Source organism: Polyangium fumosum, assembly GCF_005144585.1.
GTDB lineage: Bacteria > Myxococcota_A > Polyangia > Polyangiales > Polyangiaceae > Polyangium > Polyangium fumosum.
The window spans coordinates 1-57671 of sequence record NZ_SSMQ01000053.1 but is presented as its reverse complement, the minus strand read 5'-3'; the positions used below and the strand labels follow the sequence as shown (position 1 = coordinate 57671).

At 69.1% G+C, this 57671-nt stretch carries 40 protein-coding genes and 1 pseudogene (1 of these 41 running past the window's edge); 22 read left to right on the top strand and 19 right to left on the bottom strand.

Annotated elements, in window-relative coordinates; translation table 11 throughout:
• The 3 genes in view from E8A74_RS36725 to E8A74_RS36715 are tightly spaced (at most 12 nt apart) and all read left to right on the top strand, a layout consistent with a single transcriptional unit that may run on beyond the window.
• Nucleotides 1-1100, top strand: the 3' portion of a protein-coding gene (locus E8A74_RS36725) for a hypothetical protein (RefSeq protein WP_136933753.1). Its footprint begins 154 nt before the window's first position; 1100 of the gene's 1254 nt are visible here — the last part of the coding sequence; its start codon lies off the left edge, out of view; it ends in the stop codon at nucleotides 1098-1100.
• Between the two features lie 12 nt (nucleotides 1101-1112).
• Entirely contained in the window at nucleotides 1113-1502 is a 390-nt protein-coding gene (locus E8A74_RS36720; RefSeq protein ID WP_136933752.1) for a hypothetical protein, read from the top strand.
• Nucleotides 1499-1993: a hypothetical protein gene (locus tag E8A74_RS36715; RefSeq protein WP_136933751.1), complete on the top strand. Its 495-nt coding sequence runs from the start codon at nucleotides 1499-1501 to the stop codon at nucleotides 1991-1993. The genes E8A74_RS36720 and E8A74_RS36715 overlap by 4 nt, the downstream gene beginning before the upstream one ends.
• Before the next feature lie 9 nt (nucleotides 1994-2002).
• Here the strand turns inward: E8A74_RS36715 and E8A74_RS36710 are convergent, their stop codons facing one another.
• The 6 genes from E8A74_RS36710 to E8A74_RS36685 all read right to left on the bottom strand — a co-directional run bounded on the left by E8A74_RS36710 (nucleotide 2003) and on the right by E8A74_RS36685 (nucleotide 11424).
• Entirely contained in the window at nucleotides 2003-3547 is a 1545-nt protein-coding gene (locus tag E8A74_RS36710) for a hypothetical protein (RefSeq protein ID WP_136933750.1), read from the bottom strand.
• 80 nt (nucleotides 3548-3627) lie between these two features.
• Nucleotides 3628-4434, bottom strand: a complete 807-nt coding sequence (locus tag E8A74_RS36705) for a lysophospholipid acyltransferase family protein (RefSeq protein WP_136933749.1) — start codon at nucleotides 4432-4434, stop codon at nucleotides 3628-3630.
• 77 nt (nucleotides 4435-4511) lie between these two features.
• Nucleotides 4512-5474, bottom strand: coding sequence for a hypothetical protein (locus E8A74_RS36700; protein ID WP_136933748.1), 963 nt, complete (start codon nucleotides 5472-5474; stop codon nucleotides 4512-4514).
• A gap of 104 nt (nucleotides 5475-5578) precedes the next feature.
• Nucleotides 5579-8845, bottom strand: a complete 3267-nt coding sequence (locus tag E8A74_RS36695; protein ID WP_136933747.1) for an error-prone DNA polymerase — start codon at nucleotides 8843-8845, stop codon at nucleotides 5579-5581.
• Nucleotides 8842-10671 (bottom strand): DNA polymerase Y family protein, encoded by a 1830-nt coding sequence (locus tag E8A74_RS36690; protein ID WP_232379916.1) that lies wholly within the window; start codon nucleotides 10669-10671, stop codon nucleotides 8842-8844. Before E8A74_RS36690 ends, E8A74_RS36695 begins: the two co-directional genes overlap by 4 nt.
• Before the next feature lie 21 nt (nucleotides 10672-10692).
• Nucleotides 10693-11424, bottom strand: coding sequence for an ImuA family protein (locus E8A74_RS36685; RefSeq protein ID WP_136933745.1), 732 nt, complete (start codon nucleotides 11422-11424; stop codon nucleotides 10693-10695).
• A gap of 185 nt (nucleotides 11425-11609) precedes the next feature.
• On the opposite strand from E8A74_RS36685, the gene E8A74_RS54250 reads away from it, so the two are divergent.
• Nucleotides 11610-13760, top strand: a complete 2151-nt coding sequence (locus E8A74_RS54250) for an eCIS core domain-containing protein (protein ID WP_338089555.1) — start codon at nucleotides 11610-11612, stop codon at nucleotides 13758-13760.
• Nucleotides 13757-14326 (top strand): hypothetical protein, encoded by a 570-nt coding sequence (locus E8A74_RS36675; RefSeq protein ID WP_136933744.1) that lies wholly within the window; start codon nucleotides 13757-13759, stop codon nucleotides 14324-14326. The genes E8A74_RS54250 and E8A74_RS36675 overlap by 4 nt, the downstream gene beginning before the upstream one ends.
• Before the next feature lie 22 nt (nucleotides 14327-14348).
• Here E8A74_RS36675 and E8A74_RS36670 read toward each other — a convergent pair whose 3' ends face one another.
• Complete coding sequence (locus E8A74_RS36670) at nucleotides 14349-17180, bottom strand: winged helix-turn-helix domain-containing protein (protein WP_136933743.1); 2832 nt, start codon at nucleotides 17178-17180, stop codon at nucleotides 14349-14351.
• A 117-nt stretch (nucleotides 17181-17297) separates the two neighbouring features.
• On the opposite strand from E8A74_RS36670, the gene E8A74_RS36665 reads away from it, so the two are divergent.
• On the top strand, nucleotides 17298-18773 hold the full coding sequence (locus tag E8A74_RS36665; RefSeq protein WP_170229645.1) for a VCBS repeat-containing protein: 1476 nt from the start codon (nucleotides 17298-17300) through the stop codon (nucleotides 18771-18773).
• Between the two features lie 47 nt (nucleotides 18774-18820).
• Here E8A74_RS36665 and E8A74_RS36660 read toward each other — a convergent pair whose 3' ends face one another.
• The 5 genes from E8A74_RS36660 to E8A74_RS36640 form a co-directional block, all read right to left on the bottom strand.
• Entirely contained in the window at nucleotides 18821-22711 is a 3891-nt protein-coding gene (locus E8A74_RS36660) for a hybrid sensor histidine kinase/response regulator (protein WP_170229644.1), read from the bottom strand.
• Between the two features lie 36 nt (nucleotides 22712-22747).
• A complete protein-coding gene (locus E8A74_RS36655; RefSeq protein WP_136933740.1) occupies nucleotides 22748-23545 on the bottom strand; it encodes a hypothetical protein in 798 nt (265 codons plus the stop codon).
• Nucleotides 23546-23611: 66 nt separating this feature from the next.
• Nucleotides 23612-23818, bottom strand: coding sequence for a hypothetical protein (locus E8A74_RS36650; RefSeq protein WP_136933739.1), 207 nt, complete (start codon nucleotides 23816-23818; stop codon nucleotides 23612-23614).
• Nucleotides 23796-24164, bottom strand: coding sequence for a hypothetical protein (locus E8A74_RS36645; RefSeq protein ID WP_136933738.1), 369 nt, complete (start codon nucleotides 24162-24164; stop codon nucleotides 23796-23798). Before E8A74_RS36645 ends, E8A74_RS36650 begins: the two co-directional genes overlap by 23 nt.
• Nucleotides 24165-24351: 187 nt before the next feature.
• On the bottom strand, nucleotides 24352-25221 hold the full coding sequence (locus tag E8A74_RS36640) for a hypothetical protein (RefSeq protein WP_136933737.1): 870 nt from the start codon (nucleotides 25219-25221) through the stop codon (nucleotides 24352-24354).
• Nucleotides 25222-25491: 270 nt separating this feature from the next.
• Between E8A74_RS36640 and E8A74_RS36635 the strand changes: the two genes are divergently transcribed.
• The 7 genes from E8A74_RS36635 (at nucleotide 25492) to E8A74_RS36605 (ending at nucleotide 36939) form a co-directional block, all read left to right on the top strand.
• Nucleotides 25492-25983: a hypothetical protein gene (locus tag E8A74_RS36635; RefSeq protein WP_136933736.1), complete on the top strand. Its 492-nt coding sequence runs from the start codon at nucleotides 25492-25494 to the stop codon at nucleotides 25981-25983.
• Nucleotides 25984-26594: 611 nt separating this feature from the next.
• Nucleotides 26595-28874 carry an eCIS core domain-containing protein gene (locus E8A74_RS36630; RefSeq protein WP_136933735.1) on the top strand — a complete coding sequence of 760 codons (2280 nt, stop codon included), beginning with the start codon at nucleotides 26595-26597 and terminating at the stop codon, nucleotides 28872-28874.
• Between the two features lie 811 nt (nucleotides 28875-29685).
• A complete protein-coding gene (locus E8A74_RS36625) occupies nucleotides 29686-30027 on the top strand; it encodes a DUF2934 domain-containing protein (RefSeq protein ID WP_136933734.1) in 342 nt (113 codons plus the stop codon).
• 62 nt (nucleotides 30028-30089) lie between these two features.
• Nucleotides 30090-31235: a chromate efflux transporter gene (gene chrA, locus E8A74_RS36620; protein WP_232379915.1), complete on the top strand. Its 1146-nt coding sequence runs from the start codon at nucleotides 30090-30092 to the stop codon at nucleotides 31233-31235.
• Nucleotides 31236-31348: 113 nt separating this feature from the next.
• Nucleotides 31349-32677, top strand: a complete 1329-nt coding sequence (locus E8A74_RS36615; protein WP_136933732.1) for an aspartate kinase — start codon at nucleotides 31349-31351, stop codon at nucleotides 32675-32677.
• A gap of 33 nt (nucleotides 32678-32710) precedes the next feature.
• Nucleotides 32711-34231, top strand: a complete 1521-nt coding sequence (locus E8A74_RS36610; RefSeq protein ID WP_136933731.1) for a fucose isomerase — start codon at nucleotides 32711-32713, stop codon at nucleotides 34229-34231.
• Nucleotides 34232-34410: 179 nt separating this feature from the next.
• Nucleotides 34411-36939, top strand: coding sequence for a hybrid sensor histidine kinase/response regulator (locus E8A74_RS36605; protein WP_136933730.1), 2529 nt, complete (start codon nucleotides 34411-34413; stop codon nucleotides 36937-36939).
• Between the two features lie 154 nt (nucleotides 36940-37093).
• Here E8A74_RS36605 and E8A74_RS36600 read toward each other — a convergent pair whose 3' ends face one another.
• The 3 genes from E8A74_RS36600 to E8A74_RS36590 are packed head-to-tail and all read right to left on the bottom strand — an operon-like array spanning nucleotide 37094 to nucleotide 40538.
• The gene (locus tag E8A74_RS36600; protein WP_136933729.1) at nucleotides 37094-38053 is read right to left on the bottom strand and encodes an ABC transporter permease; all 960 of its coding nucleotides are present in this window, start codon (nucleotides 38051-38053) and stop codon (nucleotides 37094-37096) included.
• Complete coding sequence (locus E8A74_RS36595) at nucleotides 38050-39564, bottom strand: sugar ABC transporter ATP-binding protein (RefSeq protein WP_211365530.1); 1515 nt, start codon at nucleotides 39562-39564, stop codon at nucleotides 38050-38052. Before E8A74_RS36595 ends, E8A74_RS36600 begins: the two co-directional genes overlap by 4 nt.
• Entirely contained in the window at nucleotides 39549-40538 is a 990-nt protein-coding gene (locus E8A74_RS36590) for an ABC transporter substrate-binding protein (RefSeq protein WP_136933727.1), read from the bottom strand. The genes E8A74_RS36595 and E8A74_RS36590 overlap by 16 nt, the downstream gene beginning before the upstream one ends.
• Nucleotides 40539-40562: 24 nt before the next feature.
• Here E8A74_RS36590 and E8A74_RS36585 point away from each other — a divergent pair, with 24 nt between their 5' ends.
• From E8A74_RS36585 to E8A74_RS36570, 4 genes are all read left to right on the top strand, one after another.
• Nucleotides 40563-42227, top strand: a complete 1665-nt coding sequence (locus E8A74_RS36585) for an FGGY-family carbohydrate kinase (RefSeq protein WP_136933726.1) — start codon at nucleotides 40563-40565, stop codon at nucleotides 42225-42227.
• 19 nt (nucleotides 42228-42246) lie between these two features.
• Nucleotides 42247-43557: an acetyl-CoA hydrolase/transferase family protein gene (locus E8A74_RS36580; RefSeq protein WP_136933725.1), complete on the top strand. Its 1311-nt coding sequence runs from the start codon at nucleotides 42247-42249 to the stop codon at nucleotides 43555-43557.
• 95 nt (nucleotides 43558-43652) lie between these two features.
• Nucleotides 43653-44114 (top strand): thrombospondin type 3 repeat-containing protein, encoded by a 462-nt coding sequence (locus tag E8A74_RS36575; protein WP_136933724.1) that lies wholly within the window; start codon nucleotides 43653-43655, stop codon nucleotides 44112-44114.
• A gap of 202 nt (nucleotides 44115-44316) precedes the next feature.
• The gene (locus E8A74_RS36570; RefSeq protein WP_136933723.1) at nucleotides 44317-45072 is read left to right on the top strand and encodes a hypothetical protein; all 756 of its coding nucleotides are present in this window, start codon (nucleotides 44317-44319) and stop codon (nucleotides 45070-45072) included.
• A 142-nt stretch (nucleotides 45073-45214) separates the two neighbouring features.
• On the opposite strand, the gene E8A74_RS36565 is transcribed toward E8A74_RS36570, so the two are convergent.
• The 4 genes from E8A74_RS36565 to E8A74_RS36550 form a co-directional block, all read right to left on the bottom strand.
• Nucleotides 45215-48412 (bottom strand): efflux RND transporter permease subunit, encoded by a 3198-nt coding sequence (locus E8A74_RS36565; RefSeq protein WP_136933722.1) that lies wholly within the window; start codon nucleotides 48410-48412, stop codon nucleotides 45215-45217.
• Nucleotides 48413-48415: 3 nt separating this feature from the next.
• A complete protein-coding gene (locus E8A74_RS36560; protein WP_232379914.1) occupies nucleotides 48416-49645 on the bottom strand; it encodes an efflux RND transporter periplasmic adaptor subunit in 1230 nt (409 codons plus the stop codon).
• Nucleotides 49642-50331, bottom strand: a complete 690-nt coding sequence (locus E8A74_RS36555) for a TetR/AcrR family transcriptional regulator (RefSeq protein WP_136933721.1) — start codon at nucleotides 50329-50331, stop codon at nucleotides 49642-49644. Before E8A74_RS36555 ends, E8A74_RS36560 begins: the two co-directional genes overlap by 4 nt.
• 88 nt (nucleotides 50332-50419) lie before the next feature.
• Nucleotides 50420-51472, bottom strand: a complete 1053-nt coding sequence (locus tag E8A74_RS36550) for a hypothetical protein (RefSeq protein ID WP_136933720.1) — start codon at nucleotides 51470-51472, stop codon at nucleotides 50420-50422.
• A gap of 112 nt (nucleotides 51473-51584) precedes the next feature.
• Here E8A74_RS36550 and E8A74_RS36545 point away from each other — a divergent pair, with 112 nt between their 5' ends.
• From E8A74_RS36545 to E8A74_RS54245, 5 genes and pseudogenes are all read left to right on the top strand, one after another.
• A complete protein-coding gene (locus E8A74_RS36545; RefSeq protein WP_136933719.1) occupies nucleotides 51585-52280 on the top strand; it encodes a TetR/AcrR family transcriptional regulator in 696 nt (231 codons plus the stop codon).
• 5 nt (nucleotides 52281-52285) lie between these two features.
• Nucleotides 52286-53473, top strand: a complete 1188-nt coding sequence (locus E8A74_RS36540; protein ID WP_170229643.1) for an efflux RND transporter periplasmic adaptor subunit — start codon at nucleotides 52286-52288, stop codon at nucleotides 53471-53473.
• A gap of 33 nt (nucleotides 53474-53506) precedes the next feature.
• Entirely contained in the window at nucleotides 53507-56605 is a 3099-nt protein-coding gene (locus E8A74_RS36535; RefSeq protein ID WP_136933717.1) for an efflux RND transporter permease subunit, read from the top strand.
• Nucleotides 56606-56698: 93 nt separating this feature from the next.
• A complete protein-coding gene (locus E8A74_RS36530) occupies nucleotides 56699-57172 on the top strand; it encodes a pyridoxamine 5'-phosphate oxidase family protein (protein WP_136933716.1) in 474 nt (157 codons plus the stop codon).
• A 169-nt stretch (nucleotides 57173-57341) separates the two neighbouring features.
• Nucleotides 57342-57671, top strand: a pseudogene (locus E8A74_RS54245) (hypothetical protein); the annotation flags it as partial.

Below are 57671 nucleotides of genomic sequence, written 5' to 3'. Positions count from 1 at the left end.
TCTTGCGCGCCGTTCCCATTGCGATCGATCTCCCGATCGACATCGCGCTCCGCGCCCGCCGCGTGCTCGTGCATTACCGGCTCTGGGGGGATCCGGACTGGACCGCGCTCGAACTGCGGCGGAGCGGCGCCAGGTACGAGGGCGCGATCCCTTGCCTGGAGATCAGCACCGTCACCGGGGATCTCCGCTACTACCTTCGTGTCCACGACGCCGAGGGCCGCGTGATCGCGACGGGCGCGTCCCGCGCGCGGCCCTACCTCGTGACCATCAAGCACGACACCGTGCTCGAGCCCGGCGAGGGGAAGGGCGCGAAATGCCCCGATCCGGCCGATTGTCCCGCGGGTCTGCTCGGTTGCCCGAGCGAACGTGTCGTGGAGATCGCCTGCCAGTCGGACGCCGATTGCGAGGGCGGCACGACGTGTAGCTGGCGCGGGTTCTGCGAGCGGGTCGATCGGCGCAAGAACTGGTTCTCCCTCGGCGTGCAGCAAGACGTGGGCGCCTTTGCCACGGCGGGCGTGTGCAGCCTGTATTCGCAGGAAAACGAGGGGTACGCCTGTTTCCGCGCGGACGACGCGCAATACACGGGCACGGCGGTGCAGACGAACACGCCTCCGTCCGGGGGCCTCGGGCCGACGCGGGTCGTCGTCGGATTCGAGCGGCTCATCCATTACGACACGACGCTCGGCCTGCGGCTCGGCTGGGCCTTCTTCGGCGAAGGTCCCACGCCGCGCGAGGGCACGGCGTTCGTGCCGTTCTCCTTCGCCGCCCGCGCGACCCATTGGTTCGGCGACGACCTCTTCGCCCGCTCGGGGCCCCGGCCTTATACGTTCGTCACCGGCGGCTACGCGATGGTCGACCTGAAAGGACGCACGGTCGTGCGGGAAAACCCGCTCGCCCCGCCCTACCAGGGCGGCAATGACCTGGAGCAGGAGGTCACGGTCTGGAAACGCGCGGGCGACGGCTTCGTGGGCGCCGGGGCGGGCCTCGCGTTCGCGTGGGAGAGCCGCCGGGCGGCCTTCGTGGAGATCGCGGCGCATGCCGTGTTCCCGTTCGGCGCGCTCGTGCTCGCGCCGAGCGCGGGTATCACCCTCGGCTTCTGAAGGGAGGCGACCTTGTTGCGAGCAAAGCTCCAGAACCTCTGTCTCGGGTGGGCGAGCGCCGCCCTCGTGGCCGGTTGCGCGTCGGACGGTTTGACCCCGCCCGAAGCCCGCATCGATACGCCCGGCGCCTTCGTGGCCGTGGAGGGGTATGACGAGCCGGGCGAGCTCACGCTCGTCCGGATCCTCGATCGCCTGCAATTCGAGGACGCGCGGCTCCTGTTCATGACGGTCCACGACGCCCGCCCCGCGACCTACGAGGAGGCGCGCGAGCTTTCCAAGGACCCCGATCTCCCGATCCGCGAGCTCATCCGGATCGAGCCGGACACGGTGGTCACGTTGTCGCCCCATCGAATCGTCTGGTTCCGGACGCTCACGAAAAAAGAGCAGGAGCGCGTGCCGTGAAATTCCCCCAGCTCGCCCCCGTCGTGCTCGCCGCCGCGGCCCTCGGCGCCACGGCCGCGCCGCTCGCCTGCACGAGGCACGCCGACCTCCGCGACGAACCCGACGGATCGGGCATCGACCGTCCCCCCGAATTCGACGCCGGCGGCATCCCCGAGCTCGACAGCGGCCTCGGCAGCGACGCCCATCCGCTCTGCGCCGAGCGGCCCACGGGCGAATGCGTCGGCTCGAACGATTTTCCCTGCGCATTCGAGGACTGGGTCGCCGCGACGGCGAAAGAATGCCAGACGGCCTCGGGCTGCAAGACGAACGGCTGGCTGGAGGTGCGGATGGGCCCCGGCGGGTGCGTCGAGGTGATCGGGATGGAGGAGCCCAACGACGAGGTGGTCGCGTGTCTCGTCGCGGAGATGGGCGCGGTGAAGTGCCCGTGCGGCGAGGGGATCAGCCAGTATTATTTCGGTTCGGGGAACGTGGGGCCGTGCGGCTCGAAGTGAGGCGGACCGTCACTTCGGAATGGCGGCCTCGCCTGGTTCGAGGTTGTCCTTGATGGCCTCGACGTCGCACGCCTGGAGGAACATCGAGAGGACCTCCGCGCGCCGCGGCAAGAACACGTCCGTGAGCGCTTGCGAGAGCGTGCCGTTCTCGTCGATGTGCACCTCGCCGAGCGTCGACGGGAACGAGAGCCCGCACCCGAGCGACCGATCCGGGCCGAGGAAGCGCTGCGGCGCATGGCAACCGGCGCAGGTGAGCGACGTCGCGCGGTGCAGGACCGATTCGGCCGTGAGCGGATCCCCCGGGGGGCAATCCAGGTTCAGGCCCAAGGCGTCGATCGAGGTCTGGATCTCCGACGCGAAATCGGCGCCCGCGACGCCGATGGCGCGGGACGCATAATCGACGGAGGCGTCCCCGGAGACGACGCTCTCGCCCATGTTGAATTGCTTGCCGGTCTGCATGCGGACCTTGGGGAGCTCCTTCTGCCCGAGATCCCACAGGCTCATATTGACGAACTCGCTCCGGAAGCTCACCGCGGTCTCCGTGTCGTTCGCGCCATCGAAGAGATCCGGCAGGGGGTTGTTCTTGACCGTGACGGGCTGGAACCTGAGCGCAAGCTTCATCGCCCCCGGCAGCAACCGCTTCAGGTGATATTCGCGCATCTCCCAGGGCACCTGCATCTGCTGGCTCACGCGCACCTGGCCGTGCGAGCCGCTGTAGGGATCACTCTCGGAGGAGACGGCGCCGTAATGGTCGGGGTGGACGACCGGGGGGAAGCCCGGCAGGCCCGTGAAGAAGAGCTGTTCGAGCTTGTCCGCGACAATCTCCAGATCCGCCTCGGCCCCGAGGCTCGCCCACGCCTCGGCCACGGGGCGGCAGCTCGAGAGGACCTCGAAGCCCGACGGGTTCGGCAACGCCGCCTCGAAGATCAAAAAGACGCGGTTCGCCGGGTCCGTGCGGCCCGAGGTCTTCGCATACACGATGCGGTGCTCGCCGCAGGTCGAGCCGAACTGCGGGGTGAGGTCGAAGCGATTGACGATCGCCACGGGCACGAACGAGTCGGGGTGGCCCGCCTCGAAGAGGCCCGCGCTCGACGCGAGCGCCCCCTCGGCCCGCGGGCAGAAGAGGGCCGCGCCGTTCTTGAACGCGGCGTTGTCGAGATCGTCGCAATGCGGGTTGTCCGCGAAGACCCCCTCGGCCGCGGCGTTCTGCGCGTCGAAGAGGCGCCGCAGGAGCTCCTCGGGCGTGATGTCCTCCCCCGCGAGCGAGACGATCTGCGACAGGACCCGCTCGAGGCTGAATCGCGCGAGCACAGACGGATCCCGCACGACGAGCGCGCGGCTGTCCGCCGCGACGGTGATGTCCGGATTGCACGTGAGCGCGTCCGGGTCGGGGAGCGGCGGATGATCCGGCGTGTCGGGAATCGGACCGTCGGGCGTCTCGCCCATGTTGCTCGGGATGATCCCCTCTTCGGGCTGCATCCCACACCCCGCGAGGACGAGGACCGCTGCCGCCGCCAATGGCCGAGAAACGAAGCGCGAAAGCCCGTAAGCCATGAACCCCCCTAACCCAGCAAAGGAACGAGGAAGGCTCTCAGGGTATCGGGACCCACGTCGGGGTCAAGAGCGAGCGAGCGTCAGGAGTCGGCCGAGGAGGCTGCGTTCGCGCTCCCGTTCTCTTTGGACGGAGCGTCGGCGACGCGGCCGCCGAGCCCGAGGAGGAGCTCGGCGACGGCCGCATGCGTGCGGTCGCGCAGGTCGACGACGCGCGCGGATTCCTTGCCCGTGGTGCTCGGCTGAATCGGCTTGCCCACACGCACGCGGACGAGGCGCATGCTGCCGTCGCCCGAGTCGATGGCGCCCTTTTGCATGAGGTGCCCCGCGCCCTCCAGCGCGACGGGCACGACGGGGACGCCGGCGCGTACGGCCGCGTAAAAACCCCCCATCTTGAAGTCCTTGAGGACGCCGTCCTCGCTGCGCGTGCCCTCGGGGAAGATGAGCAGGGGCTTGCCGCGCTGGAGGACCTCGGTGAACCGCTTGATGACCTCGGCCGCGACGCGGGGCCCGCCGCCACGCTCGACCGGGACGTGCCCCGCGAGCTTGAGGTGCCAGCCGAGGAAAGGAATGTTCATGAGCTCGCGCTTCGCGGCCCACTTGAAATCCCCCGGGAGGACCGCGCCGAGGACAAGGATGTCGAGCAGGCTCTGGTGATTCGAGGCATAAACGTACGCGCCGTCGGTGGGCACGTTCTCGAGCCCCGTGGCGTCGACGTCGATGTGCAGCCCCCGCGCGCTCGACTTGCACCAGCGCTTCATTGCCCACAGGCTCGCGCGGTGATCCTGCGTGAGCGGGCCGAGCGTGAGCGAGATCGTCCCATACCCGACGGTGCGAGCGGTGAAAGGAACCCACTGACGCGCGGCGCGAATGGCTTCTCGGAGCTGCATGGATTTGCCTTCCTAACACCACGGAGGAAGCAATTCCAGACCTGCAACGTGCGCAAAATGCTTCGCGGTATGGGACCTCAGAGAGGATCCATGATCAAGCCATACCCCACGACCTCTGGCTTGCCCGCTCGCTCGAACTTCACCGTGAAGATCCCCGGCTCGGTCTCGCTCTGCATCACGGCCCGGCGCATCGTGCCCGCCCACTCGGCCCATACGACCGCGCCCGGCTTGCCTTTCCATTTGATGGGGATCGGCTGCAAATCCGCTTCGTCGGCGATGAGCGCCGCGCCGCCGAATCCCAGGCAAAACCAGCGCTTCATCCCGCCGGCAGTCGACGCTCGGGGCTTCGGATCGCCTCCGGCGTCCTGCGCCCCGAACCCCCCCTCGAACGGCGAGACGAGCAGCACGTGCCGGACCTCGCCCTCCTGCCGGTGCGCCGCATAGTTGCCAGGTTCGAGCCCGTTCACCTGCTTGACCCAGCGCACCCCCTTCAAGAGCCCCTCGGGCGCGCGCGCCTCCATGTCCGTGTATCGGACCGCGATCCGATCCTTCACGTACCGCCGCACGACGGCGTGCTTCATCACGCCGTTCCACTCCGTCAGCACGGCGTCGTTGAGCTTCGGCTTCACGTTGTCCGGCACCGGGATCACGTAGCCCGGGTGGACCTTGTACGACGGGCCGCCGGATTGGCCCTCGATGACCAGGTCGTCGCCGTCGAAGCCGATCGCCGTGGCCGCGTAGAGCACGAGCGTCGAGCCGATGCGCGCGTTCGTCAGCATGGGCTCGGAGAAGGTGAAGACGCGGCGCCCCGGGTCGAGCTTGATCTTGCGCGGCGGCAGGCCGAGCGGGTTCGGCTGGGGCGACTTCGGCTGCGGGGGCTGCGTGGGGCTCGGCGCGATGAACGAGCCGAGCGGCGGAGGCCCCGGCGATCCGCTCGCAGAAGGCGCCGCCTCGGTGGTCGTAGACGACCCGCTGCTGCACGCGGCGAGCAGGGCCGCGGCGAAGAGGCCGCGGACGAGGGGTCGGTACGGACCGAGCATCGGCCAGGATCTTTGCCGCGTCGCGGCCGGTCTGGCGAGCAAAAAGCGACCGGGGAGGCGCAGGTTCCGGTCGGTATGTGCACAAACGATTCCCCTCGCGCGCCTCAGTGAAAGTCGCGTGATCGCGTGGGAACGCCGCGTTTTCCGGGTGCGTCGAGGCGCTCGAGGGCCTCGGCGAGGATGTGAACGACCTCGTAGCTCGACGCCCCGGGCTCCGGGGCCCCGGCCCCCTGCCGCTCGACCCGGCCCCGCACGGCCATGATCTTCGCGTACCGCGCGGCCGCGTAGCTCGCCTCGAAGAGGTCCTTGCGCACGATGACGTTGACCACGCCGGTCTCGTCTTCGAGCGTGACGAACGTGACGCCGCTCGCCGTGGCCGGGCGCTGCCGGCCCACGACGAGGCCCGCGACGCGCACCGTTTCGCCCGCGCGCCGCTCCTTGATCGAGGCCGCCGTCACCGTGCCCTCCTGCTCCAGCCGCGCGCGCAGGTGCCGCAAGGGGTGGTCGTGAAGGGACAAACCCACCCGCCCGTAGTCGAGCACGAGCTGCTCGGCGGCGCGCATCTTCGGCAGGCCGACGTCCTTCTCTTCTTCGAGCGGGACCTTCGCGAAGAGGCCGTCGGGCAGGCGTGGCGCCCGCGCCCTCCAGAGCGCCTCGCGCCGGCTCGGGACGAGCGCTTCGAGCGCGCCCGCCTCCGCGAGGGCCTCGACCTCGTTCTTCTGCAGGCCCGCGCGCCGCACGAGGTCCGCGACGCCCGTGAACGGCGCCTCCGCGCGCGCCCGGAGCACGCCCTCGGCCCCACCCCAGCCAAACCCCTTCACGAGCCGCATCCCGAGCCGGATCACGCCGTCATTCGACGTTCGGGGCTTCGGATCGCCTTCGGCGTCCTGCGCCCCGAGCCCCCCTTCGAGGAAATGATCCCAGCCGCTCGACACGACACACACGGGCCGCACGATCACGCCGTGCCGCTGCGCGTCCTGGACGAGGGAGGATGGGCTGTAAAACCCCATCGGCTGGGAGTTCAGGAGCGCGCAGGTGAACGCGGCCGCGTGGTGGACCTTGAGCCACGCGGAGGCGTAGACGAGGAGAGCAAAACTCGCCGCGTGGGACTCGGGGAAGCCGTACTCGCCGAAGCCGTGGATCTGCAGGTAGAGCTGCTCGGCGAAGCGAGCCGAGATGCCCTTCTCGGAGAAGCCGCGCAGGAGCCGCTCGCGGTGCCGCGAGAGCCTTCCGTGTTTTTTCCACGCGGCCATGTCGCGCCTTAGCTGATCGGCCTCGCCGGGCGTGTAGCCCGCGCCGACCATCGCGATCTGCATGACCTGCTCCTGGAAGAGCGGGACGCCGAGCGTGCGCGCGAGGATCCCGTCGAGGCAAGGGTGCGGCGAGATCGGCGCCTCCTGCCCCGTGCGGCGCCGCAGGTACGGGTGCACCATGCCGCCCTGGATCGGGCCCGGACGCACGATCGCGACCTCGATCACGAGGTCGTAGAACGTCTTCGGCTTGAGGCGCGGCAGCATCGACATCTGCGCGCGGCTCTCGATCTGGAAGACGCCCACCGTGTCCGCGCGCTGGATCGCCTGGTAGACGGCCGGATCCTCGGCCGGGATGCGGGCGAGCGCGTCGATCGGGTCGAAGGGTTCGTCGGGGCGCGTTCGCTCGTGGACCATCGCGAGCGTCTTGCGGATCGCGGTGAGCATGCCGAGGGCGAGGATGTCGACCTTGAAGAAGCCGAGCTCGTCGAGGTCGTCCTTGTCCCAGGGGATGACGGATCGGCCGGGCATCCGCGCGGGCTCGATCGGGGCGACGTGGTGCAGCGGCGCGGCCGAGAGCACGAAGCCCCCCACGTGGATCGACAGGTGCCGCGGCATGCCTTCGAGCGCGTTCGCCAGGAAAATCACCTGCCGCAGGCGCGCGTCGTTCGGGTCGAAGCCAAGCTCGGCGAGCTTCTTCTCGCTCGTGTCGGCCTCGTGGTACAGGGCCAGCCCGCTCAGCCGATCGAGCTGATCCGTGGTCAACCCGAAGACCTTGCCGACCTCGCGGAGCGAGCTCTTGCCGCGGTAGCAGATGACCTCGGAGACCATGGCGGAGCGGTCACGGCCGTACATCTCGTAGATGGCCTGGATGACCTCCTCGCGGCGCTCGTGCTCGAAGTCGACGTCGATGTCCGGCGGCTCGCGCCGCTCGGGCGAGAGGAAACGCTCGAAGAGCAGGCTCGATCGCGCCGGATCAACGGCCGTGACGCCGAGGACGAAGCAGACCGCGCTGTTCGCCGCGCTGCCACGCCCCTGGCACAAGATGCGTTTTTCCCGGGCGATCGAGACGATCTGGTGGACGCTCAGGAAGTACGCGGCGACGTCGAGCAGCTTGATGAGATCGAGCTCCTTCTCGATCTGCGCTCCGACGCGGGGCGGCGTGCCCTCGGGGTAACGGTCACGCGCGCCCTCGTACGTGAGGCGGCGGAGCGCGTCGTCCGGCGTTTCGCCGGGCAAACAGAGGCCCTCGCTCGGGAAGTGGTAGCGGATCTCGGCGAGGGAGAAGCGGCAGGCCTCGGCGATCTCGACGGTGCGCCCGACCCAGGCGGGCTCGTCGCGGAAGAGGTTCCGCATCGAGGCGGCGCCGCGCAGGGTGGCCTCGGCGTTCGGGGCGAGGAGGGCGCCGGCCTGGTCGAGCGTGGTCTTGTGGCGGATGCAGGTGAGGACGTCGGCGAGGGGCTTGCGGCCGCCGTGGTGGAAGAGGGGGCGCGCGGTGGCGAGGACGTCGAGGCCGTACCGGGCGGAGGCCTTCGTGGTGGCTTCGAGGCGCGGGGCGTCGCCGCGGTCGAGGTGGCGCCAGGTGGCGAGGAAGGCGCGCTCGGCGAAGGCGTCGCGGAGCGGCCCGAGGAGGGCGTCCGTCGCGAGCGCGGGGCTCCCGAGGGGGACGAGGGCGAAGAGGCCGCGGTGCGCCTGCGCGACGTCCTCGACCGTGAGGCCCGCCGTGCCCTTCTCGTGTGTCGCATGGGCGAGCGTGAGCAGGCGGCAGAGGTTCGAGTAGCCCTCGTGATCCTGGGCGAGGAGGACGACACTGCCGCTCCTTTCGCCCTCCCTCTCCAGCGTCAGCTCCGCCCCGACGATGTACGGTTGTTCGAGCTTCTTCGCCTCGGCGTGCGCCCGCGCCGAGCCGTAGAGGCCGTCCCGATCGGCAATGGCTATCGAGGACAACCCCAGCTCGTGCGCCCGCCGCACCATCTCCTCTGGCTGCGAGGCGCCTTCGAGGAACGAGAAGGCCGAGCGCGCGCAAAGCTCGGCGAACGCGGGCTTTTCCGCGGGCCCTTCGGGCGAAGGCTCGGAGGCACCACCGGAGACGACGGAGAGGGCCGGCCTTCGTCGGTTCATTCGCACCAGCCCTGGAGGTACCCTTCCCCGGTCGTCCGGTCCACGAAGACCCACGCGAGGCCGGCCGCCCGCGATGCCCCCTCGGCCTTGGATCCCGCCGAGCCCTTCGCGCTCGTGGCGCCCGGGACGAGCCAGGCCACCCCGTAATCCCGCGAGGCCGCCGAGCTCGTCCACCACTCGACCCCGTCGAGCCGCATCACGAACCGCAAGGACTCGATGGCGTAGAGGCGGTTGTCGATCGCGACGACCGCGCCCTTCGTGATGCGGCCGATCGCGACGGGCGTCGCGAAGAGCCGCGTGGGCAGGGGGACGTCGCGATCCTCGGCGGCTTCGAGGTCGCCTGCTTGGGCGGGGACGCGCTTCTGGTCGAGATCCCGGACGGGGACGAGCTTCGAGCGCGCCTCGGGCTTGTGGGCGTGTGTCGCTTCGAGCAGGCCCACGCGGTCCTGGCCGATCTCGGCCGAGAGCTCGGCGAGCAGGGCGGGCAGCGCGTCCGGACGAACGGCCTTGTCGCGCGAGAGGTCGATCTGGACACGCCGCGCCTCGACGATCTGCGAGACCTCGAGGTGAACGCCGACGGCCGGCGCGAAGAGCTCGGCGCGCTCGAGCTTGGCCCGGAGCGCGCGGTGGAGGTCGCCCGCGTCGGAGAGCGGCGAGGGCAGGTCGATCGAGAGCGAAAGGACGGGCTCGCGGGCGGGATCCCGCAGGCTCGCGATGGATCGGTCGAGCGGGATCGTGATCACGAGCGAGAGGCAAGCCTCGCCGCGGGCGCCGAGGCGGGCGGCGAAGCGCGAGGTCATGCCGCGGAGCACGAAGAGGATCGGCTCGACCGTAGCGATCGGGTCCTCAAAACTCGTCTCCTCGACGATCGTGCGCGGGGGCGCGTAGGGGACGAGCGGGAGTTCGTCGCGGCCGGCGGCGAGATCGAGCACCTCGGCGGCGCGCAGGCCGAGCCGCGGCGTGAGCTCGCTGCGCGGGAGCTTCGTCAGGGCCTCGACCGTGAAGATGCCGAGCCGCCCGAAAAAGGCGGCCGTGTCGGGATCGAGCGGCAGCGCCGTGAGCGGCAGCGGGCCGAGGACCCGCGCGCCGGGCTTGGCGACGACCGTGGGGTGGGGAGCTTTGCGGACGAGGAGCGGGGGTTCGGGGGCGTAGCTCGGCTTGTCCGAGCGTAGCCCCTGACCGTTGACCGAACCATTCGCGAGCACGGGGCTCGCGGCGAACCGGGCGAGGGCGCGGGCGATGCGCGGGCCGTCGGCGATCGCGGCAAGGACCTTGTGGCCGAGCGCGTGGATGCGCTCGCAAAGCTCGTCGAGCAGGGCTTCCTCGCCGCCCACGAGGTGCGCCGCGCCCGTGACGTCGAGAAAGACCGTGTCGAAGGGCGCGTCGCCTGCGGGGCCGCGGCGTTTGTCTTCGTCGGGATGTGGGGGGGCCAGCCGAATGGCCGCGGTCGTCCCGAGGCTCAAACAAACCTCGGCCACGCGGCCGAGCGCCGCGTCGACCTCCGTGAACGACACGTTCTGGATCGTGAGCTCGGCGAGCGTGGCTTGCGCCTCGGCCACGCGCTGGCCGGGGCGGATCCCGTACCGCCACGCGACCTCGTCGACGAGGTCGAGCGTGGCCGTGGCCCGATCCTGCGCCTCCCCTCCCCCGTCCGGTTTGCCCCTCGCGAACAAGACGGCGAGCGGGCCGCTTTCGTGGCTCTCCTCTGGGGTTTGGGGCGAAGGGCGCTGAAGGCGATCCGAAGCCCCAAGCGTTGGAATGGCGCGTTGCCGCACGAGCTCGCAGCCGAGCTGCGGCAAGACCACCGCCACGATTCGCCGGCCCATCACCCGAACCTCATGCGCCCATCATGCGCTCTTTCCAAGCTCGATCGACTGCGCCCCCGTCACGCGGCCGCGCCGGTCCTTGGCGACCCGCAGGCCGAGCCGATCCTCGCCGAGCCGCTCGAGCTCGATGCGCATCGCGGCGGGCAGCGGCATCGCGCGGGAGGCGGCCGCGTCCGTGAGCAAAAGGACGGTCGTGTCGCTGCCTTCGACGGCGAGGGCGAGGCGGCGGACAATCGTGACCCATCGGTCGAGCCGGGTCTCGCCGCGGCAGCCGGGCACGCCGGCCGTGTCGACCACGACCACGGAGAAGGCGTGGCAGCCGGCGACGCGGACGGCGACGCGGGCGAGGTCGTCGAGGTCCGGCCGGACGACGAGCAGCCGGTCGGGATCCACCCCGGCGCGGGCGAGAGCGGGCGCGAAGAGCGTTTGTGTAGGATCAAGCCAGGCGCACCACGCGCCGCGCGTGTCGCTCTCGCCGCGGAGGCGGGCCTCGGCTTGCGCGGAGGCGCAGAGGGACAAGGCGAGCGTCGTCGAGCGGGCGAGGCCCTGGGGCGCCGCCAGCTCGACCACGGCGCCTCGGGGCAGGCCTCCTTCGGGCAAGGACGCGTCGACGGTGTGCAGGCCGAGCGGCAAGGCCTTGGCGCGGCTGGAGAGGCCCTCGATCGCGGGACGGACGAGGGCGCTCTGGAAGAGCTCCTTGTGGCGGGCGTCGGCGTCCGTGGCGAGGACCGTGGCAGCGGCGGCGCGGTGCATACTGAACACCTTACCAGGTACCTGAACGCCGGCCAAGAAAGATGACACGAACCGGGCGCCTGTGACGGACGTACTCTGTCCGATCACCGGTGAACTTGTCCGGGGAAGACCGAAACGGGCTCGCGGGATCCTGGTTCGTGTCCTGGACGACGGATCAGCGGGGGACCACTGAACAGACCGGGTCGATGAGGGAGGGAGACGGGCAGACGTTGGCTTCCTCTCGATATTTTTCCTGCACGCCGCGCGGAACGCGCCTGCCACATCCAGCAAAGCTTCATTGTCGCAGCCCAGGCAAAGGCACGAGAGGGCGATGCTCGTTGCTTCGAGAGGACATGCGATTGATTTCCATGTACATTGACGTCGCTCGACTCAATCGAGGAGGCTTCCTTATGGCCATGTTCGCCCGTCAGCAACGTGCTTCCGAGCCGCTTCATCCGACCTCGAAGCCCGCACCCCCGAAGCATGCGCCCCCGATGTCCGCCCGCGACTCGACCGACAGGGAGCCGGTTCAGCCATTGCCGGCCCCGTGGCGTCGGTCCCTCCTCGATATACCGCTCCACCCACAGAGCGCGCATGCGCCACGTTCCCCCCGCGCCACGCACGTGCCGCCCGCTGCGAAGGTGATCAACGACGCGATGCGCGAAGGTGGAAGCCCCCTCGAGCCGGGGACACGTTCGCGCATGGAGTCACGCTTCGGCGTCGATCTCGGCGCCGTGCGAATCCACGAGGGCGCGCGTGCAGCCGAAGCGGCCGATCGGCTCGACGCGCGCGCCTTCACCCTCGGGCGCAACATCGTTTTGGGTGACGGCGAGCCGGCGCTGGGCAGTCCGGCCGGTGAAGGCCTGCTCGCGCACGAGCTCGCGCACACGATCCAGCAGGGCTTCGCCGCGTCCATCCCGGCGGCGCCCCGCATCTCCCGCGCCTCGTCGTCCGAAGAGCGGGCCGCGGACGCCGCCGCCCGCTCGACCACGAGGGGCGCTCGCCCGGCGCTCGCAACCACGCCGGTGCAGATCGCGCGAGAGGCGAAAGGCGACAAGCCCGCCGAAAGGGTCGAGATCGGTCCGCCCGTCGCCGATCCATGGAAAGGCGTCCTCGTTTCGTCGGTCATCATCTCGCTCGCGCGCGGCAAGTGCGGCTTCGTGACCGACCACGGCGTGTTGATCGGCGAAGTCTCCACGGACCTCCCCGTCGGCGTTTACGAGCTCACGCCGGTTCCGGAAACGGGCACCTGGAACATCTCGGGCAAGGACGTCAAGGAGGGCAGCCGCTTCGATATCGATTTCTCCAAGTCGGGCGCCGACCCGTGGACCCTCCGCTATCCCAACAAGGTGCCGCTCACCGTATCGGCTGGATCGCTCGCCGAGCCCGCCGACGTGAGCGCTCACCTGGCGCAGGGCGGCGAGCTCGACCCCTTGTGGGCCTTCGACGGCCCGCAGCCGCCGCCGCCGGCGAAGGTCACGGGCATCGACGATTTCGAGACCGTGAGTCTCGCGGGGGGCTCGCCGCCTCTCTATCGAATCGAATATCGCGACCGCCCCGATGAACTCCGCACCTATGCCGATCTCACGCCCAAGATGCGAAAGCGCCTCCAGAGCTATTTCGACGCGAACAATGAAGGGTTCTCGGACTTCGTGGTGGGGACGTTTCCGCTGTGGTGGGGCTTCGTCAGCGGGGCGCCGCTCTTCACCGGCTTGCCGCAGGTCGGGGGCGCCCGCCCGTACATCCCCGGCCGCGTATCGTTCGCCAAACCTCCCCAAGGGCAACCCCCGCCCGGGGGAGCCCCTGTCGTCACCGTGCCGCCGGTGAACACGCCGCCCGGGCCCAAACCCTCCCGCATCCCCTTGCAGCGCCCCGCTGCGGGACGTCCGCCCGAGCCGATGACACAATCGCCCCCGCAAGAACAGGCCGGCGCGCAGCCCCAGGGCGCGACCGCCACCGCTGCCGCGAGCCCGGTGGTCTCCGTGTCAGCGCTGCAAACCCCGCAAGGGCCGGGCGTGCAGTTCGGAAAAGACGCTGCGGCGCGTCTCAAGGCACAAGGCATCACGGGGGGAGGTATCTTGCACCCGATGGCGACGGAGTTGAACGCCCAACCGAACATGGCACCGATGGACAAGGCGACGGCGATGCAAGTGGCGTGCAACGCGCAAACGGCGTTTGGCGCCGGCCCGATCGTGCGCATGCCGAATGACGTCATCGTCGTCACCTCGCGCGCACCATTGCAAAACGCACCCGTCGTGCTCGTGCATCCCAATGGAACCGTCGGCTTTGGAAGAGCCAATATCAGGCTCGATAAAAAAACGCTCACCTACTACGTCTGGGATGTAACGCCCAAATGAGCCCCATGCGAGAATTCGAGCTTTACCTCATGTCACTGATGACCGGGAAAGAGAAGGTCGAATCCGTGCTGGCGTCGCTCGGTTCGTCCGTCGAGGCCATGGAAGAGGCTGCGGCGCGCGCTGCGAAGACCGTGGGCTTCTTCGAACTCATTCCGCGAGAGCTTCCGGCGTACGTTCGCTTCATCGGTCCTCCGCTCGACACCACGATCGAGCCGGGCATCGACGACAACAGTCCATTTGCTGGCTCGGTGCGCCACCGCTTCCACCTCCCCACGTGGCCCGATTTCGATTTCATCTTGCGCACGGATGGTGATGGATCGGCGTGGGGCCCGGAGTTCATTCGCGCGGCGCACGCCGTCCCCAAAGCGCCGGCGCGGGCGCGCGAGCTCTTGCCGTGGACGTTCATCGAGCGCGAGGTCCGCGATCGCTTCGGCCCCTACGCAAGGGAAGAAGCGTGGGAATTCAACCAGATCGTGACCTACGTCGAGGAAGGCGGCGCGACGGAGATCAAACTCACGTTCGATCTCGCGCTCCTGCAACAGGTCGACATCCGCCGGATCGGGTGACATCCGGGCGTCCACCTCCGCCTCACGCGCGCACGTGGATCACCTGCCCCGGGTCGAGCAGGTAGCCGTCGTCGCGCGTGCGGAGCACGTCACGCAGGCCCAGCGAGCGCAGCGTGGCGATCGCCACGTACACGCGGTTCTCGGCGACCCCGCGCCGAGGCCGCTCGTCAGGCCAGGCGCTGGCGAAGACCTCCGAAAGCGACAGCGCGGCGCCGGGGCTCCGGCGCAGGTGCTCCACGAGCCGGGCCAGGATCGCCCGAAGCACGGGCCTTCGGCCGAGATCCACGGGCGTCCCCCCGGCCGGCGTGAACCACGAGCCGTCGGCCGCCACCTCCGGGGTCGAGGCAGCTCCTGCGCGCGTCGACGAGGGCGCCGGAAGCGGGCCCTCGAGCGCGGCGAGCTCGGTCCGCAAAAGCCGCGCGGCGAGCCGGATGTCAGCCCAGGACGCGGCGGCGGGCGACGCTTCGGGGATCCGGCTCCCCTTGCGCCGGCCCTTCACGCGAGGCCGCAGCGCGCCCGCCTCGACGTCCGAAAGGCGCCGGTGCGCGCGCCGCGCGAGGCGCTTGCAGCCTTCGTCGTCTCCGCGCAGGTCCCGCGCGCGCCGCGCCTCGGCGACCTCGAGCAGACCTCCGAGGACATGCAGCACCCCGGCCACCCATTGCGGCGGCTCCGCGCGGCTCACGAGCTCGCTCGCGACCTGGAAAAGCGCCCGGGCGTCGGCGTCGCGGCCGGAGAGCGCCTCCGCGGCGCCGGCGAACGCCACGAAGGTCGCGCGCGCATGGCGGTTTCCCACGTCCTCCAGCAACAAGGCCGCGCGGCGGAGGTGCGCGCGCGCCTCGCCCACGCGGCGCTGCAAGAGCTCCACCACGCCGAGGGATCCCACCACCAGGCCTTCGGCGAGCCTGTGCCCGAGCTCCCGGGCGAGCGGCATCGCTTCGAGCAGCCGCGCCTCGCCGCGATCGAAATCGCCGAGATCACTCTCGAGCAGGCTCAGGTAGACGAGCGCGCGGCACTCGACCTCGCTCGCGCCGTCCACGCGTGAGCGGGACAACGCCTCCTCGAGGACCACGCGCGCTTCGGCGTGCCGCCCTTGCTCCACCGAAAGGCTCCCGACATGCACCATCGTGGAGAGCAAGAGCCGCCGGTCCCCGACCTCGCGGACCAGGTGCAAGGCTCTCTCGGCGAGCTCGCGCGAGCGGTTTTGCGAGCCGTGCGCGTCGAGCACGAGCAGGAGGTGCAGCGCGCGCGCTTCTCCGTACCGATCACTGCCGGCGAGGAAGCTCGCGCGCGCCCTCTCGGCGTGCTCTGCCGCGTCCGCGAACGCCGTCGCGTCGAAGCACAGGTATGCGCGCACGAGCGCGGCCTCGCCCTCGAGCGTCGGGTCCGCGAGCCCCCGCGCGAGCTCGGCCGCTTTCACCACGCGGGCGAGCGCCGCGCGCGTCTCGCCCAGGTATCGCTCCTGCTCGGCGCACGCGAGCGCCGCGCGCGCCGTGAGCGCGGCGTCTCCTGCGCGCTCGGCGAGGACGGCGCTCGCGCCGTAGATCTCCTGCCGCGCTCGCAGCGGAGAGGACGCAATCAACACGGGGCCGAGCGCGAGCGCCGCGCGCACCGCGAGGGAAGGCGCCCGCTCGGCGAGGCGCACGTGAATGGCGAGGAGGTTTTCGCGCTCCCGCCGGAGCTTCGCACAACAATCGTCCGCGTCGGGCCCCACGGCGCCGCGCGCCCATCGCTCGGCGAGCGAAACATAAAAGCGTGCGTGCACGAGCTCTGCGGACGCGCGCTCCGGGCCATCGCCGAGGCGCGCGGCCGCATAATCGCGCACGCTCTCCCCGAGGCGATAGCGAGCCTCTGCCTCCGGCGCCACGCGCTCGCGGCTCAGGAGGGATTGCTCGCACAGGGATTCCAGAAGGTCGAGCGTGAAGGGAGCCCGTCCGGCCGCGCCCTCCGCGAGCAGCGCCTCGGCCGCATCGAGGTCGAAGCCGCCCGCGAACACGGACAAGCGCGCGAGCGCGCGCTGCTCGGGAGGGTCGAGCAGCTCCCAGGACCCGTCCAGGGCAGCGAGCAAGGATCGCTCGCGCACCATCGCGGGGGTCTCCTGCGATCGCGGCGCGCGCGCGGCGCCTGTGGGAGGCCTCAAGAGCTCGAAGCGGCGGGTCAACCGGGCGCGGAGCTGCGGGAGCGTCAGGACGTCGGCCCTCGCGGCGGCCAGCTCGATGGCGAGCGGGTTTCGATCGAGCCGCTCGACGAGCGCCTCCACCTCGCCCCGATTGCCTTCGCCGATCACGAAGCCGGGCTCGGCGGCGCGGCACCGCGCTTCGAAGAGGCGCGCCGCCGCGCGGCTCGGCAGGGGATCGAGGCGAAGGCGAACTTCTTCCGGGATGCGCAGCGGCGCGCGCGACGTCACGAGCCAGCGCACGCCCTTCGCCCCTGCCGCGAGCGCGGACAGGAGCGCGACGCCCGCGCCGTCCACCTGCTCCAGGTTATCGAGGACGAGCAGCAGCGGCGCGCGCGCCGAGAGCTCCGCCGTCATCAGCTCGACCGAAGGGCCGCGCGGCCCGACCTGAAGGGAGAGCGCCTGCGCGAGCGCCGTGAGCAGCGCGTCGGCGCCCCGCGCGCGCGACAGATCCACGCACCCCACGGCCCTCCGCCCGCCGGCGAGGGCGCGCCTCGCGTACCGGAGCGCGAGGCGCGTCTTGCCGATCCCGGCGGGCCCGAGCACCGAGACGAGCCGGGCGCCTTCGCGAAAGAGCGCGCCGATCCGGCGCAGCTCTCTCACGCGCCCGACGAAGCTCGTCGTTTGCTCGGGCAGGCGCGCGCTGGCGGGCAGCGCGATCGGAGCGCGCGATCGGGACACCTTAAAGGACCTTAGAACGCACGTGCGCGCCCCGGTTTATGTCGTCGCTCGGTCTCCCGCTGCGCATGTTCAAGGCGAGCGGTCATGGCGGCCGCGTTCTTAAGGAGCATGGCACAGATGCGAACGAAGATGAATCTCACGGGGCGAGGCCGCGCGGTGATGGTCGGACTTGCGCTCGCGCTCGTCGCGGGCGGCTGCAACAATCGAGGGGATGACCCGGGCAGCTCCGGCGATCCGGGCGGGACGGGGGGCTCCGGCGGAATGGGGGGCGAAGGCGGTGCGGGAGGCGGAGAAGACAATGCCTTGCTCCTCGAGCCGCGCGCTGGTTCTTGCGAGATCCTGTGGATCGCCGGTGGGAAAACGACCTCGGAAGGGCTCGGCCAAAACGTCGTCGGCGTCGGGGATGTCGACGGCGACGGCCTTCGGGATCTCGTCGTGACCCGCAAGCAAGGCAACGCCACGGCCCTGGTCGTCCTCTCGGGCAAGGATGGGACGCGGCTCGACGAAATCGTCCTCGGGAGCAGCGCCTACCTGCGGGCCGTGGGCGGTGATTTCGACGGCGATGGCGTCGAGGAGGTCGCCGCCCACGAGCGCGTCTGCGAGGACGACGGCGGGGGTTCGTCCGGGAGTTCCTCGAGCCCCCTCGCGTGCGCCACGAATGTCCGCGTCTTCTCGCCCAAGGGGTTCGCGGAGCGGTTCACGCGCCTGGGCCAAGGAACGCCGGCCGCGGATGGCTTTGGTCATGGCATCACGCTCGCGGAGGATCGCAATGGCGACGGCACGCCGGACTTTTTCGTGGGCAGCTCCGGGGGCAGCCAGCAGCTCCCGGGCTGGGTGGAGCTCTCTTCGGGCGCGGATGCGTCGGTGTTCACGAAGCCGCCGACGCCTGCCCAGGCGAGCCCTCTTTATGGAGGCAATCTCGCGACGGTGCCCGACGCCGACGGCGACGGCCTGCGTGAGCTTTTGGTCGGCGACGTGTACGCGGACTTCTTCAAGGGGCGCGTGCAAGCGATCGGCTCTCTCGCGGGAGACCCTCTGTGGACCCACGTGGGCGAAGCGGGCAGCCAGGGGGGCGCGCCGGATTTGATCGGCAATCCCCTCGCAAGCCACGGCGACGTGAACGCAGATGGATATCCCGACGTGATCGTGGGCGCGCACAACCACGCCTCGCTCGTGCCGAATGGTGGGAAGGTGGTCGCGCTGGACGGGCGAACCGGCGACGTGTTGTGGACGAGCAAGGGCGACCGGGCCGATGACCATTTGGGTGTGGCCTTCGCGTCTGCGGACGACGTGAACGGCGATGGCGTGTCCGACGTCATCGTCGGTGCGAACGGCGTCAGCATGGACATCATCGTGCTCGGCATGACCGGGCGCGTCGCGGTGCTGAGCGGGAAGGACGGCGCCGTGCTCATCGACGTGGTGCACGCGCTCCCCCCGGACAACATCGGCGTTTATGGCTTCGGGAGCGGCGTCGCGTTGCTCGGGGATCTCGACGGCGACGGCAAGGGAGAGATCGCCGTCAGCGCGCCGGGAGCGCCCTTCGACGGTCATGAGGGCGCCGGGCAGGTGATGGCCTTGCATTGCACGCCCTGACGTGCCGCTTCGGCGCCGCTCCCCGTCCGCAAGATGGAACCCAAGTCCTACCTGCCGGGTCGTGCCAGCGCGGCGCAGAGCTCGCGGAGCTGGAACAACTCCGCCAGCGCCCGCACCTCGGCCCCCCACGCCGAGAGCCGCGCGTCTTTCGCTTCGAGGGCGTCGAGCATCTGCAAAAGCTCCGGGATCCGCCCCCGCTCGGCGAGATCGAGCAAGCGCGCCAGGTCCTCCCCGGGCGGCTCGATCCGCGGCGCGACCTCCTCCTCGGCCTCTGCAACGACGCGCGGCGCGCGAATCCAGTGGATATCGAGCCGCCGCGCGAGCACCTCGTGAAGCACCGGCAGGTGCACGGGTTTGGGGAGGAATTCGTCGCAGCCGGCTTCCTTGGCGCGCCTTCGTTGCGCCTCGTCCACGCTCGCGGAGGAGGCGACCAGGGAGACCCCTGCGAGCGCGGGGGCTTGTCGCAGTCGTCGCGCGACCTCGTCGCCCCCGATGTCCGGCAAGGCGAGGTCGAGGATCACCAGATCGGGCCGCCGCGCCTCGATCGACGCGAGCGCCTGCGCGCCGTCCTCGGCCAGGACGACATCGAATCCGAGCGGGACGAGGGCGTCGCGCAAGAAAGATCGATTCCCCTCGTTGTCGTCGACCACCAGGACGACCCGCCGCGCCCCCTCGTACCCGGAGATCCCCTCGTCCGGAACCGCATGGACGGCGGTCCCTCGGTCGGCGACGACAGGCAGCCGCAGCGCCATCACGAACGTGCTGCCCTCGCCGGGCGCGCTCGCGACGTCGAGACGGCCGCCCATCTGCTCCACGATCTTGCGGCTGATCGAGAGCCCGAGCCCGGCGCCCTCGGCGCGCGCCCCCCGCTCGCCGGCCTGCTCGAAGGGCTCGAAGATCCGCGCGAGGTCCGCGGGCGTGATCCCCGGGCCCGTGTCCTCCACGCGAAAGATGAATTCGTCGCCCTTCGCCTCGACGTGCAGGGTGACGCTCCCCTCGCGGGTGAACTTGACCGCATTGCCGAGCAGGTTCAGGAGCACCTGCGTCAATCGTTTCTCGTCGACCTGCACCCACGAAGGCACGCCCTCCGCCCGCACGTAACGAAAATCGAGCCCTTTTTGCGTCGCGCGCACCCGGCAAAGATCGGCGACGCCCTGCACGAGGGCCGGCAGATGGACCTCGGTCGGGGTGAGCGCCATCTTGCCCACCTCGATCCGGGCGAGATCGAGCACGTCGTCGATGAGCGCGAGCAGGTGCTCGCCCGAGCGCTGCACGATATCGAGCCCGGCGCGATCCTTCCGCGAGAGCCTTGGCGACTGGGCGACGAGCTGTGCGTACCCGAGGATTCCATTGAGGGGCGTGCGCAGCTCGTGGCTCATGCTGGTGAGGAAGCTCGATTTCGCCTGGTTCGCCGCGTCCGCCGCCTCTTTGGCCGCCGTGAGCTCCGCCGTCCGCTCTTCCACTTGCCGCTCGAGCTCGAGGTTCCGCCGCGCGAACGCCCGGACCCGGAGCCGCACGCCGCCGTACACGAGCCCCGAAGCCGCGACGGCATACCCGAGGTAGGCCCACCACGTCCGCCAGGGCGCGGGTTTCACCTGGAATGCAATCGCCGCCGGCCCCGCGACGACGCCCGCGTGATCACGCCCCCAGACCTGAAACGTGTACACGCCCGCCGGCAGGTTCGTGTACCGCACTTTCCCGTCCGTGGTCCACGCGCTCGGCGCCGCGTCGAAGCCGACCATCTGGGTGCGATACAGCGTGCTGCGCTCGTGGAGGAAGTTGAGAAGCGCATACTCGAACGACACCGTGTTCTGGTCCCAGGCGAGGGGCACGCCGGGCGACAGCGCGAGCGCGCCGTCTGCGGCCCACGCGGAGGAGAACACGAGGGGCCCGCCCGCGTGCTCCGGGACCTCTTCCGCCGGATCGAAGACCGCCGCGCCCTCGGTCGTGCCCACCCAGATACGCCCGCGGCTATCGACCGAGGCGGTCCCCGCATTGCACTCGTCGCCCGGCAGCCCGTCCTCGCGCGTGAAGACGTAGACGGAAAACGCCGCGGGGTCCTCGGGGGTCGGCGCGCGAGGGGTGAGGCGCGCGATGCCCCGGTTGGTGCCGAGATACACGCGGCCCCGCGCGTCCGCGCGCGCGAAAAGCACGGTGCTGTCCGGCAGCGCCGGGTTCGACCTCTCGTGCAGCGACGGGAGCCACGCCTCCGCGTCGAGATCGTATCGCGCGGCGCCGCCGCCCGCGGTGCCCACCCAGAGGATCCGCGCCCCGCGCGTGTCGCGCAGCTCGCTGAGCGTCACGATGAAGTCGACGCCGAGGGGCGAATTCGTGGCCGTATACGTCCGCCACACGCCGTCGTCATCGAGCCGCGACAACCCTTTCGTCGTCCCGAACCAGGTCGTCGTCCCCCCGCCGGAGCGCGTGGTCTCGAGAACGGCGTACAGGTGGTCGTGGATGAGGCCCTCGGGGCTCTGCTTGTAGACCGGCCCCCTGCCCTTCTCGTCGAGGCGCGCAGCGCCGGCCGTCGTGCCGACCCAGAGCGCACGCCCGTCCAGCGACTCGCTGGCGGCGTACACGACCTCGTACGGGAGCGAGGAGTTCTGCCGGGTGAAGGTGGAGAGCTTTCCATCGGCCCAGCGGTGCAGCCCCTTGCCAGCGCCGCCTGTCCAGACCACGCCCGGCTGATGCCGCGAAGACACGAGGAAAGCGAGCCGCTGGCTCGTCTCTTTGGCTTGCTCGGGGGAGAGGACCTTCGCGAAACCCTGCTCCGAGGACCGGAGGAGCTGGTCACGCACGGCGAGCCAGATCTCGGGCGCGCCGCCCGGCGCCGTGACCTCCGCGACGCCGCGCACGACACTGGACACGCCCGCGCTCCGCTCGGTGAAGCCGACCCAGCCGTCGTGCCGCAGGCGACCCAGGCCTCCGCTCTCGGTGCCGATCCACAACGTGCGGCCGCCATACGCTCCCTCGCTCGCCAGGAGCGTCGTGAGGTAATCGTCCGGCAGGCTGCTGTTTTGCTTGGTCAGCGTCGTCCACACCCCGTCCTCCACGCGGGCGAGGCCCCCGCCGCCGGTGCCGACCCAGAGGGTCCGTCTCCCGGAGCCGCTCACGGTCTCGGCGAGCGCGTGGATGCCCTGGGCCGGGCTCACCACGCCCGGAGGCGCGACGAACTCCCAGCGCCCTTCCGCGTACCGGGCGAGCCCCTTGGACGTGGCGGCCCAGAGCAGGCGACGGCGCGCCTCGTCGGTGGTTTGCAAAAGCGCGTTGATGACCTTGTCCGGTGGTCCTTCCCCGAGGGATTCGAAGGGCGCGCAGCGGTGATCCTCGCAATGGAAGAGCCCCCGACCCGTGCCGACCCACAACGTCGGCTCGCCGCTCGGGAGCGACCCCGGATGCAGGGCGCGCACGTCGATATACCCGAGCTCCGGCCCGAAATCGATCCGCGAAAAGCGCGCTCCCTCGAGCCGATAGAGCCCGTCGTTCGTCCCCGCCCAGAGCACGAATCCCTTCGCGGAAGGCGCTTCGACGAGCGCGCCGACCTCCCGCTCGGCCGTGAGACCTTCCCCGGACCCGAAGCGGGTGAAGCGGCCCTCCGCATACCGGAGGATGTGGCCGGTGTACATCCCGAGCCAGACGGCCCCGTCGCGTGTTCCGGTGATCGACTGCACCCAGCTCGACGCCTGTTCGGGCGGCAGCGACAGCGGCGTGAAGCGGCGCCCGTCATAGGAGGCGACCCCACCCTGCGTGCCGATCCACAGCCGGCCCGCGGTATCGAAGGCGATGGCATTGATGGTGGACTGCGGGATACCGTCATCGAGGCCAAACGTGCGAATCCAAGGCACGCCGCGGGTCCGGATGTCGGTGGCTGCGGTGGACGTGCGCGCGGAGGTGGCCACGAGGAGGGCGGCGAGGACGGCGACGAGGCGACGGGGCACGCGGACCATGGCGCAGCAGGAAAAGGGGTTGGCCCGTTATGTCGGCACCGCGGGGATCTCGGGCGAGCCGGGCCAGGTAATGCCCACCTTCTGAAGCTGTCGCGTGAAAAGCTGTGTCTCCGGCCTGGGCGGGGCGCCAAGGAGCGTTTCGATCTCATCGGGCGTCAGCTCCGTGGGGCCACGCAGCGCCCGGGCGGTCACCGCGTCCACGATCGCGTGGATCGGCACGGCTCTCGGTTGGTCCGCCTCGAACGGCTCGACTCGTCCACTACACGCCAGCGGCAGGCGATTGCCTTTGAGCAAGCCCCACGCGGCCAGCCGGTTGGCGCCGCAGGCCGACGGATCGTCGAAGAGCGTGCCGGCGACGCGATCGCCGTAAAGCCAGAAGCCCACGCCCGCCAGCTTCTCTCCATACACCACCCCATTGTCATGCGCCTCCCCAGTGGGGAGTATGCCGACGGCCCTCACGAAGGCGGGCTCGAGCTCGGCGGGGAGCCCTGGCACGGCCCCGCGCACGTCGTCCGGGCCGCCGGTCACCGCGTCGAGCGAGAGGCCAAGCTGCTCGATCGGACCGAACCCCATATGGAACGCGAGACCGACGACGCCTGACTCGGTCCACGCCACGACCTCGTAGTCTCCGCACCCGTCATCGTTGTAGAAGGCGCCACGCCGGAGGTCGCCCTCCCAATTTCCGCCGTCGGAGACCGCGAACCTATGTCGCTTGAACGGATCCACCCTCGCAAGGATGGTTTCGACGTAGGCGCGCAGCGCGGCGCGCACGATGGCGTCTCGGTCGAAGACGAGGCGTCCGAAGCGGCTGGCCCTCGCGATCATGGTGCCTCGACTACACCCCGTCGGTCTCGACGTCAACGTGCTCGCCGCCTGCGTCCGCCTGCCGCGTCAAAGGGTGTACGGCGGAACCTGGTTGATCCGCAACACCTCCTTTTCCGGCGGAACCTTGTTGTAGAGATATTGGTTGAGCCCCCGCGAGATGACGGCCGCGTTCTTATTCGAGTTCGTGCCCCAGGGACAACTGCGCCGATCGGTCATGGGCACCACGTGGTGCACCTGCGCGCGATCTGGGTCATTTTTTAGGCGTGTTTTCATCAGCCGGATCTTTGAGGACGAGCGGCTCTGTGCACATCGTTGGCTTGCAGTTCTCATCCTTGCAAGGATACGTGAAGCCCGCGAGATCGGAGTGAATCTCGCCCTTGTGCGCTTTGCGGTTGACCTGGAGGATCCAGTCCTTCTGCTTGAGGCTGTTGCCCTCCTCGTCGACTTGACCGCTGGAGCAGTAGAAGTCTTCCCCCGGTGCGAGTTTCTGTGGCTCGGTCAAATTGCGGTACGGACCGCTCACCTCCGTCGGGACGGTCTTGATCTCGATGAGCGACGACTGGAGCGGCGCGTCCTCATGTTTGATGACGATCCGGATCGAGAGGCCCCCCGCACGCACCCGTCATCCCTGCCCCAACGAAGCCCAGCATCAGCACGCCCAGCATTGCCGAGCGGAGCCTCGTCATTGCTTGCATGGAGGACCGAATCGCACGTGGATCGGCCGAGCGACAAGGGAAAACGAGCCAGGGTGGCGGGAGCCGCGGGAGCGGTCCACAATCAGATTTCGCTCGCTGCCCGCGCTCCCGCTACCGCTTCTGCCTCTGCCTTGCGTCCGCCTCCTCCGCTTCCGCCTCCGCTTCCGCCTCCGCTTCCGCCTCCGCCTCCGCCGCCGCGCCCGCAATCCGCTTCCGCTTCCGCTTCTGCGGCGCCGTCGCTTCCTCCGTCGCCCGCATGTCCCGCGACGCTCCGCGAATCACGCTCGAAAGCCGCTTCCGCAGCGCGTCGTGTTTTCTCGACCTGCGCCGCACGATCCAGGGGAACATCAGGCGCGGCAGGAGGAACGCGAATACCAGACAAGCGACAGCGGCCAGGGCGGCGGACACGCCGTCCTTCGTGGCGGTCCCGATCGTCACCGCGGCGGGCATGCCCACGCCGAGCCCGACGCCGAGCCCGATGCCCAGGTACAAGCCCAGCGCGAGGTTCGTGTGTCGCTCCTCGACCCGGACGAGCGTCTTTCCATGGCGGGAGCGCACGGTGACCGAGAGTTGCCTCTGCTGCCCCTGCGGGATCACCGTGGGCGTCCAGGTCAGGGTTTTTCCCACGATCTGCACCTGCCCCGCGTCGCCCATCACGTTGCGGATCACGTCGACGAGATCCTCGTGGGTCTCCGACGCGATCTCGCCGTCGATTTCCTCCTCGGCGACCGTCCGCGTCGGCGCGCCGAGCCAGCCGCGCTGGCTCTTCAGCTTCTCGGGCGGCGCCTGCTCGGCCGCCGCGCTCCGAAGGGCCGTGCGCGGAATGCCGAGCTCGCCCGCGTGGCGCACGAGCTCGGCCTCGGTCATCGAGGTCTCGATCGCTTGCGTCTCGGCGTCCTGCTCGGCGAGATCCAGGGCCCGGCGCAAAATGCGGCGCACCTCGGCGGGAGAGAGTCGACGTTCGCGGAAAGGGTCATCCATGGCGGCGGGAGGATACACCGTCCCCCCCTGCGGTTCATGCGAGAACGCCTCCCGATGCGCGCGTATAGGACTTTGGTCCCATGGTCCTCAGCGGCCGAAAACTTTAGAAGGGGGACACGCAATCGTCGTGGAGCCTTCCGAGGCTGCCACGGCGAAAGAAACCCGAGGCGGGTCGCCTTTGCAGTGCGGGCTGGCACGCCGCCCATCCCACGAGCCATTGAGGTGCGTATGCTCAACCCATTTTTACGCCCGATCGGTCTGGAGATCCCCATGTCCATGTATGCCGTCAATGTCCTCTTCCGAGTGGACGACCTCGGCGAGGTCACGCTGGACTTCAAGGGCGGGCTCAAGGTCCGGGTCGAGAAGACGATCTCGAGCGGATTGGGAGGCGTCATGCTCAAGATCATCGGCCACGAGGTGTCGGCGGACCACCCCGTGTTCGGGAAGGTCACCCTCTCCCAGGCTGACATCGACACGACCCCACTGAGCCCGCTCGAGCTCGTCAAGCAGTTGCCGCCCACGTTCCAGAACACGATCTACCACGACTTCAAGTGCACCTTCGGGTGGTGGCCGGGCGGTGGATCCATGGTGCTGAGGAACACGAAGACCGCCGCGCTGGTCAACAACGCCCTGACTGTTTTTCCTCCGCAGGGCTCGGTTTACCACCTCCAGGAACCGATGGATCTCGCGCCACTCGGCTCTCCGGACAAGGTCGTCGCCACGTTCAAGGAGATGCACTTCACGGTGACGCACAACCCGTGATGCGAGCCTGAGGATCCCCTCCCCGTTCGCGAGCTTCTCGCAGAGCTCGCGAACGCGGTCGCTCTCGGCGAGCGAGCTCGTCGAGGAAAAAAAGCAACCCTAGGAGAGCGGGCTCTGGCGCATGACATGAAAGGTGCGCCCCTGTCCTGTGCCCGCTGCGTCCGCCCAAGGGGGCCGCAGGCGTCACCTGCCTCCGTGCGCATCGTCGAGGGGGGCGGATGACGGCTCGCCTGCCCCCGCGCAGCTCGTGACGACGCAAGGGACGGCGTGATCTTCCGCTCTGCATCGCGTGACCAGGGGAGGATCACGCTTCGCCTCGGCGAGCGCGGGAGGTGCACGGGGGAGGATCGGGGCGTCCTTCGCGCGTGATTCCCGTGGAGGGGGCAAGGAACGGGGTCGCCTGCACCTTTCATCCAAAAAGCGGGGGTGGATGACGCCTTGGGTGCCCGCGGGGGGCTCCGGTCGTTTCGACACGGTCGAGGAGCCGCACCCCATCCACGCCGAAATGCGGGCCCTCCACGAGGAACACCTGCGACAGGAACATCGCTGTGGGCACGTCCATCAAGAGCTTGTAGACTGGGGTCAACCCAACTGGAAGGAGGCAAAGGCTCATGCTCGACGGGAAACTGCGCGAATCGGTAACAAAGCCGCCCGCCCCGAAGCCCGCGTCCCATCTTCCGGTGCAGGCGTCGCGGGAGAACGCCTTCGAGCCGCGCTCGGCGCCTTCCCGTGCAACGTGGTCACGCCTCGGACACGCTGCGCCGGAAGCGGACGTGGAAACCCCATCGTCTCCGCCCCGCGTGTATGGTCCCCGTTTCGATTTCTCCCGCATCCCCCTCACGCCGCCGGTCCAGCGCAAAGCGAGCATCAGCTCTCCGCGTGATCCAGACGAGGTCGAAGCGGACGAGGTGGCCGACGAGGTGATGCGAATGGCCGAGCCGGCGCCCATCGGCTCGGCGCCTGCCTCGATCCAACGTGCGCCCCTCACGACACAGGCCGCTTCCTTGCAGCGCAAATGCACGGCATGTGAGCAGAACGAAGAAGAGGACGAGCGACGCATCCAGCGTAAATCCGTTTCGGGTGCACCGGCGATCTCGGCGGACGTGCCGTCGATCGTCGACCAGGCCCTGCGTTCCGACACAGGGAGGCCGCTCGATGCCGCGTCACAAGCTTATTTCGCCCCACGTCTCGGCTTTGATTTGAGTACGGTCCGAATCCACACCCATTCGCGGTCAGCGGAGTCGGCGCGGGCCCTGAAGGCGTCAGCGTACACCGTCGGACATCACATCGTCTTCGGAGAGGGTCACTATTCACCTGGGACGAGCACGGGAAAACGGCTCCTTGCACACGAGCTCGTGCACGTCGGCCAGCAGTCGAGAGTTCCTCGGGCGGGTGTGATCCAGCGACAGTTCGACGACGACACGCAAGCACAAAACAGCGCTCATGCGCCTGTGGCTGCCGACACCCTCTCGCTCCGCATCGGGGTCACGCTCGGACACGAGATTGGTGTCACCGCGCAGGACAACCTCGTGCGAGATGCGTTGCCTGCGCTCGAGCGATTGCTCCAGCTTTGGGCGATTGATGTCCCCACGTTCAACACCACGGCGGCGGCATGGAGGAAACTCGGCCTCGACGCACAGCTCACGGGACCAGACCTCTTGGTTCTGCGTACCGCCATCATGAGGGGGCTCGAGCCGTCCCTCGCCAATGAGGTGGCCAACAACTACCTTGGGCTCGATCTGCCACCGGGGCGCGGCATCGGCAGCGGCAGTGGCGTGCAAAATGTGGAATCTGACGTGACGGCCGTACAGCACGAGATGCTCGCTCGCAAGCATATACTGTCGATCTCGACTCCAGGAAAGATCGATCAGGAGACACGCAGTGGCATCGTCCGGCTCAAGAGGATGGTTGCCGAAGGGACATGGGGCTGGAAGCCCCTGCGTTCCGAGGAGATCGAGTTGGGGGGGCTTGACAAATATGCTGGGCGCACTCGCATGTCCGGTATATTTTCCGTCTTCGTACCGCCGGCGCTCCATTCCGACAAGAACTTCGTACACGTGTTCTTCTCTCCGAACGACGTGGATTCCGATTCCAAGAACGGTAGCGACATAGGCGTCGGACACAACTCCATCCTTGCCCAGGGCCTCCGATCCGCAGCCGCGGACACGAAGTGGATCCTCATCGGTGTACCGCTCAGGACCACGATAAGCATGGCCCAGATCCAGGGTTGCCTCGAGAGAGCAGGTCGGAAAAGCACGGCCATCGAGGAGATCCATCTCTCGGCACACAGCCGCGGGTGGTGGGGGCTCGTCAATTCCCTGAAGAATGATTCGGAGGGACGCGCCCTCCTCGACGGGAACAAAGTCAAGAAGCGAACCATTCTCGATGCCGGCAATCAAGAATTCGTCACAGAGCTCCAGAAGGCAAACATCGATCCGAAGGGCATGACGTTCTACGATGTCACGGTGCCCAACAAGCTGGACGCTCCTGCGAAAAAACTGACGCCCGCGTGCGTCCAAGCCATCGGCTACGTTCGGCTGGTGCGGGATGCCATCGCACGTGGCGAGGTGAACCCGCCGAAGAATGTCATGGCCCTCGTCAACGCGCTTCCCTTGCCCCCGCGCGGAGCCTTCACCACGAAAAAGCAGGAGGATGCTCCCGGCAAAGTGAATATCGATACGTTTTGTCGTCAGCACGCTGCGGCCATCGCGGAGATCGAGAAATTCCAAACGGGTCTGTTCTGGTATGTCAACAAGAACAACCTCGCGAAGCTCCACCCGAAAGTCATAGAGGGCCGCATCAGCGACGAAACGAACGCCAGGATTTGGTTCGGGACGGAGGCGCATCATTGGTGGCTCGCCGAGTTCGCCCACGAAATCCTGAACCCATGAAGGGCCACCTCCTCGCCGTGCCCTCCGCGTTCGTTTGTATCGTCGCAGTCGTCTCCTGCGCATCACAAGGGGAACGAACCGAATCCACGCGCGCTGCGCCGAGCCAGCGAACGGAACTCTCCGCCCCTCCCACGCACACAGCGCAGGCCCCTGTCTTCGAGCCCCGAGCGGTCGAGAGCGCCGAGGATTCGGCCCCGCCGGGTCTCCCCAGCGACGGTACGCACGAGGCCGAGCTGGAAAATCGCTGCTTCAAGGAGGGCACCCCGGCGCGGGACGACGACATCCTCATCGATTACGTCGTCCAAGGTCCGCTGGGCTATCCGATCATGGACCTCTCCGTTCGGCGCAACGGCGATGCGACTTATGGGAACCTCAGCAGCTACACCGGAACGGGATTTCCGCACGATTCCTGTGTGCGCCAGATTCCGCAGCGTGTCATGGATGATTTCGTCAAGACCCTCCTCGCAAACAAATTCTGCGAGCTCGAACCCCCCGGGAAGCCCACGCTGGATACCCATGGACTCGACAGGCTCTGTGCGCATGCGGGCGGTAGAACTTGCTTCATCCCGCTACCGGGCCCGGGAAAGACCGCCCGCCATCGCGCGATCCTCCAAGCCCTCAGGCGAGTGGTCGCAGCGACCTGCGTGCAGTCGAGCACGCCCCCTCGCGCTCCCCGAGATGCCGCGACCTCCCGCCCGTAACCTTTGCTTCACCAGCGCGTTCAACTTTCCTCCCCCGCGAAATTTGCCCCTCCCCCTTCCGCTACGTTAGGAGCCGCCTCGCCCGGACGAAACCACCGAGGAGAGGATCGATGAAGACGAAAGGCAAGAAGGCAGCAGCGAAGAAGAGCGACGCAGACAAGAAGAGCGCGAAGGCCGCCGTGGCCGCCGCCGCCGTCGCCGAATCCATCGCGCCGCCGCCCGTCGCCGCCACGACCGCGCCCGAAGCGCCGGCCGTGATCGACGAGGATTCCAAAGCGCCCGCCGCCTCCGAGCGCAGGCCCATCTCGATCGAGGAGCGCCGCCGGCTGATCGCGCTCACCGCCTATCGCCGCGCCGAGACGCGCGGGCTTGGCACGACCGACCCCGTGGAGGATTGGCTCGTCGCCGAGCGTGAAATCGACGCCATGCTCGTCGGCGGGGTCCACATCTGAGCAAGGAGGCTCTGCCTCCCCCGGCGCCACCCGCCGCGGCCGTTCCGGGCCGGCTGCGCGAGGTGGCGCTCTTGTTTTTGCGCCTCGGATGCACCTCGTTCGGCGGCCCCGCCGCGCACGTCGCGCTCATGGAAGCCGAGGTCGTCGTCCGCCGGAAATGGGTGACGCGCGAGGAGTTTCTGGATCTCTTCGCGGCGACGAACCTGATTCCCGGGCCGAACTCGACCGAAATGGCGATCCACCTCGGGTATCGCCGCGCCGGCACGCCGGGGCTCGTCGCCGCAGGGGTCTGCTTCATCCTGCCGGCGGCGCTGATCACCGCCGGATTCGCGATCGCCTACCAGCGCCTGCGCACGCTGCCCGCCCTCGAAGGGCTGCTCTACGGCCTGAAGCCCGCGATGCTCTCGATCGTGCTCGCGGCCATGGCGCGGCTCGTCCTGCCTCGCAAGAAGGACCTTTTGTTCCTTTCGCTCGGCCTCGCCGCAGCCGCGGCGAGCGTGCTCGGCGTGAATGAAATCGGTGTGCTCTTCGGAGGCGCGGCCCTCGGCGCGATGGGCGCGGGCTGGAAGAAGCCGCCGGAGAAGCCGCCCTCCGATACGAATACGAAAAACACGGGCTCCTCGGCCGCCGCGCTCCTGGGTCCGGTCGCCGCGTCCGTCGCGACCACAGGGGGAAAACTCCTCCCGCTCGGGCTGTTTTTCCTCAAAGTCGGCAGCGTCCTCTACGGCAGCGGATACGTGCTGATCGCGCTGCTCCGCGCCGGGCTCGTGACCGAGCGGGGCTGGCTCACCGAGGCGGAGCTGCTCGACGCCGTCGCGATCGGCCAATTCACGCCGGGCCCCGTGCTCTCCACCGCGACCTTCATTGGATACCTGATCGAAGGCCCCGCCGGCGCGGCCGTCGCCACGCTCGCCATCTTCCTCCCGAGCTTCGTCTTCGTCCGCGCGAGCGCGCCGCTCCTGCCGAAGATGCGCGCCGCGCCCCGCCTCGCGGGTCTGCTCGACGGCGCCGCCGCCGCCTCGCTCGGCCTGCTCGCCGCCGCCACGATCGCCCTCGGCCGCGGCGCGCTCGTCGACGTCCCCGCGTGGCTGATCCTCGCCGCCGCCCTGCCCGTCGCGATGCAGCCGAAGATCAATGCGACGTGGATCGTGGTGGGCGGCGCGCTCGCCGGCCTCGCCGTCCGCGGCGCGCTCGGACATTTGCCGTAAATGCGGAATCCGGTTCGCTGCGGCCCCGGGGGAACCTGACGCTCGGGGCGACGCCCCAAACCCCGGAAAAACCGGCTGCACGTTTCGACGCACTGCGCTACCGTCCGGCCGCCATGATCGTCATGAAGTTCGGCGGCAGCTCCGTCGCCAACCGCAAGCAGATCGAGAAGGTGCTCGCGATCGTCCGCGGGCGCGCGGGGCGGACGCCGCTCGTCGTGAGCTCGGCCCACAAGGGCATGACCGACGCGCTGCTCTCGGGCGCGCGCGAGGCCGCCCGCGGCGTCTACGCCCCCGAGCGCGTGATCGAGCGCCAGGCCGCGATCGCCCGCGATCTCGGCTGCGACGACGCCCTGCTCGCGCCGTTCTACGAGGAGATCTCGGCCCTCTACCGGGGCCTCTCGCTCGTGCGGGAGCTCAGCTTGCGCAGCCTCGACTATGCCGCGAGCTTCGGCGAGCGTATGGCCGTGCGGGTCATCGCCGATTTCTTCACGCGCGAAGGCCTGCCCGCCCAGGCCTTCGACGTCTGGGATCTCGGCTTCCTCACGGACGCGGCCTTCGGCTCGGCGCGCCCCCTGCCCGGCTACGAGGCCGCGATGCAACGCGCGGTGCGCGAGCGCGTGCCGGCCGGCGTCGTGCCCGTCGTGACGGGTTTCGTCGGAAAGACCGAGGCCGGTGACATCACGACCGTCGGCAGGAACGGCAGTGATCTCACGGCGACGCTCGTCGGCGCCGCGATCGCCGCCGAGGAGGTCGAGATCTGGTCCGACACCGACGGCGTGATGACCGCGGATCCGAGCGTCGTGAAGAAGGCCCGCTCGATCTCCGAGATGCGCTTCGACGAGGCCGCGGAGCTCGCCTACTTCGGCAGCCGCGTGCTGCACCCCTCGACGCTCGTGCCGGCGATGCAAAAGAACATCCCGGTCCGCGTGCTCAACACGAACCGGCCCGAGCACCCCGGCACGGTCATCCGCGAGGCCGCGCCCCCGAGCGAGCTGTCCGCGACGAGCATCGCCTACAAGGAAGGGCAACTCGCCGTGACGATCCGCTCGACGCGGATGTTCGGCGCCGCGGGTTTCCTCGGCGAGGCGTTCCAGGCGCTCGGGCGGCACGAGGTCGTGGTCGATATGATCGCGACCTCGGAGGTGAGCGTGTCGTTCACGACGGACCGCCGCGAGCCTTTGGATCGCGCCCTGCCGGACCTGGAGCGGCTCGGTGAGGTGCGGGTCGAGGCGGGAAAGACGCTGATGGTGGTCGTGGGCCGGAGGCTCGCGGCGCAGGCGGGCCTCGGCGCGGCGATCTTGCAGGCCGTCGCGGACGCAGGCGTGAACGTGGAAATGGTGAGTTACGGCATGAAGAGCATCAGCCTGACGATGCTCGTGGCCGACAAGGACGTAGGCGCCGCGTCGGCGGTGCTGCACGAGAGGCTCTTCGAGCGCGCTTGACGCCGGCCGGCGCGTGGTCGATGGCAGAAGGCGATGAAAAAGATCGCCCTGTTCTGGCCCGGCGACGCGCGGGCCAAGCCGAACGAGGTCGCCGTCCCCAGCATCACGGCCGCGACAATCCAGCTCGAACGAGCGCTGCAAAAGCTCGGTCACGCGCCCTATCGCATCGAGGGGTTCCTCTCGAAGCCCCACGAGTCGATCGAGAAGCTCGGGCCCGTCGACGACCCGATGATCGGCGTGTGTGTGCACTGGTTTTACGGGCCACACACGACGGACGGGGTGGTGAGCAAGGAAAACCCCTTGCTCCTGGCGTCGAATTTCTCGGGCCGCTGGCCCGGCCTCGTGGGCCTGCTCAACACGGGCGCCTGTCTGGAGAGCCTGGATCGGCCGTTCTCGCGGATCTGGACGGACGCGGAGGACTGGACCACGGACAAGGCCTTCATGGAGCGGCTCGACACGTGGTGCCAGACGGGCCGGCTCGCCTGGCCCGAGGACGCGATCCGCGAGCCCGGCCCGATCGCCCCGGCGGCAGCGGCGATCGCCCGGAAGGTGGCCGAGGAGATCCACAAGCGGCGCGTGCTCTTGCTCATGCTCGGCGACACCTCGATGGGCATGATCAACGGGTATTTCGGCCCGCGGCTCCTGAACAAGCACGGGTTCACGGAGCACAAGATCGATCAGGCGTGGATCCTCGATCGCGGCCGGGGCATCGCCGAGAAGCGAATCGACGACGCGCTCCGGTTCGTGAAGGATCGGGGCCTCTCGTTCCACTGGGGCGAGAACGGCGCGGCCGATTTCGACGAGCGCGCGACGCGCGAGCAGCTCCGTGATTACCTCGTGGTGCTCGACCTGGTGAACGAATACAAGGCCGATTGCCTGGGCTGGCAATACCAGCTCGGGCTGATCCCGCTGCGCCCGCCCTCGGACCTCGCCGAGGGACTGTTCAATTCGGCGTGTCGCCCGGAGTCCAATGGCACGACGATCGCCTGCGCGACCGAGGCCGACCAGGGCAACGCGATCCCGATGGAGCTGATGAAGCGGCTCCTGCGGGAAAAAGGGCTGCACGAGGCGGTGATGTTCCACGACGTGCGCTGGGGCGGCGAGCACGAGGGCCGGTTCTTGTGGGTGCTCTTGAATTCGGGTTCATGCGGCGCCTACGCATTCAACCACGACAAGGACACGCTGCGCGGCGCGCACAGCTACCGGCAGCCGGCGATGTATTTCCCGACGCCGGGCGGCTCGTTCGCGGGCGAGAGCTTGCCCGGGGCGATGACCTGGGCGCGGACGTACATCAAGGAAGGCGCGCTCTGGATGGATATCGGCAAGGGCGAGGTCGTCAAGCTCCCGCCCGTGGTGCGCGACGCCTGGTGGAATGGCACGACGCGCGAATGGCCGTTCATGGCCGCGGACATGGGGATCGGACGCGATACGCTCATGGCGCATTACCTCTCGAATCACGTGGCCGTGGCCTACGGGGACGTGTTCGACGAGATGGTCGCGCTGTCACGCGAGCTCGGCTTCAAGGTCCGCATCCTCGCCGACCGGGCGGGCTGAGGCGCGTCCGCGTCAGGACGTCATGACAAACGTTCGGCCCGGTCGGTCCTGTGACCAGGGATATCGACCGGACGTGGGCGAGCAGGACGAGAGGGCAGACCACGTTGCGCACGTGCTGCCATCTCGTTAGCCTTGTCAGGACGGGTGTGCCCTGGTTCCGCCGTTCCGAGCGAGGGTCGATGCAAACAGCCGACGAATGCCGCGAAGCGCGGCTCGAGGCCCCCCGGAGTGGTCGTGTAGGTCCGGGAAAGGCGCTCCACGCCTACGGCCTCTCCATGGCCGTGATGCTCGTGATCGTCCTCGTCCGGTTCTCCCTGGAGCCGTGGCTGGATGGCAATGCGCCCCTGCTCGCCCTGCTGCTGCCCGTGGCCATCGCCGCTGTGTATGGAGGGGTCCTCGCGGGCCTCGTCGCCACGGGCCTCTCCGCCTTGCTCGGCGCAGCGCTCTTCCTGTGCCCGATCGGCAGCCTGAACATCTCCACGCTCGCGGATCAGGCGCGCCTCGGCTTCTTCGTGGCCGTGGGCGTGGCCATCACCATGCTGAACGAGCGCGCGAGGCGCGCGCGTGAAGCCGTCCTGGCGCGAAAGCTCGAAGCCCGCATTTGCGCCGAGGCCGAGGTTCGTCACCGCAATGCCGAGCTCGAACGGCGGATCGCCGAACGCGCCGCCGCGCTGGAGGCGAGCGAGCGCGAGGTCATGGTGTCGCTCGAAGCCGCGCGGCGCGCCGAGGAGGCGCTGCGGGAGAGCGAGGCCGTGGCGCGCCGGCAGCTCGCCGAGCTCGAAGCGACGTACGCGGCCGCGCCGATCGGGCTTTGCGTGATCGACCGGAATTTCCGCTGGGTGCGAATCAACCAGCGGCTCGCCGAGATCAACGGCTTTTCGCCGGCCGCGCACATCGGCCGCTCGGTGCGCGAGATCCTGCCAGGGCTCGCCGACAAGGCCGAGCCCATGTTCCAGAAGATCTTCGACACGGGCGAGCCACTCCGGAACGTGGAGCTCGTCGGCGAGACGCCCGCGCAGCCCGGCAAGACGCGGGTATGGCTGGAGAGCTTCTTCCCGCTTCACGACGCGTCCGGCGTGATCGTCGGCGTGAACGTGGTCTGCGAGGAGGTGACCGAGCGCAGGGAGGCCGCCGCGGCGCTCGCCGAGAGCGCGGATCGGCTCCGCATGGCCCTCGACGGGGCGCAGGCCGGGTGGTGGGAGTACGACGTCGCGAGCGACCTCTACACGTGGTCCGAGGTGCAGTACGAGATGTTCGGCTTCGACCCGAAGAACCGGACGGTGCACCTCGCCGACTGGGTTCGAGGGGTGTATCCGGACGATCTCGCGCGCGCGAACGCCTACATGGATCAACGCATGGCGCAGCGGATCCCGGATTTCTCGCACGAGTTCCGCTTCGCGCACCCGAAGCGAGGCGAGCGGTGGATCCACACGCTCGGCCGCATCACCTACGACGAAGCAGGCAAGGCCCTCCGCATCGTGGGGATCTGCCGCGACGTGACGAAGGAGAAACAAGTCGAGATCGAACGCGCCTTCCTGCTCGAGAGCGAGCGCACCGCGCGGGCGGAGGCCGAGCGGGCGAGCCGGATGAAGGACGAGTTCCTCGCGACGTTGTCCCACGAGCTGCGCACGCCGCTGAACGCGATCCTCGGCTGGGCGCAGCTCGTGCAACGGCCCGGGATCCGGCCGGAGCAGCTCTCCAAGGGGCTCGCGGTGATCGAGCGGAACACGCACCTGCAAGCGCAGCTCATCAACGATCTGCTCGACGTGAGCCGCATCGTCGCAGGCAAGATCCACGTGGAGCTGGAGCCGACGCAGCTCGCCCCCGTGGTGGAGGCCGCCATCGAGGCCTGTCGCGCCTCCGCAGAGGCCAAAGGCGTGACGCTGCGCGGGCCGCGGAATTCCGCGCGTGTCGCGGTGCGCGGAGACCCGGCGCGTTTGCAGCAGGTCGTCTGGAACCTGGTCTCGAACGCCATCAAGTTCACGCCCAAGGGCGGGCAGGTCGAGGTGATGCTGGCCCAAGCGGGCAAGGGCGCCGTGATCACCGTGCGCGACACGGGAGAAGGCATCACGCCCGAGTTCCTTCCCTTTCTGTTCGAACGATTCCGCCAAGCCGACTCGTCGATGGCGCGGCGGCACGGCGGCCTCGGCCTCGGGCTGTCGATCGTGAAGCGGCTCGTGGAGCTGCACGGGGGCGTGGTGCGCGCCGAGAGCGAAGGCCAAGGGAAAGGCGCGACCTTCACCGTCGAGCTGCCCTGCGAAGTCGGCGAGCGTCTCCGCATGCCCTCCCGGCTGCCCCCGAGCGTGCCCGCGAACGATCCGCGGCTCCTGCACGGCGTGGCCATCCTCGTGGTCGACGACGAGGCCGATTCACGCGAGCTCGTAAAGCGCGTGCTGGAAGAACACGAAGCCGTCGTCTGCACGGCAGCCTCGGCCGCCGAGGCGCTCGACGTCTCCGCGTCACGGGCCATCGACCTCATCGTGAGCGACATCGGGATGCCAGACATGGACGGCTATGCGCTCCTCCGCGAGCTCCAAGCGCGGCGAAACGGCCGCGGAAAGGCCATCATCGCCGTGGCCGTGACCGCCTTCGCGCGGCCCGAAGACCGAGAACGCGCGCTCGCCGCAGGCTACCGAGCGCACCTCGCAAAGCCCTTCGAGCCCTCGGAGCTGGTCTCGCTGCTCGCAGGGCTGCGGGAGGCCAGTTAGCCCTGAGGGCAGCGTAGCGCCGGGGTTTCACCCCGGGCCCGACCAGGGGTTGTCCACCCCTGGACCCGGACCAGCGCCAGCGCTGGACCTTGGGTGGAAGAACTGCGCGATGCGCAGTTCTTCCAACAGCCAGGGGGGATACGAACCGTCAGCGTCAGCGGCGCGTTTCGCTCGCGCGACGTGCGCGATCGAGCGCGACCGCGGTCACGACGATGCCGCCCGTGACGATGTCCTGCACCCAGTTGTCGATCCCGAGGTAGGTCGATCCCGTGCGGATCACGGTCATCAGGAGCGCGCCGAAGAGCGCGCCTGCGACCGAGCCTTCGCCGCCTGCGAGGGAGCCGCCGCCGATCACCACGGCTGCGATGACTTCGAGTTCGAGGCCCACCGAGTCGGTCGGGTCGCCGACCGTGAGCGTCGAGAACTCCATCACGCCCGCGAGCCCGGCAAAGAGCCCCGCGAGCCCATAGACGAGCCATTTCACGCGCTCGACGCGCACGCCGCAGAGCCGCGCCGTGGCCTCGTTCGACCCGATGGCGACGATGTGCCGCCCGCCTTTCGTGTACACGAGCATCGCCGCCACGAGCCCCGACGTGGCCAGCATGATCCACACGCCCGGCGGAAACAGGGCCCAGCCATACCCAGGCGGGAGCGGCGCGACGAGGGCGTCGAGGCCCGAGGATGGCGCGTCGATCTTCTGCTCGTCCGCGAGACCTTTCGCGAGGCCTCGGAGCGCCCGCATCGTGCCGAGCGTGACGATGAAAGGCGTGATCCGCAGCGTCGTGACGAGCGCGCCGTTCACGAGACCGGAGAGGAGGCCGCTCGCCATGGCGGCTGCGGCGGCGAGGATCGCGGGCGCGCCCGCGCGCATGCAGAGCGCGCAGACGACCGTGGAGAGCGCGACGTTCGAGCCGACGGAGAGATCGATCCCGCCGAGCAGCATCACGAGCGTCATGCCACTCGCCGCGATGCCCACGACCACGGTCTGGCCGGCCATCGTCGTGAGGTTCTCCGCCCGGGTGAACGAGCCGGGCGCGACGATCGCGAAGATCACGTACACGACGACGACGGCCACGAGCGGGCCGAGAAACGGGTACTTACGCAAGTACTTCATGAGGCCCCTGCCTGCTCCAGCATCACCGCGCGGACGTCGAGCTCGCCCACCGGCCGCGCCGGGCCAAGCTCGCCCTTGTGCATGACCGCGATGCGGTCCGCGATCCCCACGAGCTCCTCGGCCGCGCTCGACACCACGAGGACAGCCTTGTTCGATTCACACGCGAGCCGGTCGATGAGCGCGTAGATCGCGGCGCGGGCGCCCACGTCCACGCCGCGCGTGGGCTCGTCGAGCAGGAGCACGTCGACGTCGTGGTAGAGCAGCCGCGCGAGCGCGACCTTCTGCTGGTTGCCGCCCGAGAGCGAGCCGACGGGCGCGTCGGGCCCCGCGCAGACGACGCCGAGCTTCTCGATGAACCGCGCGGCCGCCGCGCGCATCCGCGCAGGCGTGACGAACCCGAGCGGGCCGAGGCCCACGAGCCGCGAGAGCGTGACGTTGTCCGCGATCGTGAGCCCGAGCGCGAGGCCCTCGCCGCCGCGATCCTCGCTGAGCAGGCCCACGCCCTGCGCGAGCCGGGCCGCGGGCGAAGCCGGGCCCACGTACGCGCCGACGCGCACCTCGCCGCGGCGCACGCGATCAAGGCCGAAGATCGCGCGCAATAGCTCGGTGCGGCCCGAGCCGACGAGGCCGGCGATGCCGAGCACCTCGCCGCGGCGAAGCACGAGGCTCGCGCGCACGGGCAACCCCGCGCCCGCGAGATCCTGCGTCGAGAGGACGACGTCGCCGGGGACGCGCGGCGATCGTGGATAGAGATCCTCGATGGATCGACCGGCCATCATGGTCACGATGTCCGCGGGCGTGGCCTCGGCGACGCGGCCGGTCCCGGCCGTGCGGCCGTCGCGGATCACCGTGAAGCGGTCTGCGATGCGGCGGATCTCGTCGAGGTGGTGCGAGATGTACACGACGGCGAGGCCGGCCTCGCGCAGGCGGGAGACGACGGCGAAGAGGGCCTCGACGTCGTCGGCGCCGAGGCTCGACGTGGGCTCGTCGAGCAGGAGCAAGCGGCAACGAGGCTCCGTGATGGCGCGGGCGATCTCCACGAGCTGCCGCTCCCCCGGGCCGAGATCCCGCACGAGCGCGTCCGGCCGCAGGCGATGTTTCTTCGCGCCCGTAGGATCGATCGCGAGGAGCGCGCGGGCCGCGATCGCCCGCGCTTCCTCGCGCTTGAGTACGCCGAACCGTGTGGGCTCGCCGCCAAGCAGGACGTTCTCCTCCACGGTCATGTGCGGGCAAAGCGCGCGCTCCTGGCTGACGAGGCGCACGCCGGCCGCGCGCGCGGCGGCGGGATCTTTCGGCGCGAACGGCGCGCCGTCGAGCGTGAGGCGCCCGCCGTCCGGCCGCACCGCGCCGGCCAGGATCTTCACGAGCGTGCTCTTCCCCGCCCCGTTTTCGCCGAGCAACGCGTGCACCTCGCCGGCGCGGACGTCGAGATCCACGCCGGCGAGCGCGGTCGTCGCGCCGTACGCCTTCGTCACGCCCTGCGCGACGACGCCGCTCACTTCCCGAGCCACGGCGCGAGGTCGGGCGCGACGATCGCCTTCGTCTCGGGCTTGTCGAGGCTCGCCTTGTCGACGACCACCGCGCCCGTGTCGATGCGCGGCGCGACGGGCTTGCCGGCGAGGATCTCGGCCATCGCGCGCACGGCCTCGTAGCCGATCTTGAAGGGATCCTGCACGACGAGCGCGTCCACGTGCCCATCCCGGAGCGCGCCGACGAGCTTTTCCGAGGCGTCGAACCCGACGAACTTGATCTTCCCGGCGAGCCCCGCCTTCCGCAGCGCGAGCAGCATCCCGAACGTGGTCGATTCGTTGGGACAGAAAACACCGTCCACGCCGCCGCTGCCGGCGCTCTGCGCGGCGAGCAGGCTCTCGGCCTTCTCGAAGGCGCTCTCCGTGGTGGCGCCGCCGTACTGGTTGTCGCTCACGATCTTGATCTCGGGCATCTTCCGGATGGCCTCCAGAAAGCCCTCCTCGCGCTTCTGCGTGCTCGCCGAGCCCTCCTGGTAGCGGAGCACCGCGATCTTGCCCTTCTGCCCGAGCAGCGCGGCGAGCTTCTCGCCGGCGAGCCGGCCGGCCGCGAGGTTGTCGGTCGCGACGAAGCTCTTGTGGGCGCTCCCCGCGAGATCCGAGTCGAAGATCACGACGGGGATGTTCGCCTTCACGGCGCCCTCGACCGGCTTTTCGAGGGCCTTGTCGTTGAGCGGCGCGAGCACGATGCCGCTGACGCCCTGGGCGACGAAGCTCTGCACGACGTCGATCTGCCCCTTGAGATCGTCCTCCGCGAGCGGGCCCTTCCACACGATCTCCACGCCGATCTCGCGCGAGGCTTTGACGGCGCCCGCATGCACGGCCTTCCAGAACTCGTGCGTCGTGCCCTTGGGGATGACGGCGATCTTGGTCGCGCCTCCGTCCTTGCTTCGATTGCACGAGAGCAGGAGCAGCGCGGCGACGAGCGTGAGGGCGAAACGAAGGGTCCGGCCAAACATGGGCGCCGAGTATAATCGGCCGGGATGCAAGACCGTCACTATCTCGGGATCGACGTGGGCACAGGGAGCGTACGTGCCGCCCTCTTCGACGGCCAAGGACGCAAGCTCGGGATCGGCGTACGACCGATCTCGCTGCATCGCCCCGCGCCGGACTTCGTCGAGCAGTCGTCCGACGAGATCTGGGCGGCCGCGTGTGAGGCCACGCGAAGCGCGCTGCGCGAAGCGGGTGATCGCCCGGAATTCGTGGTCGGCGTGGGGTTCGACGCGACGTGCTCGCTCGTGCTGCTCGACGAGGGCGATCGCCCCGTGACCGTGAGCCCCACGGGCGACGATCGATGGAACGTGATCGTGTGGATGGATCACCGCGCGATCGAGGAGGCCGCGCGCATCAACGCCGGCGGCCACGAGGTGCTGCGGTACGTGGGCGGCGTGATCTCGCCGGAGATGCAGACGCCGAAGCTCCTCTGGCTCGCGACGCACCTCGGCGCGAGTTATAGGCGCGCCGCGCGTTTCCTGGATCTGCCGGATTTTCTGGCCTATCGCGCGACCGGGAGCGACGTGCGTTCGCTCTGCACCACCGTGTGCAAGTGGACCTACCTCGGGCACGAGCCCGGCGCGGACGGGAGCATCGGGCGCTGGGACGACACGTATTTCCGGTCGATCGGCCTCGGGGATCTCGTCGACGAGGGGTTCGCCCGCATCGGCAAGCGCGTGCGGCCCATGGGCGAGCGCGCAGGGGGTTTGACGGAGCGCGCCGCGGCCGAGCTGGGCCTCCGCGCAGGGACGGCCGTGGCGGTGCCGATCATCGACGCGCACGCCGGCGGGCTCGGGTTGCTTGGCATCCCAACGAAGGGCGTGGCTCCGGACGAAGGCGCGATGGAGGAGCGGCTCGCGCTCATCGGCGGGACGTCGACGTGCCACATGGCGTCGTCCCGCGAAGCGCGCTTCGTGCCGGGCGTGTGGGGCCCCTACAACTCGGCCATGATCCCGGGCCTCTGGCTCACGGAGGGCGGGCAAAGCGCGACGGGCGCGCTCATCGATCACGTCGTGCATGCGCACGCGCGGGGGCCGGAGCTCGCGGAGGAAGCGCGGCGGCGCGGGACGACGGTGTACGCGCTCTTGAACGAGCGGCTCGACGCGCTCGCCGCGAAAGCCGCGTTCCCGGCAGCCATCACGCGCGACGTGCACGTGCTGCCGGACCACCACGGCAACCGTTCGCCGCGGGCCGATCCGACGCTCAAGGGCATGGTGAGCGGGCTCGGGCTCGCGGACGACGTCGACGCGCTCGCGGTCCTGTACCTCGCGACGATCCAGGCGCTCGCGCACGGGACGCGGCACATCCTCACGGCGATGAACCAGGCGGGCTACCGGATCGAGGCGCTCTACGCGACGGGCGGGGACACGAAAAACCCGGTCTTCGTGCGGGAACACGCGGACGTGACCGGATGCCGCGTGATCCTGCCCCGCGAGCCCGAGGCGGTCCTGCTCGGCGCGGCGATCCTCGGCGCCGTGGCCTCGGGCGATCAGCCGACCGTGCTCGCGGCGATGGGCGCGATGAGCGAGGCCGGCGCGGTCGTCACGCCCACGGGCGGCGAGGTCGCGCGCTTCCACGACCGGAAGCACCGGGTCTTTTTGCGGATGTACGAAGATCAGATGGCGTATCGCGCGCTCATGCGCGAAGACGCGTGACGAGATGGCAGGGAACCACATGGATTGGCGTGAGCGTTTCGCGGACAAGATCACGACAGCCGAAGGTGCCGTGCGGGCGATCCCGCCGGGGCGCCGCATCCTCATCGGCTCGGGCGCGGCGGAGCCGGCGCGGCTCGTCGAGGCGATGACCGAGAAGGGGACGCACCTCGAAGGCAACGAGATCGTCCACCTGCTCACGCTCGGCCCCGCGCCGTACGTGAAGCCGGGCCTCGAAAGACGCTTCCGCCACACGGCGTTTTTCATCGGCGCGAACGTGCGCGAGGCCGTGGCCGAGGGGCGCGCCGACTTCATGCCGGTCTTCCTCTCGGAGATCCCGCAGCTCATCTGCTCGGGCCGCGTGAAGATCGACGTCGCGCTCGTGCAGGTCTCGCCGCCGGACGAGCACGGCTACGTGAGCCTCGGCGTCTCGGTGGACATCGTGCGCGCCGCGATCGACACGGCCGATCTCGTGCTCGCCGAGGTGAACCCGCGTATGCCGCGGACCCACGGCGACTCGTTCCTGCACGTGGATCGGATCGGCCACCTCGTGCCCGTCGACGACGAGCTGCCGGAGCGCGAGGCCGAGCCGCTCGACGACGTCGACCGGGCGATCGGCCGCCACGTGGCGAGCCTGGTGCCGGACGGCGCGACGCTGCAGATGGGCATCGGCAAGATCCCGGACGCGGCGCTCGCGGCGCTCGACGGGCACCACGATCTCGGCATCCACACGGAGATGTTCTCCGACGGCGTGATGCACCTCGTGCACAAAGGCGTGATCACCTGCCGCAAGAAGACGCTCTTGCCGGGGAAGATCGTGACCTCGTTCGTGATGGGCAGCCGCGCGCTCTACCGCTGGGTGCACGACAACCCCTTCGTGGAGATGCGCTCGTCGAGCTTCACGAACGACCCGTTCACCATCGCGCGCAACGATCAGATGATCGCGATCAACGCGGCCCTCGCGATCGATCTGACGGGCCAGGTCGCGGCCGACACGCTCGCGGGCCGGTTCTTCTCGGGCATCGGCGGCCAGGTGGACTTCATCCGCGGCGCGGCGCGGAGCCGCGGGGGCAAGCCGATCATCGCGATGCGCTCGACGGCGAAGAAGGGCGCCGTGAGCCGCATCGCGGCGACGCTGGAGGCCGGCGCGGGCATCGTGACGAGCCGCGGCGACGTCCATTACGTGGTGACCGAGCACGGCATCGCGGATCTTTGGGGCAAAAACATTCGTGAGCGTGCGCTCGCGCTCATCGACATCGCGCACCCGGACCACCGCGCGGATCTGCTCGCGGCCGCGAAGCAACGTCGCTACGTTTTCCTGGATCCCGCCTGATTTCCCCTGTCATGTGAGGCGCCGGCCGCTGGAATTTGGCCCGCCTCCAGCGGCACGACTAGGCTCGGCGCACTTCCTGCTCCGCAGGGGATCACATGCGTGGAACAAGGCGAGCCATTCGTATTGCGGTGCTGTTCGCCGCGCTCGGGACGATGTCAGGGACGACCGACGTGGCCTCTGCGGGCCAGGTCCGCGGCCCCATCGACAGCGACGGCGACGGCATTTCGGACATGTCCGACAACTGCCCGCACGTCGCGAATCCGTCGCAATCCGATTGCGACGGAGACGGGAGCGGCGATGCGTGCGACGCGGCGAGCGTGATTTCCGAGCAAAAGGTGAACGTCACGCCCGACATGGAGAGCTGCCTCCAGTACAAGTTTCACGGCTGCGCCGGGTCGAAGCGGGCCACGGTGCAATACCAGTGCCTCGCGCGCGGGACGTCCTGGACCGAGAATCGCTGGTGCACGAGCGGGCAGGTGCAGCGGAGCAACACGTCGAACTTCCAGACGTGGGAGTATTATCTCCGGAATGTGCCGTGGCCTTCGTGCGCGGAGTGAAGGCTCGGATCAGGGCGCGGGGATAGTGTCCTCGGGCTTGATCGCTCGCATGAATCACCGGCCCATGGCGTAGAGCTCCTTGCCGCGCGCGGCGGCAGCCCAGTCTTGGCGGGCGAACCGGCGGAGCTCCTCGGGGTCGTGCACGACGGCCTACCCGATTACGGAACATCGTCCCGGCCCCTCCCAGGATATCCTCCCCCTCGTGCACGACCTCACCGGCCTGCTCCGCAATGGCATCGGCGTCGGCGTCCCCGTCCTCGTCGGCTTGGCGTTTGCCCTCGCGACGTTCCGGGAATCAAAGCGGGTCCAGCGCGAGAACGAGCGGCGCGCCAAGGCCGAGAACGAGGTCCGCGCGCCCGGCGATCTCAGCCCAGGCCTCGCGCGCCTCCGTGTCCACGTCGTCGACGCCGGCAGCGCTGCGCGCGTCAACATGGGCACTTCCGTCGAGTCTGCCGAGGACCTCTCGGGCGCACCCGAGCTCGAAACCGTAGAGGTCCTCCTCGCCGACGAGAGCGGCCGCACGTTTCGACTGCCCGCCGGCCATCGCCTCAAGGTCCACGCTTTCGGCGGCGCGCGCCGCCATCTGACCGAGTCGGTCACCACCGAGGACGGGGGCGTCCGTCAGCGCTTTTCCTTCGAGGTCGGCCCCGCGCAAAGCTTCGTCCTCGCCTGCAAGCTCCCCGAGGCCACGGCCGGCAACCATCCCTTTCGGCAGGCCGACGACGCGGCGGCGCTGCTCCCAGCGGGGGATCGATTCGAGATCAACCCTCCGCCGGACAAGGCGCAGACGAGCGGCGTCGGCTGCATCGTGGTTCCGTGCCTCGTCCTAGGCGCCGTCGCCGCGACGGTCCCCGAGCACACGGGATGGCGAATCGCCGGATGGATCGTTTGGCTGATGTGCGTGCTGCTCGGGCTCGTCGGACGCTCGGTCGCGAACGATACCCTGCCGAAGGCGTAGAGATAGAGGCGGAAAGTATCAGCAGGGGGCGGAGAAGCGCCGCGAGCGCCTCGAAGCTAGGGAGGGCGACGCAGGAATACTCCCGTATTCCGAGGAGCCCGACCGACGATTCGAGGCGCGCAGCAAGCTTATCCGTCCCCTGCTATTCGCCGCCCGGCGCGGGGGCCGGATTGGCGTCGGGGGCTTCGTCGTCGTTCGAGCCGCCGAACTTGAACGTATTGCGCGCCCAGACCGAGAGGTCGTCGAAGAGCGAATACGCGACCGGCGTGGCCAGCAGGGTGAGCAGGAGCGCGAGCGTCTGGCCGCCGATGATGACGAAGCCCGTCGCGCGGTTCGTGCCCGCGCCCGCGCCGCTGGAGGCAACGAGCGGGACCATGCCGGCCACGAACGCCGCCGTCGTCATGAGGATCGGGCGGAGACGATCCTTGTTCGCGAGCAGGATCGCTTCGAGCCGCGGCAGGCCCTCTTCCCGCAGCTTGAGCGTGTGATCGATCTGGAGAATCGAGTTCTTCTTCACGACGCCGAAGAGCACGAGGATGCCCAGCATCGAGAAGATGTTCAGCGATTGCTTGAAGATGATCACGCTCAGGATCGCGAACGGCACCGTCAGCGGGAGGCTCAGCAGGATCGTGATCGGGTGCAGCCACGACTCGAACTGCGCCGCGAGCACGAGGTACATGAAGATGAACGAGAGCAGGAAGGCGAGGCCGAAGTTCTTCGCGGCGCGGCCGAGCTCGCGGGAGCGGCCCGTCGCGCTCGCGCTGTACCCCGGCTCCATCCCGAGGTCCTTCGCGGCCTTGTCGAGCGCCTCGATGACCGTGCGCTCCGAGAAGCCCTTCTGCAGGTTGCACATGATCATGACCTGCCGCTGCCGGTTGTAGCGGTCGATCTTCGACGGGCCCGAGCCCTCCGTGAACGACACGAGGTTCTCGAGCGAGACCGTGCCGAGGCGCATCGAGGGCACCGTGAGCCGCTTGAGCCCCTCGACATTCGAGCGGTAGCTCGGCACCGCGCGGACGTGGACCTCGTACTGCTCGCCCTTCTCGTTGTAGTTCGTCACTTCGTAGCCGCCGACGAGCAGGCGCAACGAGCTCGCGATGTCGGCGACGCTGACGCCGAGATCCGACGCTTTTTCGCGATCGATGTGCGCGCGGAGCTCGGGCTTGCCGAGGATGAGCCCGGTGTCGGCGTCGACGACACCCGGCAGCGTCTTCATCTTGGCGAGCAGCGCCTCGGCGTAGGACGAGATCTTCGTCATGTCCGGGCCGGTGATCTGGTACATGACCGGGTAGTTCGCGCCGCCGCCCATCGAGTTCACGGGGCCGATCGAGATCCGGTAGTCCTTGCCGTACTTGGGCAAGAGCTCCGCGCGCGCCTTGTCGATGAGCTCCTGCTGCGAGAGCTTGCGCTCGTTCGCGGGGAGGAGTTTTACGTAGAGGCTCGCGAGGTTCGGGGTCTTCTGCGCGTCGTCGCCGACGGTCGTGATCGCGTACGCGACGCCCGGGATCTTTTCGAGATCGCCGACGATGCGCGTCGCGATGAGGCGCATCTCGTCGAGGCTCGTGCCCTCGTTCGCGCGGATGCTCGCCTGGAACTGCGACTCGTCCTCGTCGGGGAGGAAGTTCGCGTTCGCCCGGCCCGCGAGGACCGGAATCGAGAAGAGCGCGACGACGCAAGAGACCACGATCACCCAGCGGTGCGACATCGACCAGCGGAGGACCCGGACGTACGTGCGCTCGATCGCCCCGTAGATCCCCTTCGCCTCGCCGTGGCCATGCCCGTGCCCGTGTCCGTGGCCCGGGGCCGGGGCTGCGGCCGGGGCCGCGGCGGCCTGTACCTTGCCGTCGCTCCCCTTCTTCACGTGCCTGCGCAGCCACCGCGCGCACATCATCGGCGTCAGCGTGAAGCTCACGAGGAGGCTCACCATGATCGAGAACGACATGGTCAAGCCGAACGAGCTCATGAAGCGGCCGACGATGCCGCCCATGAACGCGACCGGGAGGAAGACGGCGACGAGCGAGAGCGTCGTCGCGAGCACGGCGAGGCCGATCTCCTTCGTCCCGTTGATCGCGGCCTCCATGGGCCGCTCGTCATTCTCCTCGATCCGCTTGAAGACGACCTCGAGGACGACGATCGCGTCGTCGATGACGATGCCGACGGCGAGCGTGAGGGCGAGGAGCGTGATCGCGTTCAGCGTGAAGCCCGCGGCGCGCATGACGCCGAAGGTGCTGATGACGCTGGTCGGAATGGCGACGGCCGCGATGATCGTGGACCGGGCATTGCCGAGGAACGCGAACACGATGAGCGCCGCGCAGAGGGCGCCGAGCACGAGGTGCTCCTTCACCGAGTGGATCGAGTTTTCGATGAACTCGGACTGATCCCGGGCGATGTCGATCGTGTAGCCCTGGGGCAGGCGCTTGCCGAGCTCCTCGAGGCGCTCCTTGACCGTGCTCACGACCTCGACCGTGTTCGTGCCGCTCTGCTTGCGGACGTTGAGCACGACCGTGGCGCGCTGGCCCTTGAAGCCCACGGATTCGGGCTCGGCCGTGCCGTCCTCGACCTCGCCGATGTCGTTGAGGCGCACGCCGTAGCCGTCGCGCGTCGCCACCACGATCTCGCCCATCTCCCGGACCGACTCGACGCGGCCGCGCGTGCGGAGCGTGAGCTGGCGGGCGCCTTGCTCGACGCGCCCGCTCGGCAGCTCGATGTTCTGCGTCTTCAGCGCGCGTTCGACCTCGGGGCCGGAGATGCTGTACTTCTGGAGCTTCTCCGGGTCGATCCAGACGTTGATCTGCCGCGGGCGACCGCCGATCAGGGTCACCTGGCCGACGCCGTTGATCGACTCGATCTGCCGGCGCACGACCTTGTCCGCGGTCTCCGTGACGTCACGCACGTTGCCCGGGCCCGAGAGCGCGAGCGTGAGGATCGGCGCGGCGTCCGGGTCCATCTTCGCGATCACGGGCTGCTCGATGCCCGGCGGCAGCTCGTTGAGGACCGCGTTCACCTTGTCGCGGACCTCCTGCGAGGCGACGTCGACGTCCTTTTCGAGGACGAACGTGACGATGACCATGCTCACGCCCTCCGAGGAGGAGCTGCGGAGCTCGTCGATGCCGCTGATCGTGTTGACGGCGCTCTCGATCTTGTCGCTGATCTCGGTCTCGATTTCCTCGGGCGCCGAGCCCGGGAGGATCGTGGTGATCACGACGGCCGGGAAGTCGACTTTCGGAAAACGATCGAGGCCGAGCTGCACGTAGGAGAAGAGCCCGACCACGGTCAGGATGAGCACGATCACCGTCGCGAAGACGGGCCTTCGTACACAAATCGCTGCGAGCCATTGCATGGGTTACTTCGCTCCAGGGGCAGCGACGTTCACGTCGGCGCCGTCCTGCAAGAGGTCGACTCGCTCGATCGCGATCTCGTCGTTCGCGGTCACGTTGCCGCGGATCTCCACCTCGCCGTCGATCTCGCGGCCGAGCGTGACGATGCGCTCGACGACGCGGTTGCCCGCACGAACGAAGACGCGGCTCGCGCTCCCGCTGGATCCGACGGCGGCGCGGGGGACGAAGATCGCGTTCGTGTCGGCCTCGCCGAGCTCGACGTACGCGCGCGCGAAGTAACCAGGCTTGAGCTGGCCGTCCGCGTTCTGGACCTCCGCCTCGATCGGCAGCGTGCGCGACTGCGCCTTGAGGCTCGCGCCGACGCGCTTGACCGTGCCCTTGAAGGTCTTGCCCGGGTGCGCCGAGACGGTGAGCGTCACCTCCTTGCCCGCGGTGACCTTCGACGCGTCCGTCTCCGGCACGTCGATGCGCAGCCGCAGGATCTCGTCGCGCACGACAACGGCGACGACCTTGCCCATAGGCGCGAACTCGCCGACCGTGGCGCGGCGCTCGGCGACGGCGCCGTCGAAGGGCGCGCGGATGCTCGTGTCGGCGACCGATTTGCGGGCGAGGTTCGCCTGGGATTGCGCGGCCGCGAGGCCTGCCCAGCCTTGCATCGCGCCGTTCAGCGCGCCCTCGTACTGCGCGCGCGCCTGCTCGGCGCGGGATCGCGCCTGATCCCACTGCGACGCCGAAATCGATCCGCCCTCGTAGAGCTTCTTCGTCCGGTCGGCCTCGGACACGGCGAGGTCCATGCCCTCCTTCGCGGCGCGGACCTCGGCGACGTTGTTCGGATCGAACTTCTGGCCCGACTTCACGCCGAGCTTGGCGAGCGCCTGGGTCGCCGATGCGTCGGCGGCCTGTGCGCGCAGGGCCGGATCGCGGCTGTCGAGCTGCACGAGGATGTCGCCCTTCTTCACGCGCGTGCCGACGTCGATCTCGACCTTCGTGACGATGCCGGAGGTCGCGGAAGCAACCTCGCTGGTCTCGTCGGCGGCGAGCGTGCCGGTCAGCTCGAGCGTGGGCGAGAGCTTGCGCTCGGTGACCTTCGCGAACTTGACCGCCGGCGCGGGCTCGGCGGTGGCGCTCTCCGCGGGTTTGGCCTTCTGCTCGGCGTTCTTCTTGGCGCACGAGGGCGTGAGCGAAAGAAGCAGCGCGAGCGCGGCGACGTACGCGGGTTGATCAAGACGCATCATCGTTCTCCAAGATTGCTTTCATCACGCGGGCGCTCGGGGCGATCGGCCCTGCCCGCGCCGTTCAAATAAAGGTCCACGAGGAGCGAGGCCTCGGCTTCGAGGTTGGGGTGGCTCTGCTCCATGACCATGCCGATGGTGGAGGCGCGAAGAAGGCCGCCGAGCATGCGCGCGAGCGGCACGGGATCCATCTGCCGGAGCGCGCCGCACGAGATCCCCTCGTTCACGAGGGCGAGCGTGGTGGCGCGGAGCTTTTCGAAGTGCTCCACGGCTTTTTCTTTGAGGATGTTCGAGGCCGAGGCCGTGCCCTTCGCGAAGAGCCCGCAGTCGAGCGCGACCTGGTGGAAGTCGCGGTGCTCCTCGACGAACTGAAGCGTGCGGACGACGCAGCACCTGAGCTTTTGAGCGAAGGGCTCGGGATCCGTGGGATGCGGCCGCAGGCTCCCGATCATCTGCTCGAGCCGCACTTCGAGCAGCGCGTGGAGCACGTCTTCTTTCTGCTCAAAGTGGTTGTAGACGGTGCCGACCGCGATCCGCGCGTGGTCGGCGATGTCCTGGATGCGCGCGCCGTGGAAGCCCTGCTTGGCGAAGACGTGCTCGGCGGCGTCGAGGATCGCGTTACGGAACAGCGCCTTGGCCTCGTCACGGCGACGTGGAAGCGCTGTTCGTCGTGCGGACGAGTTGCTCACGGGGTGAACCGTCGCTCATCTTTTGAACGAAGGCAACGACCGTTCGCCGCAAATCGATGAATTTGGGGGGATAACTAACGAGATCGGGTCACGATGCTGCGGGGCGTCGACGGCGAAGCCGTGAAGCACCCCACATCAACCCAAGGAGTCCGAGTCCCGCGACCCCGGAGCGCGCGTCGCCCGGGGCGCGGACGGCGCAGGAACCGTCGTCGCCGCTGCTACTGCCGCCGCTTCCGCCTGCGCCGCCGTTTCCGCCGTTTCCGCCGCCTCCGCCGCTCCCGCCTCCGCCGCCGCTCCCGCTTTCGTCGCAGACGCCGCCGGGATGGACGTCGGCCCCGGTCCACATCGGCTCGTCGGGGGTCCACTGCGTCATGCCGGGCGGGTCGACGCGCACGTGGCAAGGCAGCGAAACCACACTGGATCCGCCGGATTGTCCCGCTGCGTCGTGGGTCGTCACGCGGAACGTGAAGGCCGTCGCGGGCTCTGCGCCTTGGAGTTCCTGGGCGAGCTTGTAAAACCGCAGCGCGCCACCCGCGAACACCGAGCGCGTGAATGCGAGGTCTTGCATCGCCGCGTCCCGGAAGGCCTCGACACGCCACACCTCGGGCGCCGCATCCGCCGCCGCCGCGGCCGCGTCGACGTGCAGAAAATACGCCAAATCGCTGTCGGACTGGCAATCCCCGACGCTCGCCTTGAAATCGGGGTAGTCGTAGACGTTGAAGAGCAGGCTCTTCACCGGCTCCGGCGCCGTCGTGTCCGGCGCGCTCGTCGTGAACGAAATCGATACCGGTTCACACGTGACGCCCGCGGTGCAAAAATCGCCGCTGACCTTCACGACCTGCCCGATCGATGGGGTCGGGTCGATGTGCACGACGAACCCGCCGAGGCCCTGGAGCGCCGCGTCCGCGACCGGCACGAACGACGCGGGGTTGCCGTCGACGGTGACGGTGACGGCGTCGAGCGAGATCGAATGACCTGAAAAGAACAACGCCGCGTTCATGGGGTACGTTGCCCCGTTCTCGGGGATGTGGTTGTAAAGGCCCGGCAGCGGGGGCGTGCAGGCGTCGGCAGGCTGTGGGGCCGCGAAGACGAGCGAAAACGCCGCCGCGAGACCAAGCGACAAACGGGGGAGCATACGCATGGGAAGCCTCCTCGGAGAAGCAAGGACGCCCCATCGTATCGCGGAAGCCGAGGGGGCCCGAGCCCTCTTGACCGGAAAGGGCCATCCCCCCATAGTGACCCACCGGTCAGTAATGCCTCGTATCGCCGATCCACGCGCGCGCATCGACCTCCTCCGGGCCGCTGAAGCGATCTTCGCCGAGAACGGCCTGGCCGCAGCCAAGGTCGAAGACATCACGATCCGAGCAGGCGTGTCGAAGGGCGCGTTCTACCTGCATTTCAAGAGCAAGCAGGACTGCTTCCGGCAGATCGTGGAGGGCGTCGTGGCGCGGCTCGCGTCGTGCGTGGAGGCCGCGCGCTTCGACGAGTGCCCGCCGGCCGAGGACCTCGAGGCGCTCCAGGAGAGTCGCCTCGCCCACGTCGTCGACCTGCTCGAGTTTTGCTGGCAAAACCGCGGGATCTTGGGGATGATCCTGACCGGGGGAGGCGGGACGCCGTATGCGTACCTGATCGACGCGTTCACCGATCGCATCGAGCGGCAGAGCGAGACCTGGCTGCGGCACAGCGTGGAGGTGGGGCTCTACCGCGACGACATCGAGCCGGCGATCGTCGCGCGGCTCATCGCAGGCACGCACGAGCGGCTGGTGCGCGAGATCATCAGGCAGCCGCGACGCCCGGACATCGAGGGCTGGGCGCGTCAAGCGCAGGATTTGCTCACGCGCGGGCTCTTCTCCGTGGCGGCGAGCGCGGTAGTTGACCGGACGGTCACGAAGAACCGGGAGCGGGAGGAGAGCCCGCGAGAACCCAGGTCGAGGGCGAAGGCAGGATGAGCACCGTGGCAACGACGGGTACGACGAAAAAGTTTGGCGCCGGCAAGCTGATCGCCCTTGCGATCGTGCTGGGCACCGGGGGGCTGATCGGGGTCCGGGTCAAAGCCAAGATGGACCAGAAAAAGGCGCTCGAAGCGCAATCGGCCGTGACGGCCGAGCACGCCGCGGCGCCCGGCAACCCAGCGGCGCCTCCGAAGGTGACGGCGCGCGGCGGCACGCTGCTCGCGAAGCCCGAGGCGATGCGCTGGCAGCCGAGGGTCGCCGTGACGGGCACGCTGGAGCCGATCCAGCAGGCCGACGTGGGCTTCAAGGCCGGCGGGCGGCTGCTCGCGATCAAGGCGAAGATCGGCGACGTCGTGAAGACGGGGCAGGTCCTCGGCGTGGTCGACGCGTCGGAGTCCTCGGCGCAGGCGAACGTCGCGCAGACGGGCGTCCGCGTGGCCGAGGTCTCGCTCGAAATGGCGAAGGACGCGCAAAGGCGCTCGGATACGCTCTTCCAGCAGAGCGCGGTGCCCGAGGCGGAGAAGACGACGGCGACGCAGCGGGCGCTGCTCGCGGCGGCGCAGCTCGAACAGGCGCGCGCGCAGGCGCGGCTCGCGTCGGTGTCGGTCGGCAATGCGACGCTCACGGCGCCCTTCGGCGGGCTCGTGACGCGCGCGCCGAACGGCATCGGCAAGATCGTCGCGCCGGGCGAGCCGCTCTATCACGTCGAAGACACGTCGGTGCTCAAGCTCTCGGCCTCGGTCTCCGAGAACGACGCGAATGTGTTCGAGGTCGGCGCCGCGGTGTCGATCGACGGCGCGCCGAAGGCCACGGGCAAGGTGACGGCGGTGCTCGGCTCGCTCGATCCGCAGACGCGCCGGGTGCCGGTGATCGCGGAGATCCCGAATGGGCCCGAGGTCGGGATGCTCTCGGGCTCGTTCGTCCGCGCGCAGATCGTGGCGGCGGAGACCATCGAGGTGCTGCGGCTCCCCGCTTCGGCGCTTCGGCCCGGAGCGCAGGACGAGATCGTCGTGGTGCAGGACGGCAAGGCGCACCTCGTGCGGGTCTCGTTCACGGTCGCGCCCGACGGCTCGCTCTACGTGCGCAAGGGGCTCGAGGCTGGGGCGTCCGTCGTGGCGAACCCGAGCCCCGAGGTGAAGGAAGGCGAAGCGCTCGATCTCGGCCCCGCGGCGGCGGCGCCCGCGAAGTGATCGGCTGAACCACCAGGCGAACGAGGACATTTCATGAACCTCTCGGCGATCGCCATCAAGCGCCCCGTCTTCACGGTGATGGTCGCGATGGCGCTGCTCGTGCTCGGCGTCGTGGGCTACCAGCGCCTCGGCACGGATCTCTTCCCGGACGTGTCTTTCCCCGTCGCAAGCGTGACGATCGTGTATCCGGGCGCGAGCCCGGCCGAGATCGAGACGCAGATCTCGAAGCCGATCGAGGACGCGGTCGTGTCGCTGAACGGCATCGATCGCGTGCGCTCGTTCTCGCGGGAAGGCGTGTCGACCACGGTCGTGATCTTCAAGCTCGACGTGGATATCCAGGAGGCCGCGCAGCTCGTGCGCGAGCGCGTGGCGCAAGCCCGCTTCAAGCTGCCCAAGGATATCGAGGAGCCCGTCATTTCGCGCCTCGACACAGGCGCGGCGCCGGTGCTCGTTTACACGCTCCGCGGCAAACGATCCCTGAGCCAGATCCGGGATTTTGCCGACGACGTGATCCGGCCCTCCCTCGAACAGGTCGACGGCGTGGCGGCGGTGAACATCCGCGGCGGCGCCGAGCGCGAGGTGAAGGTGCTCTTGGATCGGGCGCGGATCGACGCGCTCGGCGTGCAACCCTCGCAGATCGTGGCGGCGATCCGGGGCGCGAACCTGACGGTGCCCGCGGGGCGCTACGAGCAGGGGACGCGCGAGATCAGCGTGCGCGCGATGGGCGAGCTCGAAGCGGTCGATACGCTGCGCGATCTCGTGGTGTCGATGGCCCGCGACGGCTCGTCGGTGCGGCTGCGCGACGTGGCCGACGTGCAAGACGCCTTCGAGGACATGCGCACGCGCATCCGCGTGAACAACGAGGAAGCCGTGGCCTTCGAGGTCGTCAAGCAGAGCGGCCGCAACACGGTCGAGATCTGCCAGGGCATCCGGACCCGGCTCGCGACGCTCGAAAAGCAGTTCCCCGAGGATCTCAAGACGTCGCTGATCATGGATCAGTCGACGTTCATCGAGGAGAACGCGCACGAGGTGCAGATCGCCATCTGGTTCGGCGGCGCGATGGCGATCCTGATCATCCTGATCTTCATGCTGGATCTGCGCTCGACGCTGATCAGCGCGGTCGCATTGCCGACGAGCGTCGTGGCGACGTTCTTCCTGATGTACGTGCTCGGCTTCACGCTGAACATGATGACGCTGCTCGGCCTTTCTTTGGCGATCGGCCTGCTCATCGACGACGCGGTCGTGGTGCGCGAGAACATCTTCAAGCACCTGGAGCGCGGCGAACCACCCATGGAAGCCGCGCTGAACGGCACGAAGGAGATCGCGCTCAGCGTGCTCGCGACGACGCTGACCATCGTGGCGGTCTTCGTGCCCGTGGCGTTCATGGGCGGCATCGTGGGCCAGTTCTTCCGTCAATTCGGGCTCACGGTCTCGGGCGCGGTGCTGGTGTCGCTCTTCGTGGCCTTCACGCTCGATCCGATGCTCTCGTCGCGGTTCTCGAAATCGCTCGAGCACGGAGCGAAGGATCCATTCGCCTGGCTCAAGCGGCCGTTCGAGTGGGTCTTCCGCGCGATGGACGATTCGTACCGGGGGCTCCTCGGCTGGGTCGTGAAGCACAAGCTCGTGGTGGGGCTGCTCGCGTTCGGCACGCTCATCGGTTCAGGGCAGCTCATGGCGCTCATGGGCTCGGACTTCGTGAACCCCGAGGATCGCGGCGAGATGATGGTCGAGATCGAGCTGCCCGCAGGGACGTCGCTCGACGAACTCGCCGTGCAATCGCTCGAAGCCGAAAAGAAGCTGCTCGCGCACCCGCAGATCAAGACGCTCTACGTGACGCTCGGGCCGGGCGGCGAGGTGAACAAGGCGCACTACCGCATCCTGACCACGAAAAAACACGAGCGGTCGATGCACATCGACCACATCAAGGACGAGGTCCGCGCGATTGCGAAGAGCGTCCCCGGGGCCAACGTCGTCATCACGGATCCCGAGTTCGTGGAGGGCGCGGGCGTGCAGGCGCCGATCATGATCCTCGTGCGGGGCGACTCGTACGACGACATCCGCGCGCTCGCGGATCAGGTCGCAGGCGCCCTCCAGACCACGGTGGGCGTGACGGACGTGCAGGTGAAGTTCTCGCCCGGCAAGCCCGAGATGCGGGTGAAGGTGGACCGGCAGCGCGCGGCCGATCAGGGCATCAGCGTGGCGCAGGTGGCGATGACGCTGCGCACCGCGATCGAGGGCGAGGAGGCGAGCAAGCTCCGGCAAGGCAAGGACGAGGTGCCGATCCGCGTGCAGATGCGCGAGGAGGATCGGGCGTCTCCGGCCGAGCTTTCGCGGCTCACGTTGTGGTCGCCGCGGGGCGCGGTGGCGCTCGCGGATATCGCGCGGCTCGAAATGGGCGAGGGTCCGCAGGTGATCGAGCGTGAGGATCGGCAGCGGCAGATCGCCGTGTGGGCGTCGCCGCGGGGCCGCTCGCTCGGCGAGATCGTGGGCGAGCTCATGCCGAAGATCGACACGCTGCAGAAGCCGAAGGGCACGTCGCTCGCCTACGACGGGCAGATCGAGCAGATGAACGACACGAACTCCTCGATGGGGACGGCGCTCCTGCTCGCGGTGATCTTCATCTACCTCGTGCTCGCGTCGCAGTTCGAGAGCTTCATCCACCCGCTGACGATCATGATGACCCTGCCGCTCGCGCTCGTCGGCGCGATCCTGGGGCTCTTCCTGATGGATACGTCGATGGCCATGGGCGCGATGATCGGGATCATCCTGCTCATGGGCCTGGTCACGAAGAACGCGATCTTGCTCGTCGACCGGGCGATCGTGCGCGTGCGCGAGAACAACGAGACGCCGCTGCAGGCCATCCTGGAGGCTGGGCCGGAAAGGCTCCGTCCGATCCTGATGACGAGCGCTGCGATGGTGCTCGGCATGCTGCCGACCGCCCTCTCGAACGGCGAAGGCAGCGAGTTCCGCGCGCCGATGGCCATCGCGGTCATCGGCGGCGTCGTGAGCTCGACGTTGCTCTCGCTGATCGTGATCCCCGCGCTGTACCTCGCCATCGAGAATGCGAAGGCGTGGCTCCGGGCGCGCGGCATCGTGAAGGGCGACGCCGAGCCCGCGCCCGCTGCCGAATGAACAAGCGGGGCCCACGCGGCCCCGCTTGTTGACGTCCCTCCCCGAAAGCCCAAAGGAGCCGCTGCCCTGCTGCGAGAGGAGGCGCGCGCGCTCATGGTCGGCAAGCTCAGCTCGGACGAGATCGAACGGGTCCTCGGGACCGCAATGATCGCCCACCTCGGCTGTCATGCCAGCGGCCGGACGTACGTCGTGCCCATCACGTACGCGTACGAGGACGACTACATCTACGGCCACACGGGTGAGGGCCTGAAGCTCGCGATGATGCGCGAAAACCCCGAGGTCTGCGTCGAGGTCGAGAAGATCGACGGGCCCGCGCACTGGCGGAGCGTGATCGCGTGGGGCACGTTCGAGGAGCTCTCCGGGCGGGACGCCGCGCATGCGCTGCAGGTCCTCCTGGAGCGATATTTCTCGCGTGAGGCGAGCGAGACCACGCGCGGACCGCTTGGACCGCACCGTCAAGGCGCGGTTCACCCGGACGCACACCTCTTTCGTATCCACCTCACCGAAAAGACCGGGCGCTTCGAGGACGGCGCGCGAAAGCGGCCGCGACCGACGCTCGTTCGTTAAGTTTGTCACAGTGTAAACCGCCAAGAACATGGCTCCGAACAGGTTTCACCCGGGACATGCGAGGGTTCGTCCTTCCTGCATGACGGTCGGGTGACGTCGCTCGGGGCGTCTCTGGTTTTGCGTTCGTCCCGGCGTGCCTCCGTGGTAGACGCGGCGCAGAGGGACAATCATGCGCAGGACCACGAAGCTGACCTTGATGGCATTCGCCCTCCTTTCCACCGGCACAGGCTGTGAGATCATCGCCGCGGTGGATCGGAGCCAGATCGACCCGTCGACGGGCACCGCCACGGGAGGGACCGGGGGCATCGGCGGCATGGGCCCCGGCTCCGGCGGCATGGGCCCCGGCTCTGGCGGCATGGGCCCCGGCTCCGGCGGCATGGGCGGCGGCGGCATGGGCGGCGGCGGCATGGGCGGCGGCGGCATGGGCGGCCTCGGCGGCATGGGCGGCATGGGCGGCGGCGGCATGGGCGGCCTCGGCGGCATGGGCGGCATGGGCGGC

Bases quoted from the DNA above. Each gene is read 5' to 3' on its own strand.
- E8A74_RS36580 (WP_136933725.1), top strand. From the start codon at position 42,247: ATGGATTGGCGTGAGCGTTTCGCGGACAAGATCACGACAGCCGAAGGT.
- E8A74_RS36605 (WP_136933730.1), top strand. From the start codon at position 34,411: ATGCAAACAGCCGACGAATGCCGCGAAGCGCGGCTCGAGGCCCCCCGG.
- E8A74_RS36575 (WP_136933724.1), top strand. From the start codon at position 43,653: ATGCGTGGAACAAGGCGAGCCATTCGTATTGCGGTGCTGTTCGCCGCG.
- E8A74_RS36640 (WP_136933737.1), bottom strand. From the start codon at position 25,221: ATGGATGACCCTTTCCGCGAACGTCGACTCTCTCCCGCCGAGGTGCGC.
- E8A74_RS36630 (WP_136933735.1), top strand. From the start codon at position 26,595: ATGCTCGACGGGAAACTGCGCGAATCGGTAACAAAGCCGCCCGCCCCG.
- E8A74_RS36685 (WP_136933745.1), bottom strand. From the start codon at position 11,424: ATGCACCGCGCCGCCGCTGCCACGGTCCTCGCCACGGACGCCGACGCC.
- E8A74_RS36590 (WP_136933727.1), bottom strand. From the start codon at position 40,538: ATGTTTGGCCGGACCCTTCGTTTCGCCCTCACGCTCGTCGCCGCGCTG.
- E8A74_RS36655 (WP_136933740.1), bottom strand. From the start codon at position 23,545: ATGATCGCGAGGGCCAGCCGCTTCGGACGCCTCGTCTTCGACCGAGAC.
- E8A74_RS36695 (WP_136933747.1), bottom strand. From the start codon at position 8,845: ATGAACCGACGAAGGCCGGCCCTCTCCGTCGTCTCCGGTGGTGCCTCC.
- E8A74_RS36550 (WP_136933720.1), bottom strand. From the start codon at position 51,472: ATGCGTATGCTCCCCCGTTTGTCGCTTGGTCTCGCGGCGGCGTTTTCG.
- E8A74_RS36665 (WP_170229645.1), top strand. From the start codon at position 17,298: ATGCGAACGAAGATGAATCTCACGGGGCGAGGCCGCGCGGTGATGGTC.
- E8A74_RS36635 (WP_136933736.1), top strand. From the start codon at position 25,492: ATGTCCATGTATGCCGTCAATGTCCTCTTCCGAGTGGACGACCTCGGC.
- E8A74_RS36545 (WP_136933719.1), top strand. From the start codon at position 51,585: ATGCCTCGTATCGCCGATCCACGCGCGCGCATCGACCTCCTCCGGGCC.
- E8A74_RS36710 (WP_136933750.1), bottom strand. From the start codon at position 3,547: ATGGCTTACGGGCTTTCGCGCTTCGTTTCTCGGCCATTGGCGGCGGCA.
- E8A74_RS36610 (WP_136933731.1), top strand. From the start codon at position 32,711: ATGAAAAAGATCGCCCTGTTCTGGCCCGGCGACGCGCGGGCCAAGCCG.
- E8A74_RS36565 (WP_136933722.1), bottom strand. From the start codon at position 48,412: ATGCAATGGCTCGCAGCGATTTGTGTACGAAGGCCCGTCTTCGCGACG.
- E8A74_RS54250 (WP_338089555.1), top strand. From the start codon at position 11,610: ATGAGGGAGGGAGACGGGCAGACGTTGGCTTCCTCTCGATATTTTTCC.
- E8A74_RS36700 (WP_136933748.1), bottom strand. From the start codon at position 5,474: ATGCTCGGTCCGTACCGACCCCTCGTCCGCGGCCTCTTCGCCGCGGCC.
- E8A74_RS36600 (WP_136933729.1), bottom strand. From the start codon at position 38,053: ATGAAGTACTTGCGTAAGTACCCGTTTCTCGGCCCGCTCGTGGCCGTC.
- E8A74_RS36675 (WP_136933744.1), top strand. From the start codon at position 13,757: ATGAGCCCCATGCGAGAATTCGAGCTTTACCTCATGTCACTGATGACC.
- E8A74_RS36705 (WP_136933749.1), bottom strand. From the start codon at position 4,434: ATGCAGCTCCGAGAAGCCATTCGCGCCGCGCGTCAGTGGGTTCCTTTC.
- E8A74_RS36690 (WP_232379916.1), bottom strand. From the start codon at position 10,671: ATGGGCCGGCGAATCGTGGCGGTGGTCTTGCCGCAGCTCGGCTGCGAG.
- E8A74_RS36560 (WP_232379914.1), bottom strand. From the start codon at position 49,645: ATGATGCGTCTTGATCAACCCGCGTACGTCGCCGCGCTCGCGCTGCTT.
- E8A74_RS36530 (WP_136933716.1), top strand. From the start codon at position 56,699: ATGGTCGGCAAGCTCAGCTCGGACGAGATCGAACGGGTCCTCGGGACC.
- E8A74_RS36535 (WP_136933717.1), top strand. From the start codon at position 53,507: ATGAACCTCTCGGCGATCGCCATCAAGCGCCCCGTCTTCACGGTGATG.
- E8A74_RS36585 (WP_136933726.1), top strand. From the start codon at position 40,563: ATGCAAGACCGTCACTATCTCGGGATCGACGTGGGCACAGGGAGCGTA.
- E8A74_RS36650 (WP_136933739.1), bottom strand. From the start codon at position 23,818: ATGAAAACACGCCTAAAAAATGACCCAGATCGCGCGCAGGTGCACCAC.
- E8A74_RS36615 (WP_136933732.1), top strand. From the start codon at position 31,349: ATGATCGTCATGAAGTTCGGCGGCAGCTCCGTCGCCAACCGCAAGCAG.
- E8A74_RS36625 (WP_136933734.1), top strand. From the start codon at position 29,686: ATGAAGACGAAAGGCAAGAAGGCAGCAGCGAAGAAGAGCGACGCAGAC.